The following is a 57,671-nucleotide window of genomic DNA, read 5'->3' as shown; positions in this document are numbered from 1 at the left end:
TTGTCCTTCGTTACATCATTGCTTTGTATTAGGCTAGCAAGTATATCATCGGATCATGCTCCGACCTTTGACTATTTTTTGCTTTTTGTTCAAGTTTTATTAGCAAAGGGGTTGACAGAACATGAAACTGTAGGGTTTACTGTACCCACTAAAGACATCTAAACGTATAAAACCATGAAAACAACAATGAATAAAAACAACATTTGGTGGTGGCACTCGTAATTGCGGGTGATTCGTTGTGTCTTAACGAAATTTCAAACCCGCTTATTTAAGCGGGTTTTTTTATATCTAAATTTTAGGAAAAATTAATGTTCAACAATGTATCTACAATTTCTTCTTGGTGGTGGTGCCTGGCTTAGCGGGACGGCATTGTTGTAACTAATTAACAACCCCGCTAAGCCTAAACAGCTTGTGGGGTTTTTTATTTTATAGGGGAATGAGGTTTGATTTTTAGTCACATAACAACCACACCAGGTGAAGTGACCAGCATACGGCAACGACGTGATTATATTAGTAGTCCCTTGTCATTGTATGCGGCACTAGGAAAAAACAACTCACTATTGCTTGAGTCTGCTGAAATAGACTCAAAAGACAATGTAAAAAGCATTATTTTAGCCGATGCGGCGCTGCGTATTGAATGTGTAGGCAAAAACGTTACCATCAAAGCGTTGTCGAATAACGGCCAGCAACTGCTTAGCTTTTTACAATCTCAAGTGCAAAGTTGTCATACAAAACTTGAAGACGATACATTAACACTCACTTATCAAAGTGTTGATGAAGAGCTTGATGAATTTAGTAAACTCAAAGCGGATAATGCTTTTAGCGCCCTGCGTACATGCATTAAAAGTATAAAGCGTAACTCAGATACGCCCTTCTCGGTGTTTTTAGGTGGCGTATTTGCTTATGACATGGTGGCCAACTTTGAGCGCTTAGAAGAGGTGCCTAATGGCAATAACACCTGCCCTGACTATGTGTTTTATCTTGCTGAAACATTAGTGCTAATTGACCACCAAGCGCAAACCACAGAGCTAATTGGTAACGTATTTAACGGCCCTGACGTACATGCAAATTGCTTTGAAGTGGGTAAGCAATTAGAGCAACTCAATGCCCGCTGCGATGAACTCACGCCCTATTTGGCGGCGCCAAATCAAGGCAACGCTGATGTGCAAGTAAATATCGATGACGCAACTTTTTGTCAGCAAGTCTCAGCACTGAAACAAAATATTATTGATGGTGATATTTTCCAGGTAGTGCCTTCGCGCACTTTCTCATTACCTTGTGCACAACCGCTAGCAGCTTATCAGCAACTCAAACAACAAAACCCAAGTCCATACATGTTTTACATGCAAGACCAAGACTTTGTGCTATTTGGCGCATCTCCTGAGTCGGCATTAAAGTACTGCACGCAAAGCAATCAGGTGGAAATATACCCCATTGCAGGCACTCGCCCACGTGGCAAGTTTGCCGATGGCAGAATCAATCCTGACTTAGACAGCCGTATTGAGTTAGAGCTTAGAAACGACCAAAAAGAACGTGCTGAACACCTTATGTTGGTAGACCTTGCGCGAAATGACATTGCACGTATCAGTGTAGCGGGTACACGCCATGCTAAAGAGTTGTTAAAAGTTGACCGCTATTCGCAAGTGATGCACTTAGTTTCACGCGTTGTGGGTCAATTAAAGCCTGATTTAGACGCCCTACACGCTTACCAAGCATGTATGAATATGGGCACTTTAGTCGGCGCACCTAAGGTAAAAGCAGCGCAACTTGTTCGCCAAGTAGAAAAGCAACGACGCGGCAGTTATGGTGGCGCTGTTGGTTACCTTACTGGTGATGGCGCAATGGACTCATGCATCGTTATTCGCTCAGCTTTTGTTAAAGATGGCACAGCCTTTGTGCAAGCAGGCGCTGGTGTAGTGTATGACTCAGTACCACAAGCTGAAGCCGATGAAACTCGTGCAAAAGCGCAAGCTGTAATAAAAGCAGTGCAATCGACCTATCAAGGAGCCAAGTGATGACAGCTCAAGCAAAAGTCTACTTTTTAGATAATTTTGACTCTTTTAGCTACAACTTGGTCGATGAGTTAACGCTATTGGGTTTAGATATGGTGGTATATCGCAACCATCTTAGTGCACAGCGCATTTTTGAAAAAATGATACAAGAGCAACAAACGGTGATACTAGTACTCTCTCCTGGTCCTGGAAACCCGGCTCAAGCGGGCTGCTTATTAGAGCTTATTGAGCTTTGCAAGGGTAAGTTCCCAATGCTAGGTATTTGCTTAGGGCAACAAGCACTCACCCAAAGTTACGGCGGTACCATTGGCCACGCTGGAGAAACCGTCCATGGTAAAGCATCTATCATTGAGGTTGACGAGCACCCCGTATTTGCAGGACTTGGCAAGCAGATTCCCGTTGCACGTTACCACTCTTTAATGGCAACCAAGGTGCCTGAGTCTCTCAAAGTGATTGCTCGATACCAAGATATACCTATGGCAATCTATCATCACGAAGATCGAGTATTGGGCTATCAGTTTCACCCTGAATCAATTTTAACCCCGGATGGTGCTCGCCTATTGCAGCAAAGCATCAACTACTTAACGCGTTAGGAGTTACCATGGATAGTATCAATTCTTTACTCGCACAGCAGTCGCTCGATTTTGCACAAAGCAGCGCCCTATTTAACGACATTATGCGTGGGCAGCTTAACGACATTGAACTAACAGCTGTGTTAGTTGCCCTGAAAATCAAAGGTGAAACGGCGCAAGAGATTGCCGGAGCAGCCAATGCAATGCGCAGCAATGCACAGCCCTTTAACACACAAGGTTTGCGCTGTGTTGATAGCTGTGGCACAGGAGGAGATGGTGCCAATACCATTAACGTCAGTACCACTGCGGCAATTGTGGGTGCCGCTTGCGGTCTGAATGTGGTTAAACATGGCAACCGCAGTGTATCAAGTAAATCGGGTTCGGCCGATTTACTGGCGGCACTTGGCATCAACCTAAATATGAGCAGCGATGCAGCCAGCCGGTGTTTAGCTCAAACTGGTTTTACGTTTTTATTTGCGCCTAATTATCACCAAGGTACGAAACATGCCATGCCAGTTAGAACCACTTTAAAAACACGCACTATTTTTAATATTCTAGGTCCACTTGCAAACCCTGCAGCCCCCCAAACACAACTGCTGGGCGTATATGATCCACAGCTATGCACACCAATGGCAGAAACATTAAAAGCGCTAGGTACTGAACGCGCAATGGTGGTACATGGTGCAGGCACCGACGAAATTGCCTTACATGGTGAAACCTTAGTGACTGAGCTTAACCATGGCAAGCTGACACACTACACGCTCAGCGCGCAAGACTTTGGTCTTGAAAACTATTCGCTTGCCGACATAGCCGGAGATACGCCAGAGTATAATGCACAAGCCAGTATTGATATTTTAAAAGGCCAAGGCAATGCAGCTCACAACGCTGCAATAGCAGCGAATGTTGCAGCATTACTGGTGATGGAACAAAAAGCAGATAGCTTTAAAGCTGCCACGCAGCACGTACTGGAACTGCTTAGTTCAGGCATTGCCTATGAAAAACTAGCACAGATCGTAGAGGTAAGTAATCATGGCTAATGTGCTCGACAAAATTGTCGCCGATAAACAAATAGAACTACAAAAACGCAAAGCAAGTTTTCCACTGGCGTCGTTCAAAGATAAAGTGCAACCTACAACCCGTGACTTTTATGGTGCGCTGGCAAAACCCGGCACGCAATTTATTTTAGAATGTAAAAAGGCCTCTCCGTCTAAAGGGTTGATCAGAGCACATTTTGATCTAGATGAGATCACCAGTGTATACAAACGCTATGCCAGTTGTATCAGCGTTCTGACTGACGAGAAGTACTTTCAAGGTAGTTTTGACTACTTAAGTTATGTGCGACAAAAAGTAGAACAACCGCTGATCTGTAAAGACTTTTTTATTGATGAATACCAAGTTTACTTGGCTCGCCTAAACGGTGGTGATGCCATTTTGCTTATGCTATCTGTCCTTGATGATCAGCAATACCTTGCTTTAGCAGACGTTGCAAAATCTTTAAACATGGCCGTGTTAACTGAGGTAAGTAACGAGCCCGAGGTTGAGCGAGCTCTTAAACTAAATGCACAAATTATCGGTATTAATAACCGTAATCTCAGAGATTTAAGTACTGACTTGGCCACAACCGAGCGACTTCGCACGTTAATTCCCAATGATAAAGTGGTCATTTCTGAATCAGGTATTTACACCCATCAGGATGTAAAACGACTCGCGCCGTTATGCAGTGGCTTTTTGGTGGGCAGTTCGCTTATGGCTGAGCAAAACTTGGATACAGCTTGTCGTAAGCTTATTCTGGGCGAAAACAAAGTATGCGGGCTTACCCGCTGCCAAGATGCACAAGCGGCTTACGAAGCTGGCGCCCTCTATGGCGGGTTAATTTTTTATCCTAAATCACAGCGTTATGTCGATTTAGACTGCGCCAAAGCCATTGTCGATAGTGCACCGCTTAGTTATGTTGGGGTATTTGTCAACGCCGATGAAGAACAAGTGGCAGAATATGCGCAAACGCTAAAGCTAACCGCAGTACAATTACACGGCCAAGAAAATGAAGATTATATAGCAAGCCTAAGAAATAGACTGCCTGTTAACTGCCAGATCTGGAAAGCACAGGGCGTCAGCGATACGCTGCCCAATCCAGTCAAAGGGGTTGATAAACACCTATACGATACCAAAACCGACGCTGGCTTCGGTGGTACGGGTCAGTCATTTGATTGGCAATTATTGTCTGAGCAAGTTGCCAATAACTTTATGCTTGCAGGTGGGCTTAATCCAGATAACGTCGCAGCCGCCGCACAGCTGGGTGCTCAAGGGTTAGATTTAAATTCAGGGGTTGAACTTAGCCCCGGTAAAAAGTGTCATGACAAAATTCAGCACGCTTTTACAAACATTAGAAATTATTGAGGTGGAAATGAACAACGCAGCATATTTTGGTGACTTTGGGGGCATGTTTGTCCCTGAGTTACTGGTCCCTGCGCTCAAACAACTTGAGCAAGAGTTTAATAAAGCGCAAAAAGACCCTGAGTTTTTACAGGAGTTTCAAAAGCTACTAAACGAATACGCGGGTCGTCCAACGCCTTTAACTTTAACGCGTAACTTAGTAAAAAACCCCAAGGTAAAGCTATATCTAAAACGTGAAGACTTGCTCCATGGTGGTGCGCATAAAACTAACCAAGTTTTGGGACAAGCGTTACTAACAAAGCGCATGGGTAAGAACGAGGTCATTGCAGAGACCGGCGCTGGTCAGCATGGTGTTGCCACAGCATTAGCTTGCGCTTTATTGGGTTTAAAGTGTCGTGTTTATATGGGTGCAAAAGACGTTGAGCGCCAACAACCCAATGTGTTTAGAATGCGTTTGATGGGCGCCGAAGTTATACCTGTCACAGCAGGTTCTGGCACACTAAAAGATGCGGTAAACGAGGCAATGCGCGATTGGTCAGCGAATTATAAAACTGCCCACTATCTACTAGGCACTGCCGCTGGCCCTCACCCATTCCCAACGGTTGTACGTGAATTCCAAAAAATGATTGGCGAAGAGGCAAAACAGCAAGTATTAGAAGCTGAAGGTCGCTTACCCGATGTGGTTATGGCCTGTGTTGGTGGCGGTTCAAATGCCATTGGTATGTTTAGTGATTTTATCGATGAGCCAAGTGTTAAGCTTGTTGGCATTGAGCCTGCTGGTAAAGGCTTGGATACGCAAGAGCATGGTGCGGCACTTTGTAAAGGCAGTAAAGGCATACTGCACGGCGCTTATACCTACATCATGCAAAATAGTGACGGGCAAATTGAAGAGTCTTATTCGGTGTCTGCAGGTCTGGATTACCCTGCTGTTGGGCCACAACACGCGTTTTTACACGAAAGTGGTCGTGCGCAATATGTAGCTATAACAGATACTGAGGCCTTGAACGCGTTTCAATCTTTGGCTAAAAACGAAGGCATTATTCCTGCACTTGAGTCAAGTCATGCCCTTGCATATGCGCTCAAATATGCTGAGCAACAAAATGAAGACACCATTATTGTGGTCAATCTAAGTGGCCGTGGCGATAAGGACTTAACCCATGTACATCAAGTTTTAAATGAGCGAGGAGAACTTTAATGAGCCGCTATGCCCAAACATTTAATGCCTTGGCTGAGCAAGATCAAGGGGCGTTTGTACCATTTGTCACTATTGGCGATCCTAACAAAGCGTTAAGCTTAGATATCATTAAAAGCTTGATAGACGGCGGTGCAGATGCCTTAGAGCTAGGTATTCCTTTCTCAGATCCCATTGCTGATGGCCCAGTTATCCAAGCTGCGAATATCCGCGCGCTTGAGCAACATATCAATACACAAGATTGCTTTGATATTATTAAACAGGTACGCCAGTACAATAATGACATTCCAATCGGCTTGTTACTGTACTCTAACCTTATTTTTGCCAAAGGCATTGAGACGTTTTATCAGCAAGCCAAAGAAGCTGGTGTCGACTCTATCTTGGTTGCAGACGTGCCTTTACATGAATCAAAACTGTTTCGTCGCGCAGCGCAAAATGTTGGTATCGAACCTATTTTTATCGCCACGCCTAATGCTAGTGATGACACGCTGAGGGAATGTGCAAGCTACGGTCGTGGCTACACTTATTTACTCTCTAGAGCCGGCGTAACAGGCACAGAAACAAGTGCGCAAATGCCCGCTGACTCGATGATCACCAAACTTAAAGAGTATCACGCAGCACCAGCACTGCTTGGCTTTGGTATATCCACACCCGAGCACGTTAAAGCAGCATTAGACTCTGGAGCAGCTGGCGCTATCAGTGGCTCTGCTGTTGTTAAAATTATTGAGCAGCACTTGGATAGTCCAAGTACGATGCTCAATGAACTCAAACAGTTTGTTAGCACAATGAAAGCGGCAACACTGCGCTAATCATACTTACGCTAGGGCGTCTTTGAGCGCCTTAGCGGCTTTAAACTGCACCTTATTTGCCCCTTCAATGATAATGGTTTCTCCGGTTTTTGGATTACGCCCAGCTTTAGCTGGATGATAGCTCAAAGCAAAAGTACCTAATCCAGCAATCGGCATCTGATCTCCTTCAGCCAAACGTTTTTTTATTACTGCTAACAATGCATTTAGTGCTGCTTGTGAGTCTTTCTTTGTTAGCGCACTGTGTGCTGACATCGTGGTTATCAATTCAGATTTGTTCATACTACTCTCATTCTGGATTGCTTAATAATGCAGCAAAACTCGCTGCACAAACATAAAAGCCGCTGAGGCTAAGGACTTAGCAACACAATGTCAATCTTGAACTTCGCTAAGGAACTTGGTAAAAACGAGTCATTATAATTAAATAGGTGAGCTTAATGGCCACATTGCTTGAATACCTTCCTCTGATCTTATTTTTCGCGGTTTACAAATTTGTAGATATCTATTGGGCTACTGGCGTTTTAATCGCCTCTTCAGTTATTCAACTTGCATATCATTATTTTCACAGCGGCAAAATCGCAACAAGGCACTGGGTATTTTTTGCCATCGCCCTAGTTTTGGGTGGAATGACAATTTTATTCCAAGATGAGCACTTTATTATGTGGAAAGCGACAGTGATATATGCCCTATTGTCACTGTCTTTGTTGGTCTCACGTTACTTTTTTAAAAAGAACCTGGTAGAAAAGGCGTTGTTAGGCCTGCTCAAATCAGTTAATGAAAAAGAGCAAGGTAAAAGCTCTGAACTCGATGTGCCGTTACCTAAATCAGTATGTGAGCAACTTAATATTATGTGGATGATCTTACTGGCTTTTATTTCAGCACTTAACTTGTATGTTGCGTACAACTTTTCACTAGATACTTGGGTGAATTTTAAAGTATTTGGCTTAATGGGAATAACCTTCGTGGCTATTTTAATAACCATGGCAAGGATTTATAAGTATCTTCCCGATGACAACTAAGTCGCGCTAGATAAAGAGCGTAATAAGTTCATCAAAGAGCCACAATGTCTAAATAATGTCACTTTCAAGGGCATTTTTACTGCTATAGTTTTTTTAAACTAAGTTAAAAAAGAGCATGCCCTTGAACGCAAGTCAATACCGCTGGTGTGAACTACTTTTAATCTTTTTTTGTTTGCCAACCTTGGCTTACATTTTCCGTGATCATCTCGCTAACTGGCTTTTCCCTGCATTAATTACTTTGATGATCATATGCAGCTTCCTACTACTTAGCGACCCCCATTTTAAACGCTTTCGACTCACAAGCTTAGGTCAGTTCTCTACAATTAAACGTCGACTATTCACCACCTTCTTCGTCGGCGCTTTGTTCTCAGCGATGTTATATGGCTTATTTAATCAAGAAAATTGGTTTGCACTGCCCCTTAATTCCACCACACAGTGGCTGTATTTACTCATCGCCTACCCGATACTCTCGGTGTTGCCTCAAGAGCTTATTTTTAGGAGTTATTTTTTCCATCGATACAAACGTATACTGCCTAAAAAAAGTACAAGAATCGTACTCAGTGCAGCAGTATTCGCGCTAGCCCATTGCGTTTACGATAACTGGGTAGCAATTGCATTGTCATTTGCAGGCGGCCTACTATTTTCGTATACCTATGCGCATAGCCGTTCATTGATGGTGTGTGTGCTTGAACACAGCTTATGGGGATTATGGATATTTACCTTAGGAATGGGTCAATACCTTGATTCTGGCATGACTTTTTAGCAAAACGCCGAGGCTAGGCTCGGCGTTGTGGTTATTTGGCTGAGTTTTGCTTAGAAGCCAAATATACTAAATGCAAAGAATTTAGTTGCAACGGTATTGATAAAAATAACCAATAAAACCACTGGGATAAAAGTAGATAGTGAAAAGTTCACGTACTTCTCACCAAAGCTGCCTTTATATTTTTCACAGCCTTGCTCTAGCTCTGCATTTAAGTTTGACTTTTTCCAGCGATAAATCACGAATAAACAAACCATCAAACCATTTAACGGCAAGATAGTGTCGTAGAATACGTCATAAACCAGGTCAAACATACTCTTGTCTGCGCCACCATAGCTAACAAACTTGGTTAACCAATCAACCATACCAAATGACATGGTACATAGCACGGTCAACAAACCTGTTGTAGCGGCTAAGATCAAGAGTGCTTTTTTACGACTGATGCATTTTTCTTCCATCAATGCAGCCGTTGGTACTTCCACGATTGACACCAAAGAGGTGATTGCAGCAAAAAATACCAGTAAGAAGAAAACAAATGCAACGATAGATGCACCTACGTAACCGATATCCGTTTGTAGCGCCAATAATATTTTTGGTAAAAATTCAAAAATCATCGACACTGATGACTCAGATAACTCATCAGTATTGGTTGCAGGGTTAAAGCTAAATATTGCAGGTAGAACCATCAGACCTGCGATAAAAGCCACTAAAGAGTCGGTGATAGCCACCATCTTTGCGCCACCTACAATATCGTCATTCTTTGAAATATAAGAGGCATAGGTCATTAAAATCCCCATCCCTAAAGACAGTGAAAAGAATGCTTGCGATAACGCGCCGTTAAGCACGCTGGCGTCCATTTTTGAAAAATCAGGAACGATGTAATAACGTACCCCAGCCATTGCATTATCTAGTGTCAGTACATACACAACTAAGCCAATCAGCAGCACAAATAACGAAGGCATTAAAAACTTAGCAGCTTTCTCAATCCCTTCTTTTACGCCACCAACTAAAATCAAGTTAACAATCACACCAACCAACAACATGTACCAAAAGACACTGCTTTGATTTATAAATTGTCCAAAGTGGCTTGGGTTTGCCAATGCATCTAGATTACCCATCGCCGTTTGTGCCAAATAACCGAAGATCCAAACGGTGATAACCATGTAAAATACAGCTATCATAAATGGCGTCAGGACGGCTAAAGCACCGGCAATAGACCAACGCTTATCACCACCAGAAAGTGCCTTATAAGCACCATAAGGGTCTTTTTGCGCTTTTCTGCCCATTGCCATTTCCGCCATCATTACTGGCAAACAAATAAATGCAACAAATAAGGCATACACTATTAAAAAAGCGCCACCACCATTTTTTGTAGCTGAAACAGGAAAACCGACCAAGTTACCTATACCAACCGCTGATCCGGCAGCGGCAAGTATAAAACCTAGTCGAGAGCTAAAATGCTCACGATTTGCACTCATGTGGAAAACCTTATTATTATTTTTTATAAATATCCGAGCGACTCTACCAGCCTTGGCGTGGGCTTTTCAAGTCTTTAAGGACAAAGCAGGCAACAAATAGCCTTGAGGATTTACAATATAGAGTAAAGCAGACTAATATAAGCACTTATTTTGTTTTAACATTGAACCTTTCTCTATGCTTTATATGATTTATTCTACAGATGTAGAAAACTCTTTAGAAAAACGCCTAGCAACACGCCCTGCACACCTTGCCCGTTTAACAGAATTAAAAGAACAAAATCGTTTGTTTGCAGCAGGTCCGTTACCAGCCATAGATAGTGAAGACCCCGGTCTTGCAGGATTTACAGGCTCACTCGTCATTGCAGAATTTGCATCTTTGGAGCAAGCTCAAGCTTGGGCTAATGCTGATCCTTATATCGAAGCTGGCGTATACGCTAACAGCATTGTTAAACCATATAAAAGAGTACTCCCTTAGATTCAGTTTTGGTTAATTCCCCCTGTCGTAGGATTTGCACAAGAAGTTAAGCAATCCAAACCGTGGAGCTTAGTAAAATGCGATTGTCAGTTTGTTTTCTAATTTTTGTCTGCCTGTGTTGCACTCAAATCGTGAATGCAACCGATGCAGGAAAAAATATAGATAAAAAACAAGCCATTGAACTAGCGCTCGCTCAGTATCAAGGGCGAACACTTAAGATCACTGAACAAAGTGACAGTTTCGTAGTCAGAATTTTACAAACCGACGGCCGCGTTATTGACATTCATGTTGATAAAAAAACCGGAGCTGTTACAAAGGATTAAAAATGCGAATTTTAGTAATCGAAGACGATATTCAACTTGCCGAAAACCTACGCAGTGCATTAGAAAAAGAAAGATACAGTATTGATTTATGCCACGATGGTGAATCTGGATTATTTCATATCACTGAATACCCACTAGATATGGCAGTGATCGATTTAGGTCTACCAAAGTTAGATGGTATTGAGCTTATACGCCAAGCACGTGCCGCCGGTGTTAAAATACCAATCTTGATTTTAACTGCGCGAGATCGTTGGCAAGACAAAGTTGAGGGTTTAGATGCGGGTGCAGATGACTACCTAACTAAACCATTTCATGTTGAAGAGCTCATCGCGCGCTGTAATGCACTTATTCGCAGAAGCGCGGGCCAAGCCAACCCTGAAATTAGCATTGGACCTATTAAGATCCATACTCGCTCGCAGCAGGTTTGGGTTAACGAGCAAGAGTTATCATTGACTGCGTACGAATACAAAGTACTTGAATATATGATGGTTAATCCTCAAAAAGTGATCTCAAAATCAGAGTTAACTGAGCATATTTACGACCAAGATTTTGATTTAGATTCAAACGTTATTGAAGTGTTTGTTTTAAGACTGCGCAAAAAGCTCGACCCTGATGGCAGTTTAAACCCAGTTGAAACACTACGTGGTAGAGGATACAGGTTTAAAACTCAGTGGTAAAAGCAGCCGAAATCTCCCTTAAAATAAGACAAGGATTTATCCTTGTCTTTGTGCTTATAGTCGCACTACCCGCTTTATTTTTCGCAATTGGCCGCGCTTATCATGCCTCTTTAGTGGAAGCGACCGAGAAAACCCTCGAGGCACATCTATACTCTTTGATCTCTGAAGTAGAGTTTGTAGAAGATGGTTTAGAAATGCCACGCACAATTCTCGCTCCCGAATTAAATAGAATTAATTCCGATACTTTTGCACTTATCTATCAAGGCCAAGATTTAGTCTGGTACTCAGAGTCTGCCGTGAATCTATCAATTTCACCAATATTCGATGACCGCCAGGCCGGGGCCGCTGAGTTTAAATTAGTCGATTACGGTGCTGGACAATTCTGGCAATTAAGCTTGACCGTTATTTTAGGCAATGCTGACTTCTCTCAGCAGGCGCGCTTTATATTGCTAAAAGATAATAAGGCGCTGGTAAAATTGATGTCCGGCTTTAGAAATACCCTCATCAGTTGGACTTTGGTCATGGGCGTCATTATTGCGGCATTAATGGCGATTGGGTTTATTTGGAGTGCACGCCCACTGCAAAGGCTAGATAAAGAAATAAAGGCTGTTGAAGCTGGTCAAGTTGATAAAATCAGCGGCGACTACCCAAAAGAGCTGCTTACCATAAAGTCTGACCTTAACTTGCTGCTCGATTCACAGCGACGTCAAAAGGAGCGCTATCGCGCTTCGTTGAGTGACTTAGCGCACGCCCTTAAAACGCCTCTGGCGGTATTAAAATCTAGCGAATTAGCAAAAGATCTCGATGCGCAAGAACAGCTAGATAGAATTAATGCCATGATCGAACATCAATTAAAAAGGGCCGCAACAGGTGCCTCCGACACTTGGAAAAAGCAAACAAGAGTAAAACCAATTCTCGACTCAATTTTAAATGCCATGAAAAAGGTCTATCATGAAAAGGAGATAATTTTTAATTCGCAGTGCGATGACAAGATTGCTTTTTTAGGTGACAAAACCGACTTGATGGAAATTTTGGGCAATGTTATCGACAACGCATGTAAAGCGTGTAGTACACGTGTAGATATAAGTGTGCGTTTTGATAAATATAAAACGCTTCAGCTTGATATTGAAGACGATGGCCCAGGAATACCAGTGCATCAACGCTCGGAATTGCTAAAAAGAGGTAGTCGTTTGGATACGTACGAAGCTGGTCACGGCGTCGGGATGGCGATTGTGTCAGACTTAGTTAACTCTTACCACGGTAATATTGAGATAGGAAGCTCTAAGTTTGCAGGTGCCAGGTTTTTAATTGAATTCAATTATGACAAAAATTAGTGTTTCGTTTGTTTGCTTAATGCCGCTAGCTGCGATTGCAAACACACCAGAGATCACCCTTTCTGACTGCTCTTCCTTAGAGAGTTACCTTCCTGCTGAGTCAAAAGTGTATATCAAATGTCTAGATAGCAATATCGACGTGCTACGCAGGCATCAACAAAGCTGGATAAACAAACTTTTACACGATATTGAGCTGATACAAGAGCAAACTGGTAACACACAGTTAATGACCATAATTAAAAGAAGCATTGTTTATCATGAGCAGTATGCTGAAGATACCTGTAAATGGCGCTATTTGTATACGCTACCTAACTCTATTAGAGCGTCGGCAGCGCACAAAAAATGCACCATTAGGCTACTGCGTAAACACATTGAAGACTTGCAACATCCCTACTAAGTCTGATTACTCTTCGCTGCTGCCTAACATGGTTGCTAGCCAGCGGCCATCTTCACTGTTTTCTAGTGCTATTTTTACCACCATTGTCAAAGGAACTGACAACAACATACCCACTGTGCCTAGTAACCATCCCCAAAAAATCAATGACAGAAACACTACCAACGCTGATAGACCCAATCCTCTGCCCATATACTTAGGTTCTACGATATTACCCATAACGGTATTGATAGTGACGTAGCCTATGGCAACAATTCCTGCTATCAATGGCCCTTGCGTAAGAAGTGCTAACAGCACAGCGGGAATGGCCGCAATAATCGAACCGATATTTGGAATATAGTTAAGTAAAAAAGCGACCACGCCCCATAAGATGAAGTAGTCAATATCTAACAACCATAATAGTAACGAGGCACACAGACCCGTCCCTAACGAAACCATGGTTTTTATTGCAAGATAGGAATTGATGGACTCTAAAAATCTATCTATTTGTTTGATCTTCATTTCAGGGTCATCAAGCGCTAGGTGTACCTTATTGGTGATCGTTGGCGCTTCAAACAACATGAATACCACTGTAAGAATAATTAAAAATACGTTGGCCATAACACCACCAAACCCAGTAAGCATGGAAGATGCCATATCAATCATTTTGCCAGGGTCAAACAGCGAAATAATTTGCTGTTTATCAATCAAAATATTGTGCTGCGCGGCGGTATCGACGAGCCACAAAAACTTGCTTTGCAACTGCTCCCTATAGCTGGGCAATTGCTGGGAAAAGTCATTTACAGATTGCCCTACGAGCCCCGCTATACTTGTGCCAATGCCAAGCACAAGGCAAATAACGATAATAATGGCGATTCCTTTGGGAATATGAAAACGGGCGAAAAACTTTAATAGCGGATTACATATAATCGCAATGAATGCGGCCAATATGAAAGGCACAATAATGTCACTGGCAAGCTTCACTCCCGCTAACACGATGACCAGAGAAGCTAACACGACAAGGCTCTTATTTAGTCCAGATAATGACGACACACTATTTCCCTTATATTTTTTTACTGAGTTTAAAGCAATACCATACAAAATAAAACGCTATGATCTTTATTCGGTATTTTCCGTAAATTACCTACACTTAACAGATAAACTTTAATTGACTGAGTGTTTTGTATGAATATATTGGTGACTGGTGCAACGGGTTTAATTGGCGATAAGCTATGCCGATTTCTATATAATAAGCATCAAGTATGTGTGTTAACACGCAATGTGCCAAAAGCTCAGGGGCAGTTTAAAAACCGCGTAACCTGCACAGATACTTTAGATGATGTTGACTTCAACAATATTGATGCTGTCATCAATTTAGCCGGAGAGCCAATTGCGGATAAACGTTGGACCGAGCAACAAAAACAACAAATTCTCGACAGTCGTATCAATATTACGGCACAAATCGTTAATAAAATAGCGCAAGCGCAAACCCCTCCCCATACATTCATCTCAGGTAGTGCCGTTGGTTATTATGGCCGACAAAGTAATCATGTCCTCATAGACGAACGCTGGGAAAACCCAAATCAAGAGTTTAGCCACTCTTTATGTAAACAGTGGGAAGAGCTTGCATTAAGTGCTCAAAGTTCAAACACACGGGTTTGTATCTTACGAACTGGGATTGTTCTTAGCCAACACGGCGGCGCGCTGGGTAAAATGCTGTTACCTTTTAAACTCGGTTTAGGAGGTAAGCTTGCCAGCGGCGAACAAATGATGTCTTGGATCCATATCGATGACATGACTCACATCATTTTGTATCTGCTAAAGCACCATGAGTTAAGTGGGGTCTTTAACGCTACAGCACCAAACCCTGTCAGTAATCAAGATTTTACCAAAGCATTGTGTCATGCCCTCAACAGGCCAATGCTATTTCCTATGCCAGAAAAAATCTTGAGATTGCTCTTTGGAGAAATGGCAGATTTGCTTATTTTTGGACAAGCTGTTGTACCAAAGCGCTTGCAACGTGCTGGGTATCGCTTTAGGTTTAGTGACATTAATGACGCAATGACAAGCCTGATAGTTAGAGATAACTAACAGGCCTAAAAAGGATGCCTTAAAGCGCGACAATATTGGTAAAAAGAATGATGGTCAAAATAAGACAAATGACTATCAACAAGAGACTTAACCATCTACCATAGTGCATACCTTGCCATGACTGTCGCCATACGTATGTGGGTTTTATTGGTAATTCACGGTGTTGCCTAACTAGCTTTAAGCCATACATATAGGTACCTGAAATAGCTAACGCACTTAAAACACAACCAAAAATGAAGTACACAATTTTGCTAGAAATTCCGTAAAACGTACCGAAATGCAACGGGTCGGCCGCCTCAGAAATACGTACATGTAAAGACTGTTCTTGCGCATAGCGCCGTGAAATATAGTCTCCGTTCAGCGGATTAAAAATCACGTTATTCGCCCTATCTCGCACCAACACAGTGTCGTTCTGCCCTTGAAAAATAAGGGTATTCCACCTCTTTGAAGGCATCAGAACCGCCTTTATTTGCATGTCATGGTAATCCTTTACACGCGCTAGTGTCTTATCAAATACGGCCTGACTGGGCATAATAGGGTCTTGCTGCCCCATTTGAATGTGATCTTGCTGCATTGGGAAATCTGCATCTAAACCCCAAAGTTCCGCCAAGTACCAAACACCAGTTACGCAAACAACCAATAACAGCCAACTGGACCATAAACCAAACAATCGGTGGCAATCATTCCAAAAAACTTTGCGATTTTGTGTGCGAGGTTTCCTAAAAAAGTTCTTCCACCACTTGGGAAACATAAAAAAGCCAGAAACAAGCGAAAAGAACATCAATAAACCCATAACACCAACAATTGATGTCCCGTATATGGTTGGCATCATAAGGTGGCGATGAGCCATCCTAAAAAACCGCTGCCAATTATACCAGCGGCCATCCCCTTGATATGCTCCCGTAATTGGATGGTAATATTCTCGATGCCTCATCCCTTGCTCATCCACGGTGATCACTTCAACAGCAAACCAGTCATCAATGGGCGAATGAATACTCTGAATAGAATTAGTGCGCTGGTGTGCATTTGCTGCTTTATATACTGCTGACCAGTTCACATTAGATGAATCCACAGCGGGTAAAACTCGCTTACTAGAATTAGCTAACCAATCTATTTCATGGGAAATAACCGCCAAAGTGCCTGTTACTAATATAAAGCAAATCAGGATTGAGAGTTTAATACCGGCTAAACTATGCCATTTGTACCAAGATTTTTTGTTCATTGTATCGTTACATCTGCATTTAAAACGTTAAGACCCCAATAAATGGGGTCTCAATATTTAGTCTTGCTGATTAAAGCGTGTAGCTTACTTGCAACACTATGCTTCGAGGTTCACCAGGGAAATGGCCATTTCGTTTATTAAACCCACTTGTTGCATACTCTTTATCAAAGATATTTTTAAGATTAAGTTGAATCTCAAAATTCTCGATTTGCGTTTGCCAACTCGCATCCCAAGTTACGTATGATTTTACCGTTTGACCACTTAAACTCACTCGCTCATCTACATAGTCAAAGCCAAGTGAAATTGAAGAATTGAGGTTAGGTAACGCATATCGCGCCCACATACCCAAGGTATGGTCTGGCGCATTTGCGAATTCATCACCAACCGTATTAGCAATATCAACTGGGTTACCACCTGTGATGGTGGCATCGTTGTATGCGTAGTTAATCGTCCCCGTTAAATGCTCTGTAATATCGCCAATAACATCGATTTCAATACCTTTACTGGTAACTTCGCCAATTTGTAACTGTTCAGGTAAACCACTACCTTCAACGTAATTTGGGTTACTCACCGCCACATCATCTTTAACAATATGATAGGTTGAAAATGTGGTTGTTAAGCTGCCGTCTAGCCAAATATTCTTAATGCCAAATTCATGCTGCGCACTCGACTCTGGGCCAAATATTTCACCTGATTCAGGTTGTTGACTCAATGACTGCGGGCTAAAGCCTTCTGATCTATTAACGAATAGCGACATATTCTCGTTCGGCTGATAAATTGCACCAACGCGAGGACTCAACTTGTTGTCACTGACTTTCTTTGTCCCTTGTTTGTCTTCAAAACTATCATAACGAAGGCCAGCAATTGCAATCCATTGTTCACTCAAACGTATTTGATCTTGCACATACACACCTTGGCGTTGGCTCTGAGTCTTTTGAAGCGCCGCGTTAATACGCATGTACTTACTTGTGTCAGCACCATACACAGGGTTTACAATATCAAGTGTAGGAACATGATTCTCTCGATTAAACATATCTTGAGGATTTGTATAATTTTTAGGATTAAGCGTTCTTGTTAAGTCACTTACCTTGTTCTCAAAGTCTTGATCAGCCTTGGCATAGTCAGCGCCAAATAAGAACATATGCTCAACGCCTGCAAACGTTGTCTCATAGACAAAGTCTGTTGTTACGCTCCATTCATCACTGCTTCGCTCTTGATCTCTAAATTGACGCATCATCGCCGTGTCTTGCGTTGCAAAGCCCAACATATCTAATACAGGCAGATACTGCTCTTTTTTCGCCTCAGATAAATCTCCAATTAAACCTAAATTCTCATGATATTGTTGAGTGCGCTCATTACTAAAACCACGAATGACGGTAGTATTGGTTAAGTTATTGGCTAAATCAAAATTGGCAGTCAATTGATATACGTCAGCTTTCAAATCTTGGAAATCAGACTTTTCATTGGCATTGTAGCTGATGTCAGTTAAAAAGTGGCCGTTATCATCAACCGGAACACCACGTAAGCGATGGCCAACTAATGATTGGTCTATATGATCATATTGAAATATTAATTCAGTTTTATCATTGGCATACCAGGTTAGGCCCGCTGACAACAAGGTGTTTGTTTCTTCAGCGTTGTTGCGATAGCTATTTTTATCTTGGTGAAAACCTGCGACTCGATAAGCAAGTGTATTTTCACTGAGCGTACCAGTCGTTTCAACGTGGCCACCTAATAGTTCATCATTGCCTGTAAAAAGTGCTACTTGTGCGCTTTGTTCGAACTTTGGTTTCTTAGTTACATAATTGAGTAATCCACCTGGTTGACCTGCGCCATAAAGCATACCTGTTGGCCCTTTTAGCACTTCAACGCGCTCAACATTAAATAGTTGTGGAATAGAAAAGCCTGAGAATGGGTCGCCCTGTACACCGTCATACCTTACTTGGTCTTGTCTAAAACCACGGGCTGTTACACCTGAATAGCTAAATTGAGTAACACCCGAAATAGAACGGTAAAGATCGGTTGTTTGACGCGCAGCTTGGTCTTGAATTAATTGTTTACTCAACACCTGCACAGATTGTGGAAGGTCCATATAATCTGTTGGTGTTTTCGTAGCCATCGTCGCTTGTTCAACAAAATAAAATTGAGCAGCACGGCCTTTAACTGTAATTACTTCAATATCGCTCTGTTGCGCTACAGACAAGGCTGGTGACAAGGCCGAAGCGACAGCCATAACAATAATCGATTTTTTAAACAAAGCAGTTGTGTAAGGTTGTTTCACAAAGCACTCCTAATGCGGTCAAAGAGACAATAAAAATGTTTACCAATACGTTTACTATTGTGCGTTCAGCCAACTAAAGAGCCTGTTAACGGAACACATTTGATAATGATATATATTCGTATTTATTATTTAGTTTTGCGCATGTTAATGAAAACAGTTTTCATTTGCAAATAATTTTGCGGAACTTTGCAGTAATTAATTTATTCATAACTCTGGCGAGGTTTCTGATATATCTGCTTGTATTACAAGAAAGTAGCATTCGACCACTGGATTATTAACTTTTTTCAATCAAACGCTCCTGAACAAAAGAATGTCAACACCTAAAAACAACGGCTCCTCAACGTAGTGCCACAACCCTATAAAACGGCAATAAAGGTACAAACACACAACTATAAATAGAAACTATTATCATTTAGATTGTTGCTATCTTGTTTTTTTCCTTTATCATACCCCACTCTATCTCGCTGCTATTGCCTTAAATAGCGAACAGCGATTTGTCATAGTTTTTTTAGGGAATTCGCCATGCCAAGTAACCCTTTGACTTTTAAGTCAATTTCTGTAGACCATACTTTCCATTCATCTGGTTTGCCTGTACTCGTTCAGCCTATTAATAGCCCAATTTGGCAAGATTGTATCGATGACATACAGCAACTTGTTGAACAGCTGTTGCATATTCAAGGAGGGCTCTTGTTTAGAGGCTTTAGTGTAAATGGCGCTGATGACTTTAATGCCTTTGCACGTTCATTTGGGCATGATTTGTTGAATTATGACTATGCTTCTACTCCGCGAAATGAAGTGACCAGTGGTGTTTATACCTCTACTGAATATCCAGCTCATCAGGTGATCCCATTACACAATGAACAGGCTTATACCTTGAGTTGGCCATTAAAGATTTGGTTTCATTGCGAAATCGCGCCAGAAAAAGATGGTGAGACCCCTATTGCCGATAGTCGACGAGTATACGACAACATTGCCCCCGCCATTCGTGCACGTTTTGCAGAGCATGGCCTGTTATATGTCCGAAATTACGGTAATGGCCTAGACCTGTCTTGGCAGCAAGCTTTCGGCACATCAGACAAAACGCAAGTTGAGGCATTTTGTGCCAAGAACCATATTGAATGTATATGGAAAGAAGATGGAGAACTGCAAACAAGGCAAATATGCCAAGCGGTTTCAACTCACCCAAGCACCCACGAAAAGGTTTGGTTCAATCAAGCTCATCTATTTCATGTCTCCAATCTAGATGAACATATCAAAGAAACACTCATTTCGATTGTTGGTGAAGAAAACCTCCCAAGAAACGTCTATTACGGCGATGGCAGCCCTATCAAAGATGAAGATCTGCAGCATATTCGACAAGTCCTTAGCCAGTGTCAAGTCAGCTTTCCTTGGCAAAAAGGCGACATCATGATGCTCGACAATATGCTTGCCGCGCACGGTCGAAGTACTTTCAGCGGTGATAGAAAAGTCATTGTAGCCATGGCACAAGGCTATAGCGAACAACGCTAAATCAACACTCGCACCTAAAAAACCATATTACAACCAGACTTAAAAGAGTAAAGAACATGAAAGGTCATTTTGGTAACTGGCAACAAGTACTAGAGCACCACGCACAAACTATTCCCAATCATATTGCACTGGCTAAGTATCAAGGTAGCGATAATCAAGCGCTCAGCTACTCTCAACTGGCACAGCGCGCTAAAGCGCTCGCTTACACGCTTTCACAACACAATAAGTTTGGCGATAGAGTTATGCTTCTGATACCAAATGGTATTGATTATGTTGTCGCATTTTTTGCTTGTATTTACGCTGGCGTAATTGCTGTACCGATTTACCCTGCTCGTCGCAAAGCACGTGATTGGCGAAGACTAAATAGTATTGTTCAAGACTGCCAACCTAATACCCTTATATGCTTAAGCGACGATAGCGAAGCGACAAAAGATTGGTGCGAAGCGCACGATTTAAATATTAATACTATCTTTGCAGATCAGTTAAATATTAACGATGCCACTTTGTGGCAGGCCGAAAATATCGATACCCACGATATTGCCTATTTACAATACAGCTCAGGCTCTACAGGGCAGCCAAAAGGCGTAATGTTGTCGCATCACAACTTGCTTTGTAACACTGGCCTGATTATTGATAGTTTTGAAATGTGTCAATCTGATACCTTAATCAATTGGTTACCGCTGTACCACGATATGGGCTGTGTTGGCGCCACTTTATCACCTCTCAGAGCGGGTGCAACCATATACTTCTTAGCGTCAGCAAAAGTTGCACAAAACCCCTATATTCTGCTGCAGGCCATCACTGACCTTAAAGCAACCATAACAGCAGCACCTAACTTCATCTTCGATTTAGCGACCGAAAAAGTAACAGAGTCACAAAAATCATCGCTTGAGCTTTCCTCATTGCGCGTTTTCGTCAATGGTGCAGAGCCGATTAATGCACAAACGCTTGAAAAGTTTTATGATAATTTTCATAGCGCAGGACTATCGAAGACAGCGGTTAAACCTTGCTATGGCATGGCCGAAGCATGCTTGCTCGTTACTGCAACGCCCATCAATCATTCGTTTAAGCTACTGAGTGTTGATAGTCAGGCGCTCAGCGTTGATAAAGTAAAAATAGCACCTTCAACAGGCAGAAACATCCCCAGTTCAGGCAAACTCATAACACAGATGCCGCTGCGCATAGTTGACCCAGCCACACGCCTCCCGCTTGCCGATGGGCAAATTGGTGAAATTATGTATAAAGGCGACAGCGTAACACGTGGCTACTGGCAAAAACCTGAGCTTAATGAACAAACATTCAATTTAAACATTGAAGGAGAGCCTGGTTTCATGGCAACCGGCGACCTTGGCTTTGTTGACCAACAACAGCTTTACGTGACTGGTCGTAAAAAAGAGATGCTGATTGTGCATGGTTGTAACTATTATCCTCAAGACATCGAGCATTCCTTATTATCACTGAGCAAACTACTGACCCCCCATGGCGCAGCGGTATTCGAAGTTACTCATGCCAATAACAGCAAAGAAATAGTCGTCGTTCAAGAATTAACCAGAGAGTCGATGAGGTTGCATGACTATGAACCTATCTTTAAACAAATAAGAGCCATCATCGCCCAAGAGCATGAGTTGAGAGTTACAGCGATTGTACTCATAAGGCCAGCCTCACTGAGCAAAACTAGCTCAGGGAAAATCCAGCGATTAGCCTGTAAACAAGCTTATATCAATGGCGAACTCAACGCGGTAGCGCAATGGCAACAGCCTGCCATTAGTGAAGTCAGCCTTGCACCACTGCACGCTTATGACAATAAAAGTATAGAAAACTGGGTAATACACTGGATCAGTCATCGATTATCGCAATCGATTGCCACACTATCCCCTTCTCAGCATCTCATGCAAATAGGCCTCGATTCCATCGATGCGATGTCACTCGTAAATGAGTTATCTAAACAACTCGCGTTGAGTATAAGAATTGAAAGTGTCTTAAGTTATCCGACCATTGAGCAACTAGCGACTTACTTAGCAGCACAGTATGCACAGAAAAACCAAACTGCAGCTAACGAAACCCCAACAGAAGGAGTGTTGTAAATGGCGCAAGCATTGCTTAAAGAATGTTGGCAAAAAGGGATAAAACTCAGTGCCGTCAATGGCAACTTGAGCTTTAAAGCCGACAAAGGAGTTATGACACCTCAGCTTATTGAACGCCTAAAAGCACATAAGCCACAGTTACTCTCATTATTACATGCGCAGCCAAATTATTATGATGCTCGTGCACTAAGCGCCAATGAACGGGCTTTGTGGTTTTTGTATCGTTTACGTCCGCAAAGTGTTGCCTACAACATGGCGTATGCAATTGAGTTAAATGAGGTTTATACCACAGAGCAAGTCAATACTGCGTTTGCGCAGCTATGCGCGATTCATCCAGTGCTTGCATTAAATTACGGTGAGCGTGATGGTGAGCCTGTACAGTGGCTCAATGAGTTTAAGCCTGCCAAAGCTGACTTTTATGATTTTGAGAATATCAACAAAGCACAACTCAATGATTGGCTTGAGCAACAAGCAGATACATTGCTTGCGCCGGATCAACACAAAACTTGCCATATCGCATTAGCACATAATCATATCTGCGGAACACCCAATGAAATACAATGTTTTGTAAGCTTAACTATCCATCACATTGCAGCAGACTTTATCTCTTTTGATATTATTCGTAGAGATTTCATTCGCTTACTAAGTGGAAAAACCACAACCCAGCGAAATTATCCTAGTCACTCTTACCAAAAGTGGAGTGAACGCCAAGCGACGACTTTAGATGACACTCATAAACAGTTTTGGTTAGACTCGTTAGCTTCAATCTCGCCTTTGAATCTACCCACTGACTTTGCTTATCAAGCCAACATGGACTCGGCAGGAAAAGAGCTATACAGCACAACGTCACGTGAGTTTGCCAGCAAGCTAAAAGCATTTTGCCGCGCGAATAATATCACACCATATATTTGGTGGTTAGCGGCGTTTGAATGGTTTATGGCGCGCTTATCAGGACAAACTCAATTTGTCATCGGTACCCCCAGTGCCGGTCGCCTAACTCCTGAAGATGCCGAAATTGTTGGCTATACAGTAAACCCATTAGCCCTCAACTGCAAAATTGACCCATCTGAGCGTTTTGAACAATTCTTAATGAACGTCAAAGCGCAGAGCACTGAGGCGCTAAAACACCAACAATATCCATTCGCAAAGCTAGTTGACCAACTAGATATCGATAGAGAATCTCAGCGAAGTCCTGTATTTCAGCATATGTTTACGCTCAACAGCACCCATGTTGATCACTGGGTTGACGAGCAAATAAAGCAAGAGCTGTTGGCTGAGCAGCGTGGTGCAGCCCATGAATTAAATCTTGTTGTCGTCGATCACAACGAGACATTCACATGTAAGTGGCGCTTTAACAACAGTTTATATAAGCAGCAAACGGTTGAAACCTTTCAAGCCATGTTTATGCATTGGGTTGAACAGCTGCTCAACGATGCAGCAATCACCTATTGCAACTTACAGAGCTGCCCTTGTTCACTTGCAGCAAAATTAACGGCTGTAAAAAATAAGCCAATTAACAATACCGCTTGGCAAGCGTTCGTTACTCAAGTTGAGCAAACACCTCACCATATTGCGCTCAGTGAGCAAGAACATCAAGTTGACTATATACAGCTAAACGCGCTCGTTGAGCGAGCTTGCATTACACTAAGCAAACACGGCTTTGGCCAAGGTGATAGGCTAGGTATTACACTCGAAAGAAGCCGCGCACAAGTTATCGCAATGCTGGCAAGTTGGAAATTAGGCGGCTCATTCTTAGTACTTGATCCGCAGTGGCCAGCTGAACGTGTCGATTACATTGTGCAAGACGCCAGTCTAAAGTTACTTGTCGACGACAATCCTCACCCAGGTAAGGATACATACCTTACCTATCTAAGTGGTGAGCAGTTAACACACATTGATACCACAAATTATCCATTGGTTGCACAGCCTCAGGTAAGTCCTCAAGATGAAGCGTATCTGATTTACACATCAGGCTCGACGGGCCAACCTAAAGCGGTCCAGCTCACCCACAGCAACTTGGTACATTATGTCAATGCCCTAAGCCACGCAATACCTTTAAGCCAAACGGCAAGCATGACCAGTTTGTCTAAACATAGTGCGGATTTAGGTTATACCGCTCTTTTTGGCGCGCTGTTGACTGGTCGAGAATATCGCATCTTAAACGAGCATCTTGCATTAGACAGCCAAGCATTGGTAAATGAACTCAAACAGTATCCTATAGATTGTTTGAAAATCGTACCGTCGCACTTTTATGGTTTATTACAAGCTGAGTCAAATGCAGCGCTACTTCCTTCTCAAGCCCTGATATTTGGTGGCGAAGCATTAACGCAACAAGTTATTGCAGCGGTTAAAGATTATGCGCCTTCACTTGAGATATTTAATCACTATGGACCAACTGAAGCCACAATTGGTGCCCTAGTACACAAGGTGTCCGAGCATCCAGCTACAACCACTGCGCCTATTGGCTCGCCTCTACAAAACTACGACATAAAAGTCGTCGATGCGAGCGGCCAATTACAAGCTCTAGGCCTCGCTGGTGAACTGCATATTGGCGGACCGGCACTGGCAAATGGTTATTTAAATCAATGCCAGATGACTGATGAGAAATTTTATGAGCGACAAGGTCAGCGATGGTATCGCACTGGCGACAGCGTCGTAATCAATGACGGTTTGGTCTACTTCCTTGGTCGTAATGATGACCAAATAAAAATCCGTGGCTATCGTGTTGAATTAGGAGAAGTGGAAGCTGCTCTCAAACAACACATCGAACAAGCCGCTGTTGTGGCTTACAAAAATGACGATAATCAAACTCAGCTTATCGCATATGTGGTTGCTGATGAGCCACAGCAACAACAACTAAAAGAGCAGATAGCTTTATTACTTCCTCCTTATATGGTGCCTGCCCAATGGTATCGAGTAGAACAACTACCAAGGCTAGCAAATGGTAAAATTGACCGAAAATCGCTCATTCACGATGTTGCACAGCGCGAGACTGAATCACAACGAGCAACCGATGCACCGACTGCGTTATCTGATGAACATCTAAAACTTGAGCAGCAACTACTCGACATATGGCAATCTTTGCTGAACCGCCCTAACATCGGTGTGGAAGATGACTTTTTTAGTGTTGGTGGTGACTCAATCCTGGGCTTACAAGTCATTGCTCAAGCACGTAAACACAGTATTAACATCAAACCTCAGCAGCTATTTGAATACAAGACTATACGCAAGTTAGTCGCACAGCTGATTGAAGCCAACATACCAAAAGAGCAACAAGTTCTTCTAACGATTGTGCGAGAAACATTAAATAATCCTGATGTTCAAGCACATGATGACTTCTTTGCGGTTGGCGGTGATTCAATCTTGAGCCTACAGCTTGTTGCTAAAGCAAGAAAAGCGGGTATCCAACTACTGCCTAAAGATATCTTCACCCATAAGAGTGTTGCTAAACTCATGGTGCATTTGCAGCTTTCAAATCAGCCTGCTGCTAAGCAAACACCGCATAAGGAAAAACTCAGTGAAGCACCCTTTCCTTTAACACCAATTCAACATTGGTTTTTTGAGCAACGGCTTGCAAACCCCCACTATTGGAACCAATCAGTTCAGCTCAATATTCATAGCGAACTAAACTTTAATGCGTTGCAACAAGCTGCTGCACAAGTACTGCAAACTCATGCCGCGCTACGTTTGTCTTTTAGCAACTCAAATGGACAATGGCAGCAACAGTACAACCCATATCAACAAGCGTGGCTTGCAGATGCTGTTCAGCAAACAACGCAAGCAGCGTGTGAGGCAACATTTAAAACTTTCCAAAGCCAATTTAATTTGTCTCAAGCTCCACTGGTGAGATTTGTACACTTTAAGACCGATAACGTTTTGTTATGTACCGCACACCACCTTGTTGTTGACGCCCTCTCGTGGCAAGTGATTTTGGACGATTTGCTCAGCGCCTATCATGCTATCTGCCAAGGAACGTCTCACACACTACCTGATGTTCAGTATGAATTTGATCAATGGCAACGCTATCTGACTAAATTGTCGAGCGACCCAACTATTTTGAAGCAGCAAACCTATTGGCAGTCTCAATTACAGACATCTGCGCTATTTGCTGAGCAAACTGACAACCTATACCAAGATGCACAAACGATAGTGACGTCGCTTGACAGCACTACGACAAAGCAACTGCTAAGCAACGCTAACTTAGCCTACAACACCAGCACTCAGGAGTTGTTGCTAAGTGCGCTGACAAAAACGCTGTGTACTCATTGGCAACTACCTGCAATTACCATCGATCTTGAAGGTCATGGTCGAGAAGCACATTTATTAGCGCAACAGGAGGAGCAAGATGTCTCACGCACCGTTGCTTGGTTTACCACTCGTTTTGCGCAAAAATTTAGCGTAACCGGCTGTATTGAAAGAAATATAATTGCGACGAAAGAGCAATTACGTTTTATGCCAAACAAAGGCATTGGCTATGGCTTGCTACGCTACTTGCAACCCCAAAACGACGTAATGACGACTGGAAACTCCGATCTTGTGTCATTTAATTTCTTAGGAAGTCGCAACAACGATATAAATGAGCACTTTAGCCTCAAACATGGACTGGTACCAGCAACTCGAGACGCTAACAACCGCCGAGCACATTTACTAGATATTAATATTCTGGTTGAAAACCAACAGCTGCACATTCATTGGAGTTACCCCAAGTTGCATAGCGCTTTTAGCAATATGGACGACATTGTTCAAGCGTTCAACGACAACTTAATGGCAATTATTGCCCACTGCCTCGACAGCAATTTTGGACGAGCGACGGGGGCTGACTTTACGCTTGCCAACATAGACGACCAAGCATTTATTCGTTTACTCAATGAGCTGACACTTCCTAGTAGCCGCAGCACGCAACCGACACAGCATTAAATGAGCAATATCATGACGACTATTACGACCAAGTCACTCAAGGCATTAGCCGAAAACATCGAGACCATTTACCCGCTAACGCCTGTGCAGCAAGGCATGTTATTTCATACCTTGATGCAACCAAATAGCGGTATTTATTTACAGCAGTACCGCTATATCATGACAATGGATAATTTGAATGTTGCAGCGTTTCAAAAAGCATGGCAAACGGTTGTTGACAGGCACCAAGTACTGCGTAGTGCATTTGTACACGAAACTCAGGCACAGCCTTTACAAGTGGTATTTAAACATGTGCATTTGCCTTTTGAGTTTTTAGATTGGCGTCACCTCAGTGACGAACAACAAGCAAACCAGACAGAGCAACTATTGGCCGAGCAACGCACTCAAGGATTAAGCTTTAACCAAGCGCCATTGATGAATATCACATTAGCGCAACTGGATGATAACCGTTATCAATTTATCCGTAGTTACCACCACATTTTGATGGATGCATGGTGTTTTTCAATCATTATGGTGGAATTTCTACAATTATATCGTCACTTTACAGACGGTACGCCACTGACTTTACAACCTTCGGCTAAGTATGAAGACTATCTTGCTTGGCTCAGTAAAAACAAAAGTGAACAAGCTGAGCGCTCGTTTTGGCAACAACAATTGGCCGGTTTCACTGCGCCAACAGATTTGGGGATTATGCAACCAAATCGCTTTGCAAATGAAACCCACACTTCACTTAGCAAAGATGTTATTTGTCAACTCGATAAGCAAACGTCAGATAAGCTTCGCGCCATAGCAAACGACTATCAAGTAACTCTGAACACCTTACTACAGGGCGCATGGGCTCAAACTTTGGCGCGCTACGCACAAAATAGTGATGTGGTGTTTGGAGTCACTGTTGCAGGGCGTTCAATCGACTTACCCAATATCGAAAGTATTGTTGGTTTGTTTATCAACACATTGCCTTTGAGAGTCAATGCTGATGAACAACAAAACCTCAAAACGTGGCTGCAACAATTACAACAAGTCAACCTAGCTATGCGCGAATATGAGCAAACCGCGCTAACGGATATTCAAAAATACAGTGAACTGGGTGAGCAACCCCTATTTAACAGTATATTTGTCTACGAAAATGCGCCAATGGACAAAGCGCTGGATTTAAATAAACTTGAGTTTGAGATCTCACAAATACAAAACCGCTCAGATCTAAACTACCCAATTACTGTCACGGTCCTACCTCAAGACTCGCTGCATTTGGAGCTCACTTATCGTTGTACTGATTTCGAGCACTTTGCTGTTCAAGCAATGCTTGACCATTTCAAACAGCTTCTTGTTAACTTAGCGTCTTTTGCAAACCCTCTTACAGCAACATTAGGTGATATTGAGCCGGTCCTGTTTTCAAAACAAACAACACAACTTGCGCCCACACATCTGGTGCAATCAGACGTATTAACGTTATTTGCTCAGCACGTAAGCACACGGCCTGACGCGCCTGCAGTAAAATGTACTGATAAAACAATCAGCTATGAAGAGCTTGACCGACAAAGTACACAACTTGCTCATTATCTATTAGAACATACACAACTCAAGCCGATGAGTTTAGTTGGCGTCAGTTTTACACCAAGTTCAGACATGATCGTCGCCATTATAGCGATTTTAAAAGCAGGTGCAGCGTATGTTCCGCTCGATCCTAATTATCCCAAAGACAGAATCGAGTACATGATTGAAGATGCCGCGCTTGAGGTTATCTTGACACAACAAATGCTCGTCAAAAATGACGCGCTTAACGGTGCCAATGTCAAACTGCTCGCTATTGATGACCCTGAGTTTACTCAGCAATTAAAAGCCAGCCCAGCACACGCTACTTTACCAACGATCACGTTGCAAAATCTGGCCTACGTCATGTACACCTCTGGTACAACGGGTAAACCTAAAGGTGTCATGATTGAGCACCTGCAACTAGCTAACTTTTTACTTAATATTGAACAAAGATACCAAATCACACCGCAAGATACGTTTTTACAGTTTTCTACTATTAACTTTGACATCTCAATCGAAGAAATATTTGGTTCTTTGTGCTTCGGTGCACAGCTGGTAATAAGAGATCAAGGGTGTGTCAGTGATCCCGTGCAATTTTTTAACTTTTGCGAGCAACATAGCATTTCAATCGTTAGCTTACCCACGGCATTTTGGCACCAACTTGTCAGCTACCCTCACCAGCAAATTGCCCAAACGTTGCGCCTGGTCATAGTCGGAGGAGAAGCGTTACAAGTTGCCAAAGTAAACCACTGGTTTAGGGAGTTTTCTGGTCCTACTCTGATTAATACCTATGGCCCAACTGAAACAACCGTCACCGCTACTGGTTTTCATCTTACCGACCAATACCTAGACAATGGTGAGATCCCGATAGGCCAAGCAAACATCAACGCCCATACCTATATTCTCGATGCTCAGCACCGCCCAGTACCTCACGGCGTAATTGGTGAGCTATATATTGGTGGTCCGTCGCTTGCTAAAGGATACCTAAATAAACCAACGCAAACAGCGCAAGCATTTGTTGAATCTCCCTTTGACCAAACGCAAAGACTGTATCGTACAGGCGACCTAGTACGCTTAAATCAACATCAGCACATTGAGTTTAACGGTCGTAAAGACGACCAAGTGAAGATCCGCGGCTACCGTATTGAAGTGGCCGAAATTGAAACGGTGATCCAACATCAACCAAACATCACCCAGTGTATTGTTGTTCCTTGGCAAAAACCACAAGGAGATAAGGCGCTTGCAGCCTACATAACCGCAACTGAAAAGCAAAATATTAAGCAACTGCGCGCACAATTGGCCAGCCAGTTGGTTGAATATATGATCCCCGCCGTGATTATCGAACTAGATGCATTACCACTGACAAGTAACGGAAAAATTGACAAAAAAGCATTACCGAACCCGGCTCAAGCATCTGAAACTATCGAAATCGATGGTACAAACCAAGAGCTAGCAAATCAAACTGAGCAGTTGATAATCGACAGCTGGAAAACAGTACTGGACGTACAAGATATTGCTTTAGATGACAATTTTTTTGCTTTAGGCGGACACTCACTGTTAGTTATTCAAGTGTTGTCAGCATTGAAGCGCCAAGGCTTAACCATCGGTGCGGCACAACTTTTCAAAACCCCTACCCCGCGTTTGCTTGCCAAAGCAATGGCAGAGGATGAACAAAATACACCGGATCATCAGCAAGTCATTGGTGGACTTATTCCCGCAGATTGCCAAAAGATCACCCCCGATATGCTGCCACTGATTGATTTATCGCAGCAGCAAATTGACGACATTGTCGCAAAAGTCCCCCTAGGGGCAGAGAGCATCCAAGAAATCTACCCACTTGCTCCGCTGCAAGAAGGTATTTTATTTCACCATATGCTATCGCCTCAAAACGACCCATATATTGTTAAAGCACTACTTGAGGTCGAAAACATAAGCACGTTTAACAAGCTGGTTGAAAGCTTAAATTTTATGATTCAAAGGCATGAGGTATTGCGCACCAGCATTATGTGGCGTCAACTAGATAGACCAGTGCAATTGGTTCACCGACATGCGCAGCTAAATGTCGAGTGGGTTGAATTGGCAACGCAGGATGTAAACACAACGTCCATCTGCAAGGCTTTATTAGCGTCAGAGCAAGAAAAGACCCGCCAAAATAACGTTGAAATTGACTTAGAAGCCTGTCCATTGATCAAGCTGAGAGTTGCCAAAGACATCCACACTGGCAAATTGGCAGTGATGTTTATCGAGCATCATATCGTCTCGGATCACATCAGTGTAGAAATCATTCTTAACGAGATTGCGACCTATCTGAGCGATCAGCATGCCTTTTTACCTGCCCCCGTGCAATACAAAGAGTTCGTTGCACGTGCTATCAAACATGATCACGGCGCTGCCCAACAGTACTTTAGACAACTATTGGGAGATGTTGATTTTGCAACACTGCCCTATCAATTAAGTAATACCCAAGGCAATGCCAGAGATATCAGTCATCACAAATATGAGCTCGACCACACAACTAGTAAAGAAATTCGACAGTTAGCACGTAAGTTTAATGTGTCACCTGCAAGTTTATTCCACAGTGCATGGGCTTTAGTTGTCGCCAGAGCCAGTGCCCGTAGTGATGTGGTATTTGGTACGGTGTTGTCGGGCCGCATGCAAAATGCTGAGCAAACAAGTGCTATGCTGGGTATGTTTATCAACACTCTGCCTGTTCGGTTGAACCTCACAGGTTTAACGGCAGAGCAATTAATAACGCGCACCCGTGAACAACTTGAAGCGCTTATTCCCCACGAGCAAAGTGCGCTGGCATTGGCTCAACGCGCCAGTTTATTATCTGGTGAACAGCCTTTATTTAGCGCCATGCTAAATTATCGTCATTCCAATAAACAAGACGACAAGATAAGCAAACAACATGCACTAAATGGTGTACAACTCGTTCATGTTGATGAGCCGAGCAACTACCCGTTTACGTTATCCGTCGATGACTTTTCAAATTCTGAGCTTTTTTCGTTAACGTTAGAACTGAACAAAGGGTTATTTGCACAACAAATTGAACAAGAGCTCAATACCGCGATATCTGGATTGTGTCAGCAACTGACAACAAATAGCAGCAATTCATCGCTTGAGTTCTATTTGCAGCAGTGCCACCAACTACAACAGCCTTTATGGCAACAACCACCAGCGATGGTGTTTGTCGAACAACAAAAGCACCCGATTAAAAACAGCGAGCTAACGCCAAATCGAGCGCTTGTTAATGAAACATCCGTAGAGTTTCAAAGTCATCAAGAGCAATTACTGGCGAATATATGGCAGCCAATACTTGGTATTTCCCCCATCAACCGAGATGCCCACTTTTTTGAACTAGGCGGACATTCGCTGTTGGTTATGCAAGTGATCACAGCACTGCAAAAAGAAGGTTATCAACTTAACGCCAGTGAAGTATTTAAATCCCCGGTTTTAAAAGAGCTTGCGACTAAACTTGAATTGGCCTCAGAGCAAGGTAACGAAGCAAGCACACCGGACTATAAACCGCTACCTATTGGGCTAACGCAATTAACACCTGATATGTTGTCTCTGATTAGTCCTTCTCAGCAAGATATTGAGCAAATTGTTGCACAAATACCTGGCGGTTTAAGCAATATCCAAGACGTCTATCCGCTGGCACCGCTGCAAGAAGGTATTTTGTTCCACCATCGACTGGACAAAGAGCATGACCCCTACGTTATGCCAGCTTATTTAAAGATCACTGGTAAAGCTCGATTTGAGCAGTTTATCGCTGGCATTAATCATATCATTGAGCGCCACGACACCCTTAGAACAGCCATTTTATGGGACCACTTATCGCAACCTGTACAAGTTGTCTGTCGAGCCGCACAACTGCCCGTCGAATGGGTAGAACTTGACCCGAGTAAAGACTATTTAACGCAATTACAAAATAGAGATGCGCAGCAAACACTCAGCTTAAATTTGCAAGAAGCGCCGTTACTTAAAGTCAGTGTGGCACACGACCAAGCTAACGATGAATTTGTTATTAGGCTGCTGGACCACCATATTATTTCTGATCATGTCAGTATGGCCATTGTGCAGCAAGAATTAGAAATGCTGTTTAAAGATCCACAACATTTACTGCCTAAACCAGTTCAATACAGAGGTTTTATATCGCAATTGCAACACAGCCAAACTGCGAAAAAACTCGATGCTGAGCGCTTTTTCAGTCATCAATTAAGCGGCTTTACCGAACCTAGTACGCCTTTTGCCTTGGCACTTAAGCAGTCTCAGAGCACCTATATCAATGAACTAGACTCATTACTAGCAGCATCGCTTAGTCAGCAGATCCGTACTACTGCAACAAAATTAAAGTTAAACCCAGCAACCTTATTCCACAGTGCTTTTGCGATGGTCATTGCCGCATGTAGTAATAAAGAAGATGTAGTGTTTGGCACTGTGATGTCGGGCCGCTTGCAAGGCACCAAAGGTAGCGAAAGCATGCTTGGTATGTTTATCAACACTTTACCTTTGCGCATAAAGTTAACCGATTTAACGCCTATAGAGTTGGTCAGACAAACACAGCACAACTTAATGGGACTACTTCCATTTGAGCAATCTGCGTTGTCTGAAATCCAGCGATACAGCGAGTTAACAGGCGAAACACAGCTATTTACTAGCTTACTAAACTATCGACACACACAGAAAAAGAACGTTGATGAACACAATGCGCTCATTGGCTTAGAGTTTATTGACCCTAAAGAACGCACCAACTATCCATTTGCCATCGCGGTAGATGATTATGGCGACGATTTCTTGCTCAATATTCAAGTTCAGCACCCATTGAATGCTCAGCGGGTCGAGCAATACATGATCACTGCGCTAACTCAGCTTACATCTGCGTTAGATGTAGAGCAAAGCTACCCAATTATGCATTATTCGGTCGTACCACTAAGCGAGCAGGCTACGCTGCTAACACACCAAGTCGAAACCGCAGAATACGCACATGATGCTTGCCTTTATGAGCTGTTAGAGCAACAACTTACTTTGATGACTGACCTTACTCATGACGCACTGATTTTTGGCAATAAGTCAATGAGTTACCAGGAGTTTGATGAAAAGACCAATCAGTTAGCGCGATTCTTAATCGAGCAAGGCGTCGAGCACAACGACTATGTTGCCATCGCCATGGAGCGCTCTTTTGAGATGGTGATCGCAATTTGGGCTATTTTGAAAGCGGGTGCTGCGTATTTGCCACTGGATGTCAATTTACCAGCTGCACGCATAGATACGATTTTGACTGATAGCAACGCCAAGCTGCTACTAACACAACATGCTTTAACACAGCAATTTAGCCGCGATTATTGCCAAACTGTTACAGTAGATGAGACATCATTTAGCAATATCATCGACGCTTATAGCCGTTCGGCGCTCGTTCGCAAGCACAAACAATCAGCACTTTCTAATGCGTACATTTTTTATACCTCAGGTTCAACAGGTAAACCAAAAGGCGTGATATGTAACCATCAAGGTGTCGTCAATCTGGCGCAATGGCTAAAAAAACAGTACCCATTGCAACCATCTGACAAAGTGCTGCAAAAAACACCATATAACTTTGATGTCTCGGTATGGGAGTTCATTTGGCCAATTATCTCAGGCGCTACATTAGTGATTGCCAAACCTGAAGGCCACAAAGATGCCCGCTATCTGACACAGATAATTGAACAGCAACAAATAAGCCATCTGCATTTTGTTCCGTCAATGTTGAGCTTAATGCTCAGCGATGGCGATTGGCGTCGTTGCCAATCCGTGAAGCAAGTTTTTTGTATTGGTGAAGCGTTGAGCTATGAACTACAGCAAACCTTTTTTGCACAGCCCAATCAGCAAGCTGAACTGCATAATTTGTACGGACCTACTGAAGCATCCGTCGTTGTTAGCCACTGGCAATGTCGAGCTGAGGCAGAACGTAAATTAGTGCCTATTGGCAAGCCGATACAAAACACCCAGCTGCTCGTTCTTGATCGACATAACAAGTTAGCGCCAATGGGCGCTGAAGGTGAATTATATATTGGTGGCGTATGTCTCGCTAAGGGTTACCTAAATCGTCCTGAGCTCAGCGCCAAGCAATTTATTGAACACCCATTTGCCACTCAACATGGAGAGCGTCTATATCGCACAGGCGATCTCGTCAGTATCTTAGATGACGGTAACTTTGATTACCTTGGTCGTTTAGATCATCAAGTAAAAATACGTGGTTTACGCATTGAGCTTGGCGAAATTGAGTTTGTTTTAAATCAGCATCACGCCATCAATACGGCTCAAGTTGCGGTAAAAATGAATCAGCGTAATGAACCCAACTTAGTCGCCTATTTGATGCTCCAACAGCAAAACACAGCCAACACGGATATGGGTCATCTATCTGCAGAACTAAAAGCGCATTTAAATGGCCTACTGCCAAGCTATATGGTGCCTGAACATTATGTGCAGGTAGCCCAGTGGCCACTTAGTAGCAATGGCAAAATAAACAAATCTCAGTTACCTGAACCTAACTTTATTAATCACCAACAACAGGTGCTAGAAGCGACGACCGATATCGAGCACAAGGTAGTAGAGGTTTGGTCACAATTACTAAATCTGCCTATTAAGCACATCAGTATGGACAGCAACTTTTTTGAACTCGGCGGGCATTCAATTTTAGCGATGAAGCTTATCAGTGCGATAGAAACCCAGTTCAATTTATCACTGTCTTTAAACAGTCTATTTAGCTCCCCGACTATTCAGAGCATTGCACAACAAATTGAAGATTCTCAAGGATTACAAAGCAATGAACTGGACTTTATGGAGCAACTATTAAACGAATTTGAGGATCAAGAGTAACACCATGCAGCAATCTCAATTTTTATCAATCGCACAGCGACTGAATAAACTCGAACCGAAGCAGCAACAGCTGTTTCGCCAAAAACTCGCAGAGCAAGGCATTAATAGTTGGAAACTGCCAATCGTCGCATCGAAAAGCAAAAGTTACCCACTGTCAGTTGCTCAACAGCGATTTTTAGTTGCAGAAAAGATGGCAGATCGTGCGCTTTATAATTTATGTACCGTGGTGAAATTTGATCTAAAGCTCAATCCACAAGTTCTTGGCCAAGCTTTAAATCAATTAGTGCAGCGCCATCAAGTGATGACCACCTGCTTTAAACAAAACGAGCAAGGCAATTGGTACACCTATCAGCAAGAGAACTTCCAGGTTAATTTAACCCCTGTGCCATTAACACAAGAGCAAAACCGCGATCCAAGTTCTTGGCTAACGGCATGCTTTGAAAATGAACAGAATTATCAATTTGACCTAAGTACAGAAGTACCATTTCGTGTGTCTTTATACCAAGGACAAGACGCATATTGGTTAATTGTGAATATTCACCACGTAGCTTTTGACGCTTGGTCGTTCGATATTTTTAATCAGGAACTAGTCCTGCTTTACAATGCTATTAGCAATGGCGAAAACGACATGTTAGCGCCATTGAATATTCAATACCAAGATTATGCAGCTTGGCAGCTGCAGTGGTTAGAAAGCGAAGACTATTTATCCCAGCAAAACTACTGGCAACAACAGTTACGTGATTTACCGCCGCCACTGACATTGCCTTTTGATTTTTCTGCTAACACTCAACAGCGCAGCTTTGATGGCCAAATTGAGCAATTAGTTTTGGATGCACAAACCTGCACCGTACTGAGACAAGCAATTACACAGCAAAACTCCACTTTGTATGTCTATCTGCAAACCGTATTTGCTTGGTTACTTGGCCACTACAGTGACCAGCAAGACTTTTGTTTTGGCAGCTCTATCGCAAATAGAACCCGTGCAGAACTCAGCCACTTGGTCGGACCGTTACTTAATACACTGGTACTTCGCCATTCGCTCGATCCTCTAGCAAGTTTTAAAGATGCATTAAAAAGCAGCCAAAAAACATCAACTGATGCTTTTGATAACCAAGATTACCCGTTTGAGCAATTAGCTAATTTGCTGAGCAATGGCTCAGCCTCCCCGACTCAACCGCTGTTTAACGTCATGTTTATTCATGTCGGTCTTGCGAATCAAACGCAAGTTAAATTAGGTGATAGTCTTGGCACAGTCGTTAGCACGGAACAAAATAGTGCACGCTTTGACCTGACATTACGCGTGATAGAACAAAGTGATCAGACAATTTGTTTAGATTTGGAGTTCAGTGCTGAGCTATTTTTGCCATCAACCATCAAGCAATTATTGGCTGACTTCAAAGCAGTCCTCACCAACTGCCTGAGCAACCCAAACACCACATTTGCTGATATCGCTTCGATTCTTGAACCAAGTAAAATAGCCGGCCCTGCTTTAATTGAGACACCGGAGTTATTAACCCAGCGCGTGCGTCACTTTGCAACACGAAACAACGACGAAGGAAACAACTTAGCCCTCTTTGATGGCTATCAGCAGATCCATTACCCGAAATTAAATCAAGATATCGAGCAGGCAGCATTTTGGTTACAGCAAGAGGGTATTCAAGCACGTCACCCCGTGGCCATTTTGATGCCTCGTACCCCATTACAAGTGACATTGATGTTAGCATGTTGGCGATTGGGTGCAATCTGTATCATGCTCGACCCAAAACAACCTGTTGGCCGACTTGAACAAATTTGCCATGATGCAGACGTTAAGCTGATTGTTAGTGATAAACACTATGAGATTCAAAGTTTTCCTCAACAATCGTTGACTGATGGCCTGCCGTGTATACCTAGAAGTAACGGCGTAACCCTTGCCCTATCTGAATATCAACTTACGCCTGACTGCCCTGCATATATCCTCTATACCTCAGGTTCAACAGGTAAACCTAAAGGTGTTGTTGTCTCTCATCAAGCGGTCAGCCATTATGCCGCGGCGATAGCGCAGCAATTCCCACAACCGGCAAACAGCCGCTGGCTCACGCTGGCGACTGTTGCCGCCGATCTGGGTTTAACATCCGTATTCGGTGCCCTTTATCAAGGTCAATGCTTGGTATTACCTCGCGTCGAAACCATTGAAGACCCGAATGCCTTAGCAGAATTTTTAAGCCAGCATCCAGTTGATTGCTTGAAGATCACCCCGTCTCATTTAAACGCTTTGTTGAGTGTTGAGCACCCAGCGGCCGTGTTACCAAAACAGACGCTATTTTTAGGCGGTGAAGGGTTAAATCATAGTGTACTGTCTCGCATTAAAGATTTGTCTCCTCAGCTCAAGGTGGTAAATCATTATGGCCCAAGTGAAAGTACGGTGGGTATTACTGCAACCTTATTAGACACCACTTTGCAATCAACTCTTAGCCCAGTTGCTGCGCTTGGCAAGCCTTTACCGGGCAATGTCATCACGGTTCGAAACACGCGTGGAGAAATATTGCCACGAGGCGCCGTAGGTGAATTATGTGTCTGTGGCAAGCAATTAGCGCAGGGCTATTGGCACAACCCAGAACAAACAGCGCACGCCTTTGTACAACCAGACAACGAACCACGTTATTACAAAACGGGTGACCTTGTACGTATTAATCACCTTGGTTTACTTGAGTTTATCGGCCGTCGCGACGACCAAGTTAAACGTCGTGGATATCGAATTGAGTTAAACGAAATTAGCCAATGGTTGTGCCACCAGCCACAGGTTAGCGAGGCAATCGTTTTGCTGCACAAGGAGCCTGATTCAAATAAAGAATGGCTTGTATCTTGGCTGACGCTAACACCATCAGCGACCAGTGAACAGCAAGTTATTGATGAATTGAAGCAAACTATTAGCAGCACTTTACCTGATTATATGCATCCAGATCATTGGCTTGTTCTTGAGTCACTGCCATTGAATAACAACGGTAAAGTTGACCGAAAAGCACTGCCACTGCCGACCTCACAATCAGCAACATCACCTGCTACAAACAGAGCGCTGTCAGAAGTTGAGCAGGTGATGGCTAGCATTTGGCAATCATTGCTAAACGTGGAGCAAGTTAAGCCAAATGATGACTTTTTTGCCCTAGGTGGCGACTCAATCATGAGCTTACAAATGATTGGGTTAGCAGCTCATCAAGGGGTGAAGTTAATGCCAAAAGACATCGTTAAACATCGTTTACTAGCGAACATCGCCGCTGCGGCAACAACGACACTAAGCAACAACATTACACCAAGCCAACATGACCAAGTGCCATTAACTGAGCAAACTAAAGATTATCAACAGAAAATCTTAACTTTGTTTAAACATATTTTGCGCAATAACACACTCAATGCCCAAGACAACTTCTATTCTTCGGGAGGCGACTCGATACTAAGCCTGCAATTTATCGCACTTGCCAAACAACAAGGTATAACAGTTACGCCGAAGCAACTACAACAGAACCCTACAGCTCAGTCTCTGGCGATATCTGCATGCCCATCAAATAATGATCCTGCAATCGATAAGTCGCTCAACAGCATGCTAATAGCACCTAAACAGGTTGTCGATTTAACTTGTGCCCAGCCTTTGTCGGCGGCACAAAAGCGTATTTGGTTCTTACAACAACTTGAACCTGACAATACCGCCTATAACCTCCCTGCTGCGTTTAAAGTGACGGGTGAAATTGACATTGAAAGACTCATGCATGCATCTGAGCAATTAGTTGAAAAACACTGGATGTTGCGTACTAAGTACATCGAAGGTGAGACAAATATTGATGTTAGTCAGCAACTGGTAGACACCTATCAACCGTTGACAATTCATGCTGCGATGGACACAGACACTGCGCAACATCACGCCTTAAAACTTGTGGGTGAACCGTTTGATCTCACTACAGGTAAAGTAATTCGTATTGACCTATTGCCAATCACAAACAAAACCGACAGCCATATTTTGGTGTTTAATATTCACCATATCGCAACCGATGGTTGGTCAATGGGTATACTGATCCAAGACTTATTGCAGCTTTATCAAGCAGACAATACGTCTGCACCTGAACTTGCCCAACAATCAAACTACTTTGATTGGTGTGTTCGCCAGCAAGCGCAAAGTATCGATGACTCTTTGACTGACTATTGGCAAGCTCGCTTAGCCAATATGCCACATCAACTGGCGCTGACTCATGACAAGCCCATGCCTAGCCAACAAACATATAACGGTGCCACACTCGAATGGATGGTTCCCAGTGCAATCATTACGCAACTGGATAACTATGCAGGTACATTGAACACCACCCCATTTAGTTTACTGCTAGCAGGATTTCAATTGCTTATGTGGCGTTATACGCAGCAAAATGACTTCGCAGTAGGCATCCCAGTCAGTGGCAGAGAAGATGTGCAAAGCCAGCACATTGTTGGTGTTTTTATTAATACCTTGATTAATCGCGCACACATTCAACCTGACCTGACAGTGGATGCTTGGTTGAGACAGCATATAGAGTCATTGCAATCAGACTTAGCGCACCAAAGCATGCCACTAGAGATGTTATTCAATGCGCTAAAACCCGCAAGAGACTTAGCAAGGCCCCCTGTTTTTCAGGTCCTCTTTAACTATCAAAATGACCAATTAAAACAGCGTGATTTATCACTACCAGGACTTAACTTTGAAGCGCTGGAGCATAACGAAGTCAACACCAAGTTTGAGTTGAGTTTCAACCTGCTGCGTCGTGATAACTTGGTGGTGCAAATTGAATATAATCTCGACCTATTCACTGCAAACACCATTGAACAGCTTTTTGAAGACTACCTGAGCATTCTAAGTTGGTTACCTACGGCACAGCAAACGCCATTATCTACTTTAACAGTCAGCTCTGTCGATAAAGCTCTAAGCGTAGCTACCGCCGGACAATTAGTGGCTGATGTTATGCAACAGCCAGTATCGCAACAAGATGACTTTATCACGCGTTTTGAACAGCAAGTAACACAGCATGGCCAAAAAACGGCGGTGATCGCAGCAGGCCAGCATCATACTTATCACCAGCTCAACAGTGACGCAAACAAACTCGCACATTGGCTACAAAACAACGGCGTTGGACCAGAGAAGCTTGTTGCATTTTGCTTGCCTAGAGGTTATCAAATGCTGGTGACGCTTTTAGCGATTCAAAAAGCCGGTGGCGCGTACCTTCCTTTAGATAGCAATCAACCTGCAGCGCGTTTGTCATACATCATCGAGCACGCAAAACCTGAGATACTTTTATCGAACGGTGCTTTGAACGAGACACTCAACTCTTATGTAGCAGTTATTCAACTTGATAACTTAACTGAACAGCTCAGCACCTTACCCACTGATAATTTGCAGCGCCCGATAACATCTACCCAACTGGCTTACACCCTATATACCTCTGGCTCTACGGGTAAACCAAAGGGCGTGGAAATTACGCGTGGCAATTTTGCATGCTTCTTAACCGCGATAGAACAAACGCTCCCCCGCTTTGAGCGCACACTAGCCCTGACAACCATCACCTTTGATATTGCGGGTTTAGAGCTGTGCTTACCGCTTGCCACTGGCGCAAGCGTGGTGATTGCAGATGAAGATCAGCAAAAAGACAACCAGCAACTTTTCTCACTTATAGATACACATCACATTGATTTAGTGCAAGCGACGCCTGCCACATGGAACATGCTAACGCAGGACGAACAAAGCCTTATCACACATAAAGCCTTAGCGAAGGTTCATGCCGTATGTGGTGGTGAAGCCTTACCATGCCAATTGGCCGCACAGTTAAAGCAACATTGCCTAAGCGTCACTAACGTATATGGTCCGACAGAAGCCACGGTATGGTCCTCGGCATATACAATCCAAGACGTAAACGACAAGCTGATCCCAATTGGCAACCCAATCGCCTACAACCACTTTTATGTTCTTGATAAACATAAAAACCTAACGCCCTTTGGTGTACCTGGTGAGTTATATATTGGTGGCCCAGTCGTCGCGAGAGGATACCGACATGATTCTAAGCAAACCGAGCAAGCATTTATCGATCACCCTGACTTTGGCCGCCTCTATAAAACAGGCGATAAAGTACAGTGGACACGAGACAATGCTTCATCGGTATTAAACTTTATCGGCAGAGTAGATTTTCAGCTAAAACACCGAGGTTACCGCATTGAGCCTGGTGAAATTGAACATGCGTTAACACAGCATGTGGCCATTAGCCAAGCGGTTGTTGTTATCAAAGAAGACATACTTGTCGCTTATTACGTTGCACAGCCGGATGTTAGCGCGCCTGAATTCGCATCGTTAAAACAGTACTTAAGTAAAACACTACCTGACTATATGGTGCCTCATCACACTCAGCAAATAGCGCAACTGCCGTTGAACAGCAATGGCAAAGTTGACCGTGCTGCACTGCCTCCCATAACGCGTGAGCATCTTTGCCATGACAGCGCCAATACCACTTTGACACCTCAAGAAGCGCAATTGGCGAGTGTCTGGAAAGACTTATTAAAGTTGGAGCGAGTGCAAAGCCACGATGACTTTTTCTTGTTAGGTGGCCATTCACTATTAGCTACGCAGCTGAGAGCACGGCTGAATAAAATGGGTTTGAATATCCCGCTTAAAAGCCTGTTTGAACAGCCTACTTTAGCCGAACAAGCAGCACTAATGAGTGAAGCTAAGTATCAAACTATCACGTTAGTGCGTAATATTGAGCCGACGCCCGATTACTTACCGCTATCTAGTGCACAAAAACGCCTGTGGTTTATGCAACAGCTAACATCAAGTAGTGCTGGGTTTAATATGCAAACCGCAGTCAAAATAATGGGCAAACTCTGTGTCGCGCAATTGAAGCAAGCCGTTGAGTTTGTCACAAGCAAACACCCAATTTTACAAGTAACGTACCACCAACATGATGGACAGCCAGTGCAAAGGTTTAACCCGACACTTAGCGTAGAGGTTGAAACAATTGATTTGGCAGATGACCCGCAAAAACTCAAGCAATATGTGACACACGCCGCACAATACAACTTTAATTTAGAGCTTGAGTCACCTTTACGGATATATATTTATCAGTTAGGTGGCGAACAGTTCGTCTGCCAGATAGTACAACACCACATTTCTTCCGACGCGTGGTCAATGACACTACTGTTAGATGACTTAATGTCTGCTTATCAAAAACTTAACACTACGAATCTAGATGCTTTACGCGCTGAAATAATCGATCAACCCAGCTATTTAGATTATGCCAACTGGCAGAATACGCCGATGATAATGCAACAACAGCAGACATCACTCGACTATTGGCGTCAAACACTGGCAGGTGCAAAAGATGTCCTTGCATTACCCTTTGACCGTGCGCGCAATGCTGATGAAAAAGCTGCCGGAAGCAGTGTTGAGATCACGATAGACAAGCCCTTATTGAAAGAGTTAAAAACCCTGGCGCATCAACAACAAAGCTCACTGTTTATGCTATTAATCAGTGCCTACAGTGGCTTAATTTTCCAACAAACCAAGTGCCAAGATATGATTATTGGTACTGATGTGGCAAACCGAGAACACCTACAAACTCATACTATGTTGGGCTTTTTCGTTAATCTATTACCGCTTAGATTTAAGCCCAAAGCCACACTGAGGTTTAACGACTTTTTACAGCAAGTAAAACAGCATTGCCTTGATGGGTTTGAACGCCAGTCCGTGCCATTTGAACACATTGTTGAAACTGTAAAGCCAACTCGTGTTAATGGTATGCACCCATTGATCCAAACGCTATTTGTGATGCAAAACACACCAGATAATCAAGGTAATATCGGTGACTTGCACATCGAGACAATGACCACCGAGCAACAACATGCAAAATTTGATTGTGCATTGTTTGCCAATGAGGATAAACACACTGAATCACTGTTGCTGAGCTGGGTTTTTAATACGCAACTATTTGATAAATCAACCATTGAGCTATTTAGCCAACAATACATACAACTACTGCGCGCAATTTGCAAAGCACCCAATGCGCCACTGAACAATTTACTTACGCACAACCATGTACAGAAGGAAGTAAGCGACATGCCTACCACCAGCCGACCTACAAAGCTAAATAAACTAAATAAGTTTAACAAGTTAAATAAGCTAAAAACCACAGCGCCTGATAAGGAGCTCGTAAAGGCTGCACCACTTAATAACGACCGTCCATTTCCCTTACTAGTGCAATGCATGAGCAATTCACTCGACCCACTTGCATGGGCAAGGCAAAACCAGACACAAATCATGGACTGGCTGCAAACCCATGGCGGTATCGTATTTAGAGGCTTTAACTTACCAACAGCATTAGAATTTGAGCAGTTCTGCTTGGCAATTTACCCACAGTTATATGCCATGTATGGAGACCTGCCCAAAAATGACATAGGCAACAAAATATACAAATCTACGCCTTATCCAAATGAACAGATGATCATGTATCACAATGAAAGCTCGCATCAAAGCCAGTGGCCAAGACGACAATGGTTTTACTGTAGCCAAAATGCAGCGGTGGGTGGTGCTACACCGATAGTAGATTGCCGTGAAATGTACTTAAAACTACCTGCACATATCAGAACAAAACTGGAACAAAAAAAGCTGTGTTACGTACGCAACTTTTCTTCGCTTGATGTCAGTTGGCAACACTTCTTCAAGACAGATAGCAAACAGCAAGTAGAGTCCATCTGCACTCAAAATGGCATCGATTTTCAGTGGTATGGCGATGACAACTTACGTATTAGTCAGGTATGTCCTGCGGTGATCACCCACCCAATTACCAACGAAAAGAGCTTTTTCAATCAGATCCAACTGCACCATTACAGCTTCTTAGAAGAAGATGTTAAACAGCACTTTTTAGAAACTGGCGGTATAGAAAATCTACCTCGAAATGTCTGTTACGGGGACCAAGAGCCATTAGAGCAAGAAGTGATCGATGTTATCAGCGAGCTATACGAAGCGTGTGCTGTGCGATTTGACTGGCAAAAAACCGACGTCGTGATGCTCGACAACATGTTGGCTGCGCACGCTAGAGACCCATTTGAGGGCGAAAGAAAAATTGCAGTTGCTATGGGCGATATTTACCAAATCGCTTCACCAAATACGCAAAAGCCAGTACCTGTACAGCACAACAATGTCGTTAATAACAGCCAACTATCTGTCAACGAGGAGAAAGCATAATGAGCGCATGGCAAAACACAACGCAAGATTTAGGTTTACCGCTTTGTCGACAACAGCAATTAATGGCGACCTTCAGTACCAACACGGTGCGCAGCTATTGGTTTGAGTTTACGCAAGTGCGTAGTGCAAAACAATTAAAGCAAAAGCTAAGCGACTTGATGTATGCACATCAAGCGTTAGCCTGCTTTGTCGGCAAGCCTGAAGGCTTTGATATTCTTAGACAGCAAGTGCAAACACCTAGATTAGAGTTTGTAGTTCGAGAACATCATGAACTACTTGACTCTGAAGATGAAACAAGCGCACAAAGAAGCGCAATGTTGGAGCAACAGGCACAGTTGGCATATAAAACGTCGCAACCACACTTACTCGTGTGGTGCTGGCCCCATCAGTCGGGTTTGACAGTACAGCTTGTCGCCTCTGCTCTGCTGTTTGACCATTATAGTGCCTATCATCTATACCAAACCCTTAATAGCGATGCACCATTAGACGACACTATCCAGTACCCCGAATATATTGAGTGGTTAACTGAGCTAGTGGCTGATGAAGATGCGCAGATTGGCAAAGACTACTGGCAGGGTCTCTTATTGTCTCAGTTGAGCGACGCTGAGCTAGTTGAAAAAGCCTCGACCAATGAAGTGGCACAAGCACACTCAAACGTTGTGTCTGTCTCTATCTCAGAACAATTGCAAGGGCAGCTTAATCAGCTTGCGCAAAAATTACATTGTGATTGTGCGCATATCGCCGTTAATGTGTGGGCAAGTATACTTAGCAAACTTGCCAACCAAAATGAGCTTAAGCTTGACTATTATCACGATAGTCGCCTTGATTATGAAGAGTTCAGTCAAGCATTTGGTTTGTTTACACAACCTTTGGTCGTGCCGTTTTACGAGCTTAACAATGCTGATCTTGAGGGTTCAGTACAAGGTTTTAGCCAGTTATTCGCAGAAATCAAAGATTACCAAGAGTACATTGTAACTGAGCAAACATTGGCAAATACCCAAAGCCATGCTGGGTTCTATTGGCATGCGCAAAACAGCTTAACTGACATGCAAACGCATGCTGCCATTGCGAGCAACCCACTGTTACTTGAGTATCATAGTGCCCAACAAGGTGAAGGTAAATTCAGTCTGTTCTATAACAACCAGCAATACAGTAATGCAGCTATGACGCGTGCTTTAGCGCACTTTGTGCAGTTGTTAGAGACTGCACTACATCAACCAGATGTAAAATTTAATCAGCTCAATGCCCTATTGACCGACGAGCAAGACGGTCTGTTTGTGTCGCAAAACAATAAACTCGCATTAATTGATAAACAAGGCGACTTATATATAGATGACAGTAAAAATCTAGTTTCGTTATTTCGCCAACAAGCACAGCAGTACCCGACGCATATTGCCATTCAAGATGGTGAAAATACGCTAACTTATCATGAGCTTGATACGTTAAGCGATCGATACGCAGCAACTTTGCAAGCGCATGGTGCTACGACCGACAGTATCGTCGCGTTGTGTTTACCTAGAAGCCATGAATTATTGACCTGTTTGCTAGGTGTTATGAAATCAGGCGCGGCCTATTTACCACTGGACCCTGAACAACCCACCGCAAGGCTGCAGCAAATTATTAATGATGCAAACCCTATCATCGTCGTATCAGAATTAGCAGCGCTAAATACAGTGCATACAATGTCATTAAATGCATTAAAACAGCAAATTCACCCATTGCAACCGGTCAACATTTTGCCCCACCACCTTGCGTATGTTTTATATACCTCGGGCTCTACAGGCACCCCAAAGGGTGTCATGGTTGAACATCAACAGATCAGTCACTACAGTCAAGCTATTACGCAACAATTGGCGCTTCCCCAGCACGGTCAGTATGGCTTGATCTCAACCCTAGTTGCCGACTTAGGAAATACCATGTTATTTCCAGCATGGTTGACTGCAAGTTGCGTGCATTTACTCGGTAAAAATGAGGCAAGTGATGGCCAAGCGCTTGCTCAATATTATCAAAAAATCAGTTACAACAAGCAACCACTTACGTGTTTAAAAATCGTCCCTTCTCATCTTGAAGCATTGCTCGCTAGTAGCGACAACATTTTACCCACTGAAGTGCTCGTGCTCGGTGGTGAGCCAATTCAAGCAAGCCTTATCAAGCGATTACAATCACTCAATGCAAAGTGTCGTATTTACAACCACTATGGGCCAACAGAAACCACTGTTGGCGTGCTTATCGGTCGAGTTGATTTAGACAGTTCACAAAGCAACTTTTGTACAACCATCGGCGATAACGAAGTGCTATTGCTCGATGAACAGCTCCGAGCGGTGATCAGCGGACAAAGTGGACATTTATACGTTGCGGGAAAAAACGTCACACGAGGCTATTTAAACGACGAAAATAGAACAGCTCAAGCTTACATTGAGCTGCCAGGTACGAATAAGAGACTGTATAAAACAGGTGATTTGGCATTGTCAGACGCCAAAGGTACTATCCGCATTTTAGGCAGAAGTGATCAGCAAATTAAAATTCGTGGCTTTCGCCTCGATTTATCAGAAATTCAAACCTGGTTACTGCAGCAAAGCGGTGTTGCTCAAGCAACCTTGCAAGCTTTTGGTGAAGGCGAAAACAAGCAGTTACTTGCCTTTGTCATCATGCATAAAGGTCAGCAGATCAATGAACCAAAAATGCGAGAGGCGCTAACACAACACCTTCCAAATTATATGGTGCCTGCACATATTTACGCCATCAATGAGTTTCCACTCAATGCCAATGGTAAAATTGATCAGGTAAGGTTACGTGCTCTCGCTGAGGCCCAACAAAATCAAGTTGTTGTCGCTGCGAAAAATGAGACGGAGCAAACCATATTGATGATATGGCAAGACGTTTTGCAACAACAAAATATCTGTGTAACAGCTGACTTCTTTGATATAGGCGGCCACTCTTTAGCTGCGATAAAGGTCGTTGCTCGGATCCGTAAAGAAATGCATGTCGAACTGCCAACAGATTTACTGTTTAAGCACAAATCTATCGTCGCAATTGCTTCGTACATTGATAAACAGCAAACGCCTAAAAACGAGCGCTTAATTGCACTCAATCATAAGGCCAGTACGCTTGATGACAACCTAGCACCAGTCATAGTGTTAATGCATGCGGTAGCAGGCCATTTTAATTATCACACGCAACTTATAGCTAACTTGGGTAACGAAAACCCGCTGTTTGGATTGACGCCTAACAACGAATTGGTCAACACAAGTGCTCACGAAGACCACACGACCATCACCGATGATTACATTGAGCAACTATTGGTGTTGAAATCTCAATCACTCATATTGGTTGGATGGAGTCTAGGTGGTAAACAAATGATGCTTATGGCCAAAAGAATGCAATCTCTTGGCTTTAATATCCAAGCTGTCTGTGTGATAGACTTTGACCCCACACAGCAACTCAAGCTGATCGATAACAGTGCTCAACTGGTCAACGATTTTCATGATTATTTAGCCGCTGAAAACATTACTTTAACAGAAGAGCAAATCGCACAGTGTACCGACGGCCTCAGTGGCGACTATCAACAAGCGATGACTCAGTTACTTAACACCCCACTCCTGCAAACACAGTTTTTCGAGGGTGTGGATACCAGCGCTTTGCTTCAACGTTTTATGTTGCGTTGGAATAGTAAACATATTTTATATAACACAGACATGCCTAAACTAGACCTGCCCATTTGGCTTTGGCATGGTTACAGCTATCAATCTAACCCTGAAATATGGCAACAATACAGTACTGTGCCGCTTTCATGTCGTTATATTGATGCCGATCATCATGGCATTTTAAATACCCCGATTTTAGCAGAAGAGCTATTGAGCAATATTGATAAAGCACACAATGTGGTGGAAGCATAAATGAGTATAACTAAACAACTTTTAAAAGACGCTAAATCAAATATCATTTTTGCCATGTTAGCTAGTATGCTCAGTGCGTCTGCTGGTATAGCGATCATTGCAGGGATTAATTACGTTATAGAGCAAGGCGTATCAAACCTCTCTACTACCGCTGGTCTTTACATCGCCCTGCTGGCAGTGTTACTAGCAAGCAGCGTTTGGTCGCAAGTTCTTTTAGTTAACATTGGTTACAACATGGTGTTTAAACTTCGCAAAAACTTAGTCAATCGAATTTTAAACACCTCAATTGAGCGCCAAGAACAACTTGGAAGTACCGATATTTATAACGTCTTAACGCGTGATGTCACCATGGTATCCAACGCCACTCGTCAGTTACCCGTTGCGATGTACAACAGTTTTTTAGTGTTGGCTGGCTTGCTATATTTACTGTGGCTTTCACCAGTGCTGTTTTTGTTCGTCTGTGTTGTTGTCGCTATTGGTGTTTGGACTGATGCCAAACTGACAGACAAATTACAGTACATGCTGACCAAAGTCAGACGCTTAGACGATACGCTATTTCAACATTACGAAGCTGTTGTTGAAGGTAGAAATGAGCTTGCCCTCAACCAAAAACGTCGCCAAGTGTTGTTTGACGAGCAATTTATGCCAACCTCAGAAGAGTCGCGTGCGCAAGCGTCAAAAGCAGAAGTTATTTGGGCTGTTAATTTAAATTGGACAACCTTACTTATCTTCTTCGTTATCGGTGTCGTCTTTTTTGCAGGTCTAAAGCTTGAGTCAGTTGGTCAAGATGTCGTGGTTGCTTATATATTGGCGATTATGTTCTTGCGTACACCATTGTCGATGATCCTTGATAGTATTCCGTCTGTAATTAAAGGCAATGTTGCTTTACAAGCCATTAATCGTTTAGATCTCAATGAAGATGACTCTAGCGTAGATACAATACAATCAGCTCCAGTTGATTTTAAATCTTTGCAACTGAAACAAGTTCAATATCAATATCCTACCCATAACGGCGAACAGGGTTTTACCCTTGGACCGATTGATTTTGAGGTACACAAAGGAGAGCTGATCTTTTTAATCGGCGGTAATGGCAGTGGTAAGTCAACACTGGCCAAGCTATTAACTGGTCTTTACCAAGAAAGTTCAGGGCAGCTACTACTAAATGGAACACAAATTAATGACAACAATAGATCGCAGTTAAGAAACTGTTTTTCAGCGATTTTTCCGAACTTTTATCTTTTTAGTGATGTGGTTGATACTCATGGCAGTAGCCAAGACGATGAAAAGATTTCCCATTATCTTGAGCGATTGGCCATTAATAACAAAGTATCTGTACAGCAGGGTCAACTCTCAACCACTGCGCTATCTCAAGGGCAGAGAAAACGCTTAGCTTTAGTACTTCTATATATGGAAAACCGCCAAGTATTGTTATTAGACGAATGGGCGGCTGATCAAGACCCGGTCTTTAGAGAAGTGTTCTACCGTGAGATTTTGCCACAATTACAGCGCGATGGTAAAACTGTGATAGCAATAAGTCACGACGATCATTACTTTGATGTGGCGGACAGAATATACAAGCTAGATTATGGCCAACTGACACAATTTGATACCCATAAACATCAATTGTTCTCAGCAAGTTAATACTTATTGAGCTCTTAAATCAGTTATAAAAAAGCGGCGACCATTTAATGTCGCCGCTTTACTGGGTTCAAATCACCATTAAGGCATCATGCTGTATACCAACTCAGACACACTGACATTGTCTGAGTTTTTCACATAACGATACTTTTCTTTAAATATCCAAAAACCTTTCGTTTTATCAAAAGTCTCATAACCAATATTGCGCCCTGCCACATTAATATTGTTTTGCGCGACAGTCACTTTACCTTGGTTTTCTCCTTTTCGAATATTTCTATGCGTATAGCCATCAGCCATGATCAAAGGATAGTGGTAAGGCATAAAGCCACTGACAGCATCACTTTGCGACTCGAGTAATCCATCCATTGCAATTTGCGATGAGCAGCTACCAAATTTTGCAGCTTTACTTGCACCACATGCAGAGTGCGAAGACACAACACCATCATGATCACCCTTTAAAAATAAGCCTGTAATACCATAGTAGTCATCTGAATTGGCTACAAAACGTAAACGTGGTGCACGACTTTCCGGCAAAGGCGCTAACTTTCTAGCGTTATTCACTTTTAAGTCGTTTAATACGCCAACCGCCTCAACAGTAGTTCTACCTAACCACTCTTTGAGCACCTCTTCAACAATTTCACTCCACACCTTGCCACTGGTTAGCGCACTTACTGCGGTGTCAGCCAATTCACTGCCGCCGCCAGCTCCAGCAAGGTCAAAAGTTGCCACTATATTCAATGGCTGTAATCCGGCATTTTCTAACCAGTTAGCTTGATTATCTATCAGGTAGCGAGCGACTAAGTCTCCTGTTGAATGCGTTAGCAATACACAACCAGGTTCACACAAGTTTGACTCAGAAAACTGTTTTAATTTCGGCCAAAGCCACTGTGACGCAATTTTACCTTCAATACGTTCATACGAAGGCCAATCAATGCGCTCATCGGCTTTGTTACCCCAATAAGATGACCAATAGGACTGGCCATCTCCAACGACATCAGTCCCATTTGGATTAGCTAGTTGGCTTGGGTTAAAACCATGAATAAGAATTGTTTTGTAATCACCACTATAGGCTGTAAAACTAGTCAATGCACAAAGCACCAAGGCACCTATGGATTGGCCTACACGCCATCTGCTGCGTTTCATGTTCATTTAAACTCCTGAGTAAATACTTGTTATTGGTTTAAGCACCCAGACATCAGACCTCGTATCACTGAGCAATTTCAGTATGTTTAACAAACGCACAAAACTCAACATTAACTTTACATATTTATCTATTTTATGTACTAACTTTCCTATAAACAATTATTTTAATTTTATAAATCAATCAAATAGCTAGTCAGTTGCAATTATAAAAAGTTCATAAAAACCAACCAGATGATTACGTTCCTAAAACAATATCTAACAATCTAAACCATCTAAGTGAGTTACAGTTCGCCACTTTTTGCTAGCTGACGCAAAAACTCTAAGCTTTGCTTTTCTTTTGCTGATACTTGATAGGGAAGCTGCTGTAGGCTGTCGTATGAAAAGTCAGTTATATCATATGACTTTATATCACTCGTTCCATAGATACTTGGTTCAGTGGGGCTTGGCGACATACGCTCCACAGTAAATCCGGACAGCCGCATTTGTGTAGCTTGAGGGTTTAATACCGACCAGTGTGCCTGCAAGGTGAGCGTTTGCAGCCCCTTAGATAGCTTTTTCTTACTGACTAAATGTGCTAGAGGCAGGTTAGAATCTGTAAAAAGGTTTGCCCGCAAACGATATATACCTGGGTTTGTAACCTGTAGACTCACATCAATGAGCATATTGTCAGCTCTTGCATACACACTATCGACGGAGATCACCTTCGCACTTGGCTGCATATATTGAAACTGTGCAACCAGCGGTATTTCCTTGTTATCAAGCTTTGCCATAGCAATAATCTGCACATTTCTAGGCAACTCTTTACTGCCCTTAAAACTTGTTTCAAAAGGGCTTTGCAGCATACGTGTTGAAGCATATTGCCTTTTCGTGTCTACATCTAACAACTGAAGGTCTACTTGCTTTAAGTTAGGTCCCGTCACTTCTACAACAATATCTTCTGGGTAAACATGGCGATATTTTGTAAGTTTGATACTCAACGGCTGCTCACTTCCCTCAATGACACTGCTAACTGGATAAAAGTAATTAGGCTTTAATCTGTCTTCATCATGCACGGACAAAGGTTGAGAGTAAGGTGGATATTTCAAAGCTTGTTCGTATTGGGTAGCGACATGTTGGGCTGCCTCACTTAACTGCGTTGCAATTTGTACGGAAGCTTGTGCTGTTTCTAATTCTTTTTTAACTGTTGGTGCCTCAATAGGGTTTGATTGCAGCGTCTTTGGTATATTTTCCTTGGCAACCTCCTTTTGTAACTGCTCACCCATATCTGTTTGCTCATTGTCACTTACTAACCAAGCAACGAGTAAGCTCAAAACAACACACAAAACCACTCTATTCTTTCTATTCATTCTTCTTTCACTCCATTGTCTAAGAACTTAATGAACAACAATTGCTAAGCAATGCAGTTCATATTAGACCTCTTACCACCAGAGTGAACTAGTATGTATAAATAATAAACGCCGTTCAACTAAAATTGAACGTCAACAACCTTGCCGTCCGAGCTTTGTAGAACGCAGGATAGATATTGTGCTAATACGTATTACACACTCCCCTTGCTTATCTTCGCCTTACATCTCCACTAATAGCTTATCGAGTAACTTGGTAAGATTAGCCAGATCATCAACTGTTAAACTAGGAAAACTGCAACGAATTTTACTTGGAATTGTCAAAGCGAGCGCCTTTAGCGCATCCCCCTGAGGCGTAAGAATCACCCATTTTTTGCGCTTATCCTGTTCGTCTTTAACAATATCTAGTAGAGACTTAGCCATCATCTTTTTTAAAATAAGCGTCATCGCCCCGCCATCTATCGCCGTCTTTTCAAGTAGTTGTGCAATCGTAAGTTTTTTATGCTCCCACATTGCCATCATCACCACGTACTGTGGATAAGTTAATTCGATTGCCTCTAGCAAAGGCCGATAGCTTCTAACTATGCCATTTGAGGCCATATATAGCCTGTGGCACAGCTGGTTTTCTAGTTTTAAATAATCTTCATTCATCGTCCATACCTCTATCAATATTTTATTTTGCACACAAAATATTTGCAAATCTATTTACCCCACAATATACTTTGCATACAAACTAAATTACTGGGAGAAAATTATGAACCAATTACAAGCTATCGCTTACTCAGCGTATGCAACAGCAACTGGTGGTCGTGAAGGCACAGCTAAATCAAATGATGGCCGTTTAGATGTTAAACTCTCAACACCTAAAGGGTTAGGCGGTGATGATGGTCAAGGCACTAACCCTGAGCAGCTATTTGCCGCAGGTTATGCAGCTTGTTTTATCGGCGCTTTAAAGTTTGTTGCAGGTCAAAATAAGCAATCATTACCCGCTGATACAGCAATTAACTCGCAAGTAGATATTGGTCCGATTGAAGGTGGATTTGGCATTGCCGTAAAACTTGTGGTATCTATCCCCAACATGAATAAAGAAGATGCGCAGCAACTTGTTGATAAAGCACATCAAGTATGCCCTTACTCTAATGCAACACGTGGCAATATTGCAGTAGAACTGTCAGTAAAGTGAGCCTCGGCACACATAGCTAAAAGCTGCGGCTTAGATACTTATTTTAAACACAATGAAGAGTCCATATTGCCCTAACTCTGGATAAGGTAATGTCCCCACTACCTTCATTGCTTAATGTTCGGCTCTAAAGCACTTACTCCAATAGGTTTTTAGAGTTGAAAATAAAAAATCCGATGCACTGCATCGGATTTTTTTATGTTTTAATAGTTAAAATCGCTTATCGTTTTAACACTGTTAGTAACCGAGCGCTATCTATTTGACTGCTATAAGCACTCAAATACTCGCTTAAGCACTGCTCAAAACTCACTTGAGCACCTTGTAATTTAGCATCCAATAACGCTACCTGCTCAACCATACGTTGTGATTTATCAGCCTCAGGCGTATCAATATCAGCAATAATTTCAAGACGTAAAAGAAGCTGATGTGCACTCAGCTCGTTTACTTTGGCGCCTTGTAACCACTGACTTGGCAACTCAGATCCTTGCTCTAGTGCTAAAATCAATTCATCGTACTTCTGCTGATCTTTTTTAACCAAAAGCTTTTGCTGTAGTTGCGCTATTTTATCAAGCAAAGCAGCTTGTAACTTTTTCATACTTGGCAACAATTGCAACTGTGAAACCTCGTTGCCTAACTGCTCAAGCTGTAACTCTGATAAATCGTTGTGCAACACAGAGGCAAATGCATCCAACTGAGCTTGCTGCTCAGATTCTTGCACAAATTGCTGCTGCTTTTGCTGTTCAAACTGCTCACTGCGCTTTGCAAATACGGCATCGTTATACGCTCTAAAATTCTGCCACAGGGCGTGCTCTTGTTTAGACCCTGCAAAGCCGATTGTTTGCCACTGTTTTTGCAGCGTTTTTAACTGCTCACACGCTTGCGCCAAATCATCTGACTCAAGTTGTTGTTGCGCTTGGTCAACTAACTGCTGTTTTAGTTTAGCATTGGCCTTATGATACGATTTTAAGCGTTCATTCACGGCATTATGATGAGTCTTATACTCAGCACTCAGTGTTTTGTATACTGCACCATCAACACTACCCGATGTACGCCACTGCTTTAATAAGCGGTTGAACTGAGCTTCAAACTGACGCCAATCAAAACCGTCAGATTGCATATCTTGCTGGGCAAGTGCTTGCATTTGCTCGATAATTTGAGTGCGCGCTTGCTTTGCTTCTTCCCTTTGTTGTTCTTGCTCTGCGAAGAACTCACGACACGGCGCAAATAACAGTTCAATTTTTTTATCAAATTGCTCTGCTTGTGCTTTTTCTTCTTCAGTATCGATACGCCCTAACTCATTCCAACGCACTCGAAGTAGTTTTACATCTTTAGCACGTTGCTTAGGATCAATGTCCGTCTCAGCAAGCTTTTCATCGAGTTTTGCCAATAGCTCTGCGCGCTTAGGCGTCGCGGCATATTTTTGCCAGTCGCGTACTTCTGTTAGTGCTTCATTTAAGCTCGTATGAAGCTTTTCTAATTGCTGCTGATTATTTGGTGTGAGTTTTTCATAGTGCTCCAAAAAGCCATTAAACACGCCAAAAGCAACATTAAAGCGACCTTGGTCTAGCAATCTTTGAACATCTTTGCCCTTACGTCTGGCTTGTTTAAGTTGGCTTTGCTGCTCATCGATAAGCGCTGCCATAGCTTGCTTAAACTGCTTACTTAGCGCATGTAAACGCTCAGACGCAGGTTTATGTAAACTGGCAGGTAGTTGACGTAATACTTCTTTACATTGCTCGTAAGCTTGCTTTTGTTGCACCAGCGTATCGTCTAGCTGAGCCACCTCAGTGGTAGGCACAATTTGCTCAAGCGCTGCTAGCGACTCTTGCATCCGTTTGTTTGCGCCTACTAAATCTGGAATTTGATGCAGTTGCTGTTCAAGCTGCAAAAGCTGTTTGTTAAGTAAAACTAACTCGCCCGTTTGGCTAAATTCACTGCCTTCAATTTGACTCTTTAGTTCACTGACCTTTGACTCAAGCTGTTGATTTTTATTTTCATCTAGCGACGCAACAGCCTCTGTTAGTTGTCGCTCAAGCGCGTTATAAGCGTCGCTCAATTGCAAAATAGCCTGCTCTTTAGCTTGTAATGCCTGCGCTTTGGCTTGCTGCGCATCAAAGTCATTTTCTAGTTTTGCTAAGTGCACTGCCAACTTTTGATTGATAAGGGCAAATTTATCATCAACTACCTTCATTTCTTCTTCGTCAAGCCACTTTAACTCAATCTCTTGCCACTGCAGTAATAGTGCTTTAGCTTGCTCATCAACACCTTGATAATCGGACTTTTCTCTCAGTGCGTTTAACTTTGCCAGCACCATCTTCGTTTGTTGTTGCACCTGCTTTGGCATTTCTTTTGCTAAACGCTGGTGCTCTAGTCTATTTTGGATTTCGCTAAGGGCAGCGCCATTGGCACTTTTAAGTACAGCTTTATCTAGTTGGTATTGCTCAATTAATGGTAATAGCGCTATTTGCAGAGGCTCAGCACCTTCTTTAAATGCCCGTTCTATTAATTTTGCATTGGCTAAGCGCTTTAACAGCTTAACTCTTGTTTGTGTTTCTTTTTCACTAAAAGCGAGCTTTTCTAACAGTTTGGTTGGCGCATATTTATCGATATATTCACTGCGAATATCATCCGATAAGTTTTCATTCTCGTTCAATACCGCACTGCTAATGTGCTGCTCAGCTAACTCTTTTAGGCTTTGATCTTGCTTATATGCTTGCCACCACAACACGAGATCGTTAACTTTATGCAGTGCTTTTTTACGGATCTCAGCTGAGCTATCTTGCAGCGCTAATGCATGCAATGCCTCAGCGTCCTTCCCTGTATCTAGTTTATCAACTGCGGCTAGGCGCACTGCCGCTTTTGGGTGCTTCCATTTCGGGGTAAAAAGGTGTTTAAAGATCATTTTCGCTGAACCTAGCTATTTCGTTTTGAGATTTAAATTCTTGTTGTAACTCACGCTTTGATTTTTGAACCATTTCGCCACGCTCATTTATCGTAAACTGCTCGTCACTTTTGGCGACTTTAGATTGATATAGCATAACCAATTGCAAAGTCTGCGCTTTTTGAGCTTCACTAAGCGGAGTACCATCTGGCCACTTGCCTGTTGATGCCCCATATTGCAAACGCTCAAAGACGTCTGGAGTAATGCTATTTACCAAATTATCTATATTCATCGCTACTTTTTCTTTTTCAAGTAAATCAAAATTACACGGTTAACCAAGTACCACACGCAACCTACAGCAATAGCGCCTTGAGCCGCCATCATTTGTACAGAATCTGGTTCAGGTTGACGCCAATACATATACAAAAAACCACCTAAAAATAAAATCAAC

The 57,671-nt window shown here is 42.8% G+C and carries 33 protein-coding genes (1 of these 33 only partly in view); 22 read left to right on the top strand and 11 right to left on the bottom strand.

Annotation, left to right across the window (positions count from 1 at the left end):
- Positions 1–443 precede the first annotated feature (443 nt).
- Genes HC733_RS05140 through trpA form a run of 6 tightly spaced genes read left to right on the top strand, consistent with a single transcriptional unit; the run spans position 444 to position 6,979 of the window.
- Entirely contained in the window at positions 444–2,015 is a 1,572-nt protein-coding gene (locus HC733_RS05140; protein WP_190363980.1) for an anthranilate synthase component 1, read from the top strand.
- A complete protein-coding gene (locus HC733_RS05135; RefSeq protein ID WP_190363979.1) occupies positions 2,015–2,605 on the top strand; it encodes an aminodeoxychorismate/anthranilate synthase component II in 591 nt (196 codons plus the stop codon). The genes HC733_RS05140 and HC733_RS05135 overlap by 1 nt, the downstream gene beginning before the upstream one ends.
- Positions 2,606–2,613: 8 nt before the next feature.
- Positions 2,614–3,621: an anthranilate phosphoribosyltransferase gene (gene trpD, locus HC733_RS05130; protein WP_190363978.1), complete on the top strand. Its 1,008-nt coding sequence runs from the start codon at positions 2,614–2,616 to the stop codon at positions 3,619–3,621.
- Positions 3,614–4,981, top strand: coding sequence for a bifunctional indole-3-glycerol-phosphate synthase TrpC/phosphoribosylanthranilate isomerase TrpF (gene trpCF, locus HC733_RS05125; protein WP_190363977.1), 1,368 nt, complete (start codon positions 3,614–3,616; stop codon positions 4,979–4,981). The genes trpD and trpCF overlap by 8 nt, the downstream gene beginning before the upstream one ends.
- A gap of 7 nt (positions 4,982–4,988) precedes the next feature.
- Entirely contained in the window at positions 4,989–6,173 is a 1,185-nt protein-coding gene (gene trpB, locus HC733_RS05120) for a tryptophan synthase subunit beta (protein ID WP_190363976.1), read from the top strand.
- Positions 6,173–6,979 carry a tryptophan synthase subunit alpha gene (trpA, locus tag HC733_RS05115; RefSeq protein WP_190363975.1) on the top strand — a complete coding sequence of 269 codons (807 nt, stop codon included), beginning with the start codon at positions 6,173–6,175 and terminating at the stop codon, positions 6,977–6,979. The genes trpB and trpA overlap by 1 nt, the downstream gene beginning before the upstream one ends.
- A 6-nt stretch (positions 6,980–6,985) precedes the next feature.
- Here the strand turns inward: trpA and HC733_RS05110 are convergent, their stop codons facing one another.
- Complete coding sequence (locus HC733_RS05110) at positions 6,986–7,276, bottom strand: HU family DNA-binding protein (RefSeq protein WP_342365990.1); 291 nt, start codon at positions 7,274–7,276, stop codon at positions 6,986–6,988.
- A gap of 137 nt (positions 7,277–7,413) precedes the next feature.
- Here HC733_RS05110 and HC733_RS05105 point away from each other — a divergent pair, with 137 nt between their 5' ends.
- Together HC733_RS05105 and HC733_RS05100 are read left to right on the top strand one after the other, a co-directional pair.
- Entirely contained in the window at positions 7,414–7,995 is a 582-nt protein-coding gene (locus tag HC733_RS05105) for an inner membrane-spanning protein YciB (protein ID WP_190363973.1), read from the top strand.
- A gap of 121 nt (positions 7,996–8,116) precedes the next feature.
- Positions 8,117–8,758: a CPBP family intramembrane glutamic endopeptidase gene (locus tag HC733_RS05100; protein ID WP_190363972.1), complete on the top strand. Its 642-nt coding sequence runs from the start codon at positions 8,117–8,119 to the stop codon at positions 8,756–8,758.
- Between the two features lie 50 nt (positions 8,759–8,808).
- On the opposite strand, the gene HC733_RS05095 is transcribed toward HC733_RS05100, so the two are convergent.
- On the bottom strand, positions 8,809–10,233 hold the full coding sequence (locus tag HC733_RS05095; RefSeq protein ID WP_190363971.1) for a sodium-dependent transporter: 1,425 nt from the start codon (positions 10,231–10,233) through the stop codon (positions 8,809–8,811).
- A gap of 175 nt (positions 10,234–10,408) precedes the next feature.
- Between HC733_RS05095 and HC733_RS05090 the strand changes: the two genes are divergently transcribed.
- From HC733_RS05090 to HC733_RS05070, 5 genes are all read left to right on the top strand, one after another.
- Positions 10,409–10,708, top strand: coding sequence for a YciI family protein (locus HC733_RS05090; RefSeq protein ID WP_190363970.1), 300 nt, complete (start codon positions 10,409–10,411; stop codon positions 10,706–10,708).
- A 131-nt stretch (positions 10,709–10,839) separates the two neighbouring features.
- The gene (locus tag HC733_RS05085; protein ID WP_238937439.1) at positions 10,840–11,031 is read left to right on the top strand and encodes a PepSY domain-containing protein; all 192 of its coding nucleotides are present in this window, start codon (positions 10,840–10,842) and stop codon (positions 11,029–11,031) included.
- Positions 11,032–11,033: 2 nt separating this feature from the next.
- Positions 11,034–11,708, top strand: a complete 675-nt coding sequence (locus tag HC733_RS05080) for a response regulator transcription factor (protein WP_190363968.1) — start codon at positions 11,034–11,036, stop codon at positions 11,706–11,708.
- Positions 11,702–13,042, top strand: coding sequence for an ATP-binding protein (locus HC733_RS05075; RefSeq protein ID WP_190363967.1), 1,341 nt, complete (start codon positions 11,702–11,704; stop codon positions 13,040–13,042). Before HC733_RS05080 ends, HC733_RS05075 begins: the two co-directional genes overlap by 7 nt.
- Positions 13,029–13,439: a hypothetical protein gene (locus HC733_RS05070; RefSeq protein WP_190363966.1), complete on the top strand. Its 411-nt coding sequence runs from the start codon at positions 13,029–13,031 to the stop codon at positions 13,437–13,439. Before HC733_RS05075 ends, HC733_RS05070 begins: the two co-directional genes overlap by 14 nt.
- Before the next feature lie 6 nt (positions 13,440–13,445).
- Here the strand turns inward: HC733_RS05070 and HC733_RS05065 are convergent, their stop codons facing one another.
- Entirely contained in the window at positions 13,446–14,468 is a 1,023-nt protein-coding gene (locus HC733_RS05065) for an AI-2E family transporter (RefSeq protein ID WP_190363965.1), read from the bottom strand.
- A 132-nt stretch (positions 14,469–14,600) separates the two neighbouring features.
- Between HC733_RS05065 and HC733_RS05060 the strand changes: the two genes are divergently transcribed.
- Positions 14,601–15,506 carry a TIGR01777 family oxidoreductase gene (locus HC733_RS05060; RefSeq protein WP_190363964.1) on the top strand — a complete coding sequence of 302 codons (906 nt, stop codon included), beginning with the start codon at positions 14,601–14,603 and terminating at the stop codon, positions 15,504–15,506.
- Between the two features lie 19 nt (positions 15,507–15,525).
- Here the strand turns inward: HC733_RS05060 and HC733_RS05055 are convergent, their stop codons facing one another.
- Positions 15,526–16,728 carry a PepSY-associated TM helix domain-containing protein gene (locus HC733_RS05055; RefSeq protein ID WP_190363963.1) on the bottom strand — a complete coding sequence of 401 codons (1,203 nt, stop codon included), beginning with the start codon at positions 16,726–16,728 and terminating at the stop codon, positions 15,526–15,528.
- A gap of 70 nt (positions 16,729–16,798) precedes the next feature.
- Complete coding sequence (locus HC733_RS05050; RefSeq protein ID WP_342365988.1) at positions 16,799–19,009, bottom strand: TonB-dependent siderophore receptor; 2,211 nt, start codon at positions 19,007–19,009, stop codon at positions 16,799–16,801.
- A gap of 522 nt (positions 19,010–19,531) precedes the next feature.
- On the opposite strand from HC733_RS05050, the gene HC733_RS05045 reads away from it, so the two are divergent.
- From HC733_RS05045 to HC733_RS05015, 7 genes are read left to right on the top strand one after another with little or no spacing between them, the layout of a single operon-like run.
- The gene (locus HC733_RS05045; protein ID WP_190363962.1) at positions 19,532–20,518 is read left to right on the top strand and encodes a TauD/TfdA family dioxygenase; all 987 of its coding nucleotides are present in this window, start codon (positions 19,532–19,534) and stop codon (positions 20,516–20,518) included.
- Between the two features lie 56 nt (positions 20,519–20,574).
- On the top strand, positions 20,575–22,602 hold the full coding sequence (locus tag HC733_RS05040; protein WP_190363961.1) for an AMP-binding protein: 2,028 nt from the start codon (positions 20,575–20,577) through the stop codon (positions 22,600–22,602).
- Positions 22,603–27,519 (top strand): non-ribosomal peptide synthetase, encoded by a 4,917-nt coding sequence (locus HC733_RS05035; protein ID WP_190363960.1) that lies wholly within the window; start codon positions 22,603–22,605, stop codon positions 27,517–27,519.
- Between the two features lie 12 nt (positions 27,520–27,531).
- Complete coding sequence (locus tag HC733_RS05030; RefSeq protein ID WP_190363959.1) at positions 27,532–35,913, top strand: non-ribosomal peptide synthetase; 8,382 nt, start codon at positions 27,532–27,534, stop codon at positions 35,911–35,913.
- A 4-nt stretch (positions 35,914–35,917) separates the two neighbouring features.
- Positions 35,918–45,139 carry a non-ribosomal peptide synthetase gene (locus HC733_RS05025; RefSeq protein ID WP_190363958.1) on the top strand — a complete coding sequence of 3,074 codons (9,222 nt, stop codon included), beginning with the start codon at positions 35,918–35,920 and terminating at the stop codon, positions 45,137–45,139.
- A complete protein-coding gene (locus tag HC733_RS05020) occupies positions 45,139–49,035 on the top strand; it encodes a non-ribosomal peptide synthetase (protein WP_190363957.1) in 3,897 nt (1,298 codons plus the stop codon). Before HC733_RS05025 ends, HC733_RS05020 begins: the two co-directional genes overlap by 1 nt.
- Positions 49,036–50,676 carry a cyclic peptide export ABC transporter gene (locus HC733_RS05015; RefSeq protein ID WP_190363956.1) on the top strand — a complete coding sequence of 547 codons (1,641 nt, stop codon included), beginning with the start codon at positions 49,036–49,038 and terminating at the stop codon, positions 50,674–50,676.
- A 78-nt stretch (positions 50,677–50,754) separates the two neighbouring features.
- Here HC733_RS05015 and HC733_RS05010 read toward each other — a convergent pair whose 3' ends face one another.
- The 3 genes from HC733_RS05010 to HC733_RS05000 all read right to left on the bottom strand — a co-directional run bounded on the left by HC733_RS05010 (position 50,755) and on the right by HC733_RS05000 (position 53,810).
- A complete protein-coding gene (locus HC733_RS05010; RefSeq protein WP_190364002.1) occupies positions 50,755–51,816 on the bottom strand; it encodes a hypothetical protein in 1,062 nt (353 codons plus the stop codon).
- Positions 51,817–52,097: 281 nt separating this feature from the next.
- Positions 52,098–53,162, bottom strand: a complete 1,065-nt coding sequence (locus HC733_RS05005) for a hypothetical protein (protein WP_190363955.1) — start codon at positions 53,160–53,162, stop codon at positions 52,098–52,100.
- 219 nt (positions 53,163–53,381) lie between these two features.
- Positions 53,382–53,810, bottom strand: coding sequence for a MarR family winged helix-turn-helix transcriptional regulator (locus HC733_RS05000; protein ID WP_190363954.1), 429 nt, complete (start codon positions 53,808–53,810; stop codon positions 53,382–53,384).
- A 103-nt stretch (positions 53,811–53,913) separates the two neighbouring features.
- Here HC733_RS05000 and HC733_RS04995 point away from each other — a divergent pair, with 103 nt between their 5' ends.
- Positions 53,914–54,342 (top strand): organic hydroperoxide resistance protein, encoded by a 429-nt coding sequence (locus HC733_RS04995; RefSeq protein ID WP_190363953.1) that lies wholly within the window; start codon positions 53,914–53,916, stop codon positions 54,340–54,342.
- A 217-nt stretch (positions 54,343–54,559) separates the two neighbouring features.
- Here HC733_RS04995 and HC733_RS04990 read toward each other — a convergent pair whose 3' ends face one another.
- The 3 genes in view from HC733_RS04990 to HC733_RS04980 are tightly spaced (at most 2 nt apart) and all read right to left on the bottom strand, a layout consistent with a single transcriptional unit that may run on beyond the window.
- A complete protein-coding gene (locus tag HC733_RS04990; protein ID WP_190363952.1) occupies positions 54,560–57,241 on the bottom strand; it encodes a DUF349 domain-containing protein in 2,682 nt (893 codons plus the stop codon).
- A complete protein-coding gene (locus HC733_RS04985) occupies positions 57,231–57,512 on the bottom strand; it encodes a YeaC family protein (RefSeq protein WP_190363951.1) in 282 nt (93 codons plus the stop codon). Before HC733_RS04985 ends, HC733_RS04990 begins: the two co-directional genes overlap by 11 nt.
- 2 nt (positions 57,513–57,514) lie before the next feature.
- On the bottom strand, positions 57,515–57,671 hold the 3' end of the coding sequence (locus HC733_RS04980) for a hypothetical protein (RefSeq protein ID WP_190363950.1). It continues 170 nt past the right edge of the window; the window shows 157 of its 327 coding nt (coding positions 171–327); the start codon falls outside the window, past its right edge; it ends in the stop codon at positions 57,515–57,517.

This window comes from Pseudoalteromonas sp. S16_S37 (assembly GCF_014694405.1).
GTDB lineage: Bacteria > Pseudomonadota > Gammaproteobacteria > Enterobacterales > Alteromonadaceae > Pseudoalteromonas.
This window is presented reverse-complemented; position numbering and strand designations above follow the sequence as displayed.

Excerpts from the sequence above, each read along its gene's own strand:
- HC733_RS04995 (WP_190363953.1), top strand. The coding sequence starts at position 53,914 with ATGAACCAATTACAAGCTATCGCTTACTCAGCGTATGCAACAGCAACT.
- HC733_RS05040 (WP_190363961.1), top strand. The coding sequence starts at position 20,575 with ATGAAAGGTCATTTTGGTAACTGGCAACAAGTACTAGAGCACCACGCA.
- trpCF (WP_190363977.1), top strand. The coding sequence starts at position 3,614 with ATGGCTAATGTGCTCGACAAAATTGTCGCCGATAAACAAATAGAACTA.
- HC733_RS05010 (WP_190364002.1), bottom strand. The coding sequence starts at position 51,816 with ATGAAACGCAGCAGATGGCGTGTAGGCCAATCCATAGGTGCCTTGGTG.
- HC733_RS05005 (WP_190363955.1), bottom strand. The coding sequence starts at position 53,162 with ATGAATAGAAAGAATAGAGTGGTTTTGTGTGTTGTTTTGAGCTTACTC.
- HC733_RS05080 (WP_190363968.1), top strand. The coding sequence starts at position 11,034 with ATGCGAATTTTAGTAATCGAAGACGATATTCAACTTGCCGAAAACCTA.
- HC733_RS05095 (WP_190363971.1), bottom strand. The coding sequence starts at position 10,233 with ATGAGTGCAAATCGTGAGCATTTTAGCTCTCGACTAGGTTTTATACTT.
- HC733_RS05055 (WP_190363963.1), bottom strand. The coding sequence starts at position 16,728 with ATGAACAAAAAATCTTGGTACAAATGGCATAGTTTAGCCGGTATTAAA.
- HC733_RS05105 (WP_190363973.1), top strand. The coding sequence starts at position 7,414 with ATGGCCACATTGCTTGAATACCTTCCTCTGATCTTATTTTTCGCGGTT.
- HC733_RS05000 (WP_190363954.1), bottom strand. The coding sequence starts at position 53,810 with ATGAATGAAGATTATTTAAAACTAGAAAACCAGCTGTGCCACAGGCTA.
- HC733_RS05030 (WP_190363959.1), top strand. The coding sequence starts at position 27,532 with ATGACGACTATTACGACCAAGTCACTCAAGGCATTAGCCGAAAACATC.
- HC733_RS05035 (WP_190363960.1), top strand. The coding sequence starts at position 22,603 with ATGGCGCAAGCATTGCTTAAAGAATGTTGGCAAAAAGGGATAAAACTC.
- HC733_RS05020 (WP_190363957.1), top strand. The coding sequence starts at position 45,139 with ATGAGCGCATGGCAAAACACAACGCAAGATTTAGGTTTACCGCTTTGT.
- HC733_RS04990 (WP_190363952.1), bottom strand. The coding sequence starts at position 57,241 with ATGATCTTTAAACACCTTTTTACCCCGAAATGGAAGCACCCAAAAGCG.
- HC733_RS05045 (WP_190363962.1), top strand. The coding sequence starts at position 19,532 with ATGCCAAGTAACCCTTTGACTTTTAAGTCAATTTCTGTAGACCATACT.
- HC733_RS04985 (WP_190363951.1), bottom strand. The coding sequence starts at position 57,512 with ATGAATATAGATAATTTGGTAAATAGCATTACTCCAGACGTCTTTGAG.
- trpB (WP_190363976.1), top strand. The coding sequence starts at position 4,989 with ATGAACAACGCAGCATATTTTGGTGACTTTGGGGGCATGTTTGTCCCT.
- HC733_RS05070 (WP_190363966.1), top strand. The coding sequence starts at position 13,029 with ATGACAAAAATTAGTGTTTCGTTTGTTTGCTTAATGCCGCTAGCTGCG.
- HC733_RS05135 (WP_190363979.1), top strand. The coding sequence starts at position 2,015 with ATGACAGCTCAAGCAAAAGTCTACTTTTTAGATAATTTTGACTCTTTT.
- trpD (WP_190363978.1), top strand. The coding sequence starts at position 2,614 with ATGGATAGTATCAATTCTTTACTCGCACAGCAGTCGCTCGATTTTGCA.
- HC733_RS05090 (WP_190363970.1), top strand. The coding sequence starts at position 10,409 with ATGCTTTATATGATTTATTCTACAGATGTAGAAAACTCTTTAGAAAAA.
- HC733_RS05025 (WP_190363958.1), top strand. The coding sequence starts at position 35,918 with ATGCAGCAATCTCAATTTTTATCAATCGCACAGCGACTGAATAAACTC.
- HC733_RS05015 (WP_190363956.1), top strand. The coding sequence starts at position 49,036 with ATGAGTATAACTAAACAACTTTTAAAAGACGCTAAATCAAATATCATT.
- HC733_RS05060 (WP_190363964.1), top strand. The coding sequence starts at position 14,601 with ATGAATATATTGGTGACTGGTGCAACGGGTTTAATTGGCGATAAGCTA.
- trpA (WP_190363975.1), top strand. The coding sequence starts at position 6,173 with ATGAGCCGCTATGCCCAAACATTTAATGCCTTGGCTGAGCAAGATCAA.